The sequence below is a fragment of the Luteolibacter flavescens genome (assembly GCF_025950085.1).
Taxonomy (GTDB): domain Bacteria; phylum Verrucomicrobiota; class Verrucomicrobiia; order Verrucomicrobiales; family Akkermansiaceae; genus Haloferula; species Haloferula flavescens.
On record NZ_JAPDDS010000019.1, the window covers coordinates 57672 to 100341 of the forward strand.

At 64.3% G+C, this 42670-nt stretch carries 31 protein-coding genes (1 of these 31 running past the window's edge); 9 read left to right on the plus strand and 22 right to left on the minus strand.

Features of this window, described 5'->3' with window-relative positions:
- Nucleotides 1-2734, minus strand: the 5' portion of a protein-coding gene (locus OKA04_RS22740; RefSeq protein WP_264503524.1) for an Ig-like domain-containing protein. It extends 1586 nt beyond the left edge of the window; the window shows 2734 of its 4320 coding nt (coding positions 1-2734); the start codon lies at nucleotides 2732-2734; the stop codon falls past the left edge of the window.
- A gap of 235 nt (nucleotides 2735-2969) precedes the next feature.
- Here OKA04_RS22740 and OKA04_RS22745 point away from each other — a divergent pair, with 235 nt between their 5' ends.
- Nucleotides 2970-7322 carry an Ig-like domain-containing protein gene (locus tag OKA04_RS22745; RefSeq protein WP_264503525.1) on the plus strand — a complete coding sequence of 1451 codons (4353 nt, stop codon included), beginning with the start codon at nucleotides 2970-2972 and terminating at the stop codon, nucleotides 7320-7322.
- Nucleotides 7323-7457: 135 nt separating this feature from the next.
- A complete protein-coding gene (locus tag OKA04_RS22750; RefSeq protein ID WP_264503526.1) occupies nucleotides 7458-11114 on the plus strand; it encodes a hypothetical protein in 3657 nt (1218 codons plus the stop codon).
- Between the two features lie 88 nt (nucleotides 11115-11202).
- Here the strand turns inward: OKA04_RS22750 and OKA04_RS22755 are convergent, their stop codons facing one another.
- Genes OKA04_RS22755 through OKA04_RS22765 form a run of 3 tightly spaced genes read right to left on the minus strand, consistent with a single transcriptional unit; the run spans nucleotide 11203 to nucleotide 15172 of the window.
- Complete coding sequence (locus OKA04_RS22755; protein ID WP_264503527.1) at nucleotides 11203-12150, minus strand: AAA family ATPase; 948 nt, start codon at nucleotides 12148-12150, stop codon at nucleotides 11203-11205.
- Nucleotides 12147-14099 carry a hypothetical protein gene (locus OKA04_RS22760; protein ID WP_264503528.1) on the minus strand — a complete coding sequence of 651 codons (1953 nt, stop codon included), beginning with the start codon at nucleotides 14097-14099 and terminating at the stop codon, nucleotides 12147-12149. The genes OKA04_RS22755 and OKA04_RS22760 overlap by 4 nt, the downstream gene beginning before the upstream one ends.
- Nucleotides 14096-15172 carry a M42 family metallopeptidase gene (locus OKA04_RS22765; protein WP_264503529.1) on the minus strand — a complete coding sequence of 359 codons (1077 nt, stop codon included), beginning with the start codon at nucleotides 15170-15172 and terminating at the stop codon, nucleotides 14096-14098. The genes OKA04_RS22760 and OKA04_RS22765 overlap by 4 nt, the downstream gene beginning before the upstream one ends.
- 122 nt (nucleotides 15173-15294) lie before the next feature.
- Between OKA04_RS22765 and OKA04_RS22770 the strand changes: the two genes are divergently transcribed.
- Entirely contained in the window at nucleotides 15295-16101 is an 807-nt protein-coding gene (locus OKA04_RS22770) for a glycerophosphodiester phosphodiesterase (protein WP_264503530.1), read from the plus strand.
- A gap of 233 nt (nucleotides 16102-16334) precedes the next feature.
- Nucleotides 16335-17924, plus strand: coding sequence for an alkaline phosphatase D family protein (locus tag OKA04_RS22775; RefSeq protein WP_264503531.1), 1590 nt, complete (start codon nucleotides 16335-16337; stop codon nucleotides 17922-17924).
- Between the two features lie 84 nt (nucleotides 17925-18008).
- On the opposite strand, the gene OKA04_RS22780 is transcribed toward OKA04_RS22775, so the two are convergent.
- From OKA04_RS22780 to rnr, 17 genes are all read right to left on the minus strand, one after another.
- Nucleotides 18009-19478, minus strand: a complete 1470-nt coding sequence (locus OKA04_RS22780; RefSeq protein WP_264503532.1) for an NAD(P)H-hydrate dehydratase — start codon at nucleotides 19476-19478, stop codon at nucleotides 18009-18011.
- Nucleotides 19479-19496: 18 nt separating this feature from the next.
- The gene (locus OKA04_RS22785) at nucleotides 19497-20102 is read right to left on the minus strand and encodes an N-acetylmuramoyl-L-alanine amidase (RefSeq protein WP_264503533.1); all 606 of its coding nucleotides are present in this window, start codon (nucleotides 20100-20102) and stop codon (nucleotides 19497-19499) included.
- 98 nt (nucleotides 20103-20200) lie between these two features.
- A complete protein-coding gene (locus tag OKA04_RS22790) occupies nucleotides 20201-21073 on the minus strand; it encodes an arrestin family protein (RefSeq protein ID WP_264503534.1) in 873 nt (290 codons plus the stop codon).
- A gap of 101 nt (nucleotides 21074-21174) precedes the next feature.
- Nucleotides 21175-21777: a 3-isopropylmalate dehydratase small subunit gene (gene leuD / locus OKA04_RS22795; protein WP_264503535.1), complete on the minus strand. Its 603-nt coding sequence runs from the start codon at nucleotides 21775-21777 to the stop codon at nucleotides 21175-21177.
- Between the two features lie 35 nt (nucleotides 21778-21812).
- A complete protein-coding gene (locus OKA04_RS22800; protein ID WP_264503536.1) occupies nucleotides 21813-22424 on the minus strand; it encodes a Uma2 family endonuclease in 612 nt (203 codons plus the stop codon).
- Between the two features lie 13 nt (nucleotides 22425-22437).
- Nucleotides 22438-22932, minus strand: a complete 495-nt coding sequence (locus OKA04_RS22805; RefSeq protein WP_264503537.1) for a DUF2059 domain-containing protein — start codon at nucleotides 22930-22932, stop codon at nucleotides 22438-22440.
- Nucleotides 22933-22963: 31 nt separating this feature from the next.
- Nucleotides 22964-24388 (minus strand): 3-isopropylmalate dehydratase large subunit, encoded by a 1425-nt coding sequence (leuC, locus tag OKA04_RS22810; RefSeq protein WP_264503538.1) that lies wholly within the window; start codon nucleotides 24386-24388, stop codon nucleotides 22964-22966.
- Nucleotides 24389-24477: 89 nt separating this feature from the next.
- On the minus strand, nucleotides 24478-24678 hold the full coding sequence (locus OKA04_RS22815) for a hypothetical protein (protein ID WP_264503539.1): 201 nt from the start codon (nucleotides 24676-24678) through the stop codon (nucleotides 24478-24480).
- 166 nt (nucleotides 24679-24844) lie between these two features.
- Nucleotides 24845-24997, minus strand: a complete 153-nt coding sequence (locus tag OKA04_RS22820; protein WP_264503540.1) for a hypothetical protein — start codon at nucleotides 24995-24997, stop codon at nucleotides 24845-24847.
- A 132-nt stretch (nucleotides 24998-25129) separates the two neighbouring features.
- Nucleotides 25130-25255, minus strand: coding sequence for a hypothetical protein (locus OKA04_RS22825; protein WP_264503541.1), 126 nt, complete (start codon nucleotides 25253-25255; stop codon nucleotides 25130-25132).
- A 114-nt stretch (nucleotides 25256-25369) separates the two neighbouring features.
- Nucleotides 25370-26482 (minus strand): ABC transporter permease, encoded by a 1113-nt coding sequence (locus OKA04_RS22830; protein ID WP_264503542.1) that lies wholly within the window; start codon nucleotides 26480-26482, stop codon nucleotides 25370-25372.
- Nucleotides 26483-26492: 10 nt separating this feature from the next.
- A complete protein-coding gene (locus OKA04_RS22835) occupies nucleotides 26493-27620 on the minus strand; it encodes an ABC transporter permease (RefSeq protein WP_264503543.1) in 1128 nt (375 codons plus the stop codon).
- Complete coding sequence (locus tag OKA04_RS22840; RefSeq protein ID WP_264503544.1) at nucleotides 27617-29344, minus strand: ATP-binding cassette domain-containing protein; 1728 nt, start codon at nucleotides 29342-29344, stop codon at nucleotides 27617-27619. The genes OKA04_RS22835 and OKA04_RS22840 overlap by 4 nt, the downstream gene beginning before the upstream one ends.
- Nucleotides 29344-30417, minus strand: coding sequence for an HlyD family secretion protein (locus tag OKA04_RS22845; RefSeq protein WP_264503545.1), 1074 nt, complete (start codon nucleotides 30415-30417; stop codon nucleotides 29344-29346). The genes OKA04_RS22840 and OKA04_RS22845 overlap by 1 nt, the downstream gene beginning before the upstream one ends.
- On the minus strand, nucleotides 30414-31100 hold the full coding sequence (locus tag OKA04_RS22850) for a CerR family C-terminal domain-containing protein (protein WP_264503546.1): 687 nt from the start codon (nucleotides 31098-31100) through the stop codon (nucleotides 30414-30416). The genes OKA04_RS22845 and OKA04_RS22850 overlap by 4 nt, the downstream gene beginning before the upstream one ends.
- 132 nt (nucleotides 31101-31232) lie before the next feature.
- Nucleotides 31233-31628, minus strand: a complete 396-nt coding sequence (locus tag OKA04_RS22855) for a hypothetical protein (RefSeq protein ID WP_264503547.1) — start codon at nucleotides 31626-31628, stop codon at nucleotides 31233-31235.
- 3 nt (nucleotides 31629-31631) lie between these two features.
- Complete coding sequence (gene rnr / locus OKA04_RS22860) at nucleotides 31632-33992, minus strand: ribonuclease R (protein WP_264503548.1); 2361 nt, start codon at nucleotides 33990-33992, stop codon at nucleotides 31632-31634.
- Nucleotides 33993-34175: 183 nt separating this feature from the next.
- Between rnr and OKA04_RS22865 the strand changes: the two genes are divergently transcribed.
- The 3 genes from OKA04_RS22865 (at nucleotide 34176) to OKA04_RS22875 (ending at nucleotide 39320) form a co-directional block, all read left to right on the plus strand.
- Nucleotides 34176-34751, plus strand: coding sequence for a type II secretion system protein (locus OKA04_RS22865; protein WP_264503549.1), 576 nt, complete (start codon nucleotides 34176-34178; stop codon nucleotides 34749-34751).
- A 279-nt stretch (nucleotides 34752-35030) separates the two neighbouring features.
- Nucleotides 35031-38369: a hypothetical protein gene (locus OKA04_RS22870; RefSeq protein WP_264503550.1), complete on the plus strand. Its 3339-nt coding sequence runs from the start codon at nucleotides 35031-35033 to the stop codon at nucleotides 38367-38369.
- 15 nt (nucleotides 38370-38384) lie between these two features.
- On the plus strand, nucleotides 38385-39320 hold the full coding sequence (locus tag OKA04_RS22875; RefSeq protein WP_264503551.1) for a hypothetical protein: 936 nt from the start codon (nucleotides 38385-38387) through the stop codon (nucleotides 39318-39320).
- 87 nt (nucleotides 39321-39407) lie between these two features.
- On the opposite strand, the gene OKA04_RS22880 is transcribed toward OKA04_RS22875, so the two are convergent.
- On the minus strand, nucleotides 39408-40010 hold the full coding sequence (locus OKA04_RS22880) for an EF-hand domain-containing protein (RefSeq protein ID WP_264503552.1): 603 nt from the start codon (nucleotides 40008-40010) through the stop codon (nucleotides 39408-39410).
- Nucleotides 40011-40241: 231 nt separating this feature from the next.
- Here OKA04_RS22880 and OKA04_RS22885 point away from each other — a divergent pair, with 231 nt between their 5' ends.
- Both OKA04_RS22885 and OKA04_RS22890 read left to right on the plus strand, forming a co-directional pair.
- Nucleotides 40242-40955: a response regulator transcription factor gene (locus tag OKA04_RS22885; protein WP_264503553.1), complete on the plus strand. Its 714-nt coding sequence runs from the start codon at nucleotides 40242-40244 to the stop codon at nucleotides 40953-40955.
- Nucleotides 40952-42520 (plus strand): HAMP domain-containing sensor histidine kinase, encoded by a 1569-nt coding sequence (locus OKA04_RS22890; RefSeq protein ID WP_264503554.1) that lies wholly within the window; start codon nucleotides 40952-40954, stop codon nucleotides 42518-42520. The genes OKA04_RS22885 and OKA04_RS22890 overlap by 4 nt, the downstream gene beginning before the upstream one ends.
- Nucleotides 42521-42670: the final 150 nt, after the last annotated feature.

The following is a 42670-nucleotide window of genomic DNA, read 5'->3' on the forward strand; positions in this document are numbered from 1 at the left end:
CGCGGAGGACCAGGTCGCCGACATTGCTACCCGGCGAGGTGAAGGCGAGCGGAGCGGGTGATCCGGCGATCAGCGTCCATCCGGCATTGAAGCGACCGGTGGACACGGTGGAGACGTCAGGCACCACGGGCTGCGCGATGACCTGCACGGCGACGGGTGCGGAGAAGGAGGTGTTTCCTTCGTCATCGGTGGCCTTCGCGAGGATGGTGTGGCTACCCGCGGGCACGTCTTGCCAAGTGAAGGAGTACGGGGCTGTGGTTGCCTCGCCGAGCTTGGTGGTGCCGGAGAAGTACTCGACCTTCGTGATCGAGCCATCGATGTCGCTGGCCGAGGCTTCGAAGGTGAAGCTGCCCGGCTCCTCCATCGTGCTGCCATTTGCAGGCGAGGTGACCTCGACCGTCGGCGGAAATGGTACGCCGGAGGTGATGAACGAGCGGACGGGAGTCGATGCGGTGGTGGTGCCGTCGCTGACGGTGGCGTACCATTCGTAGCGCGTGCCGGGCTCCAGGTCGGGCAGTGCCAGCGATGCGGTGCCGGGCTGGACGGTCACGCTGCCGATGGGTGTGAAGGGCCCCATGCCGCCCTTGAGATTCACGTCGAGGGAAAACTGGCTGTCTTCATCCGTCTCGAAGACATCAAGCACGGGCGAGTAGGTGCTCACCTCCACACGATTGAGGGCGGGGATGAACTTCATGATCCGAAGCCAGGCATCGCCGCCATTCGAGCGGCTCTGGTAGTCGGCCAGCAGGGAGTGGACGGCGCGGCCCTCGAAGGTGTCCGTGCGGCGTCCCTCCCCGGCAATGTGGCCGCCGTGCATGAGGATCAGGTTCGGATTGTCCTTCAGCGCCTCGTAGATGGCGGCACCCAGCACGCTGAATCTCGCGGGGTTGCCCGTGTTCACCATGTGGTGGGTGATGACGATGCCGCGGCGGGCGGGGTGCGCCTTCAGCAGCGCGTCCGCCCATTCCAGATCGGCCTCATCCGGAGTGAGGTCGAATTCCAGGCTGATGACGATGAAGTCGATGCCGCCCGCGGTGAAGAGCGTGTAGTTGTTGTCCGCGCTGTGGGGCACCGAGGTGCCGCCATACCAGCTCTTGTCCGCGAAGTGATTGATGCCCGTCTCCGGGTGGACGCCGAAGTAGGTATTGAAGTTCGTGGTGGTGCCGTCCGCGTCGCCGATCGGGGTCTGGTCGTGATTGCCCACGGCCAGGATGTAAGGCACGCCATCGGGTGATCCGGTGGTCGCGGGATTCTCGAGGCGATACATCGCGTTCGATGCATTGGTCCATTGCTCAAGCGCGGTGTCGGGACGGTCGCCATGCTGGGTGATGTCGCCGAGATGGAGGACGAAGCCGATGTTCCGCGCGTCCTTCTCCGCCACGATCCAATCGGTCTGTGCGGAGAAGAGCGCAGCGCGTTGGCCACCGGTATTTTCCGAATAGAACTGCGTGTCCGGCAGCGCGACCACAGAGAAGGAACCCGTCGGGTCCACCGCGCTGACGCGGCGCGCGTGGTAGGTCACGGTGAGCGGCTCGCCATCCGCATCCGCGACGGTCGTGGTCAGCGAGGAATCCGGAGCCACTTTGATGGCCTCATCCGCAGGTGTGGAAGCGGCGATGGTCGGCGCGGAATTCGCGACCGTGGCCGAGAAGAAGGCGAAGCTGAAGACATCGTCCGTGGGAGTCTGCATGTCCTGGAGATCCGGCACCTGCGGGGCTGCTCCCAGGTCGCGGCTTTCGATGATCCAGCGCTGGTTCCCGGCGTCCCAGCCTGCGGAGACGATGTTGTCCACATTGTAGTTCACGCCACCTTCAGGGCTGACGATCAGTGTGCCGGAGTCGGCAGTGTGGCCGGGGATGCTGAGATACCAGCGTCCGGTGCTGCCCTTCGTCACGGTGAAATTCCCGCTCGCCACGTCGGTGGTGGCGTCGCCATTCACGCGGCCGAGCGCGACCAGACGACCGGCACCGACGGACGCGGCGGGCAGGTAGGCGAAGCCCACGCCGTCGTTCTCATAGGACGAGCCGTTGGCGGCATTGTCGTGGCAAAAGATGTGGAAGCTGCCGTCCGCGTTCGCGCGGGAGAGGGCGAAGTTGTCCTCGTTCTTCGCGCCGGTCACCAGCAGCACGCCGCTTTGCGAGGCGTTCGCCACCATCGGGGCGAGATCGAGGTGATATTGCCCGTTGGTTTCGGCAGGGTCTGTTAGATTGACGCCGAGTTGCAAACCCTGGGTTCCGATGAAGCGCGTGAGCGGCCCGTTGTTGACATCATTGGTGGCAAATCCGCCGGGGTAGATGTCATAGGGAAGGTAGGCGTAGGATACATCGTGGTTTGCCTCGATGTTGTCGCCATGCAGCGCAGCGTGGATGGCGATCCAGTATTTGCCCGTGTCCTCTTCGAATCCGAAGCTGCTCGTGGCGAAGAACTCTCCCGGGGCCGGTCCGCCGGTGGCGCTGTCATTGCGGGTGAGCTGGGCGATCGAGCTGAGCAGGATGCCATTCTCCATGTCCCGGCCACGGCCGAAGTCCATGGTGTAGTCGCCGCGGTTGGAGGTGCCCAGGAAGTTGCCGCCAGCGGTGCTGCCGGGGGCTTTCACGATCGATACACCGGGATTGGCGGAGTCGATGATGTTGTTGTTATTGGCAAGTTGGGTCACCCGGAGTGACCCGACTTCCACGGCAAAGGACGCGCACGAAAGCGACGCGGAGAGAGATATGATAAGGCCCGGCTTCATGAAATCCGGGGAGGGGGAACCTGTTCAAGGTGCTTTGGGAAACCCTGTTTTGTGAGGAAAACGTAATGTGAACATTCAGTCACAAGAAAATCTGGTCGCGGCACTTTATTGCAACATCTGCGTCACTTGATGCTTAAAAGTGGGGATTTATACGAAGCCTCACGAAAGAATGATGTCTGGTTTGTCACTTTTAATCGCTCGTTGAGAAGAGACACGACGGCACTCTCCGCGCCGCATGAACAAACCAAACTCAAAAGCGCTTGCCACGCTGCTAGCATGTTCGCTGGGCGGCACCGCATTCGGCGTCGAGCACGGGACATTGGACATCGTCCAGCTCAACAATACGAACAACAACCAGGCCCACGGTAGTCCGGCGGTGTCCGTGGGTATCGTCGCCTTTGGGCAATCTGAATTCTTCAATGTGGTCGGCCACAACAAGGGCGACTTCGACATGATGTTCTCGAGCGACCGGACGACCGATCGCGGCAATGGCATCATGATTTCCTCGGTGGCGGAGATCGCCCGGAACAACGGAGCCGCCCCCAATGCCGGAGGCAGGAACGGCATCACCTACGCGGTCAGCAGTTCCGAACCGAATGCCGGCGGCTACTACATTCCGACACACTCGACTTTGGGTGGCACGGAAGACGTCAATCAGGAGTTCAATGTGGACGTTTCCGCTGCCTGGTTCCCGCATGCCGAGGGTTGGCTTGCAGGTCATTTCAAGCCGGCTGCGACCATCTATTCTTCGTCTGCGATCAAGATTGGCAGGGAGTTCGTGAGTGCAGGAAATGGCACCGCTGTGGTCGATTTGCGCCACCTGCGTTCGCACGGCGTGGAGGCTACCTCCCAGAACGGCGTGCTGCTCGTTTGCGGTGGGGACAATGCCGCGAACTTCGCGATGGCACGCGCCAATGCCGACGGCACTTTCACCGTGTCGTCTAGGAGCAATTCCAACACCGGATCCGCCTACAATTCGTCGGGTGTGGCCTTTGTCTATGTCCCGATGGTCTCGGCCGGGATGGGTCAGGTCAGCGCCGCGGGCTCGGTCCGCAGCGATGGTAGCAAGGGCTTGTCAGGCGGAGACTTCGCAGTCACCAAGCTTGGCACGGGCCGCTGGCTGCTGAAGATCGGTGAGGAAGGGGCAGAGCGCACCTTCGAAGAAGGAACGCTGATCATCTCCGCGGTAGGCGGATTGGCCCCGCAGGGTGCCAATCCGGTGCCGAAGAACGTGAACAACTACGTCGCTTACCAGTGGAGCGATGCGGATGGCGGCTGGATCGTGGAGAGCCGCGACTCCCTCGCTGCTGCCCTGGAAGATGGGGCAACTCCTGACGAGGAGATGTTCAGCTTCGTCTTCCTCACTCCGGGGATGGAGCCGCTGATGCCCTACGAGAACGTCTCCTTGCCCGATGTCGAGCTGACCAGTCCGGTGCAGGATGGCTACCACACCGTCGGCGAGCCGATGACCCTGGCGGCAGCCGTCGATGCTCCGGAGAACGTGGAGATCGCCAAGGTGGAGTTCTACATCGACGGAGAGTTGGTGGGCACCTCCACCACGGCACCTTACGAAGTGCAGTGGGAAGTCGAGGGAACGGGCACGCATCTGATCGAGACCTTCGCCTACACCACCGACAATGCGGTGGCTGGCGCGCGTCGCCTGACTTTCTACGGCATGGCCCCGGTAGGATCGGTGACGGTCCCCGGTTACTCAGCGGCCATCATGGATGGCGGTGACCTGGAATTCGATGTCACGGCGCTGGACCCCGACTATGTCGCAACCCCGACCACACCATGGCAGATTCTCGCCAATACCCCGGGATCGCAGGCTTTCAGCTCTCCAGGTGACGTGCGCGGAGCTCCGCTCGTGAACATCAATGGCGCTCCGGTCCCATTCAACTCGGGCATCCTCTTCGGAACCAATTTCCTCGGAAGCACCTACTCCGACATCACGACACGTGGTTCTATCGACAACAACGTGATCGGCTTCTCATCGGGTGGGAATTACGCCCTCAAGGTCGAAGACAACAAGCAAGGCGGAGGCAATCCTCCAGTCCGTGCCGAGTCCGGCCGCTTCTCCCTGGGCTTCTTCCCTTACGCCAGCGGATGGGTGGGCGCTACCTTGGCGGTCGACGGCTCCGTGGTGGGCGGGAACTCGAACCTGCCTCCGGGCGTGACCATCACCAAGGTGACCACGAGCACGACCACCAGCGACTTCGCGATCGAAGGCCTGCCGATGAGTGGAAACCTGCTGGCCGTGAGCCAGGGAGAGACCTCCGACAACGTCGTTTCGATCGGCCGAAGCAACAACCGCTGGCTCCTGCGCAGCATCGATAACAACGGTAGCAGCGAGGATGACAGCGTCAGCTTCCTGTATGTTCCGGAGGATGTGCCGCAAATCCTCAGCGGTCTGATCGCTGACAGTGGTGCTCTAACGCCGCTCAATGAGACCATGGCGGCCCACGGCGCGAAAGTTCGCCGTACCGTGCTCGGCTACGAGATCACCTTCGGCGACGGTAGCAAGATCAACCCGTCGAACACGATGTTGATGCTCAGCTCCGACTTCAACAATGGAGCCGGCGGTGACAACATCTATGCCTACCACACCCGGGGTAATACTTTCGTGGTCTTCTCCCACGATCTTCCCAACATCGCTGGTGGCTTCCAGAACGGCGGCTTCCGTTTCCTCGCAGTGCCGACCACGCCGTCGGCGGATCCCGGCCAGCAGGTATTCGTGACGCCGTCCGTCCCCACGGTGGACGAGGGCGACGATCTCAAGTTCCGCTTCGCCCGCATGGGTGGAGACGTTTCCCAGCCGATGACGGTGAACTACACGGTCACTGGCACCGCCACCTCGGGCGCTGACTTCGAGGCCCCCTCCGGCTCGGTCACTTTCCCCGCCGGAGTTTCCGCGGTGGAAGTGCCGCTCACGACTCTGGCTGATTCGGACTTCGAGGTCCGCGAGACAGTCGTCATCACGTTGGAGGCTCCGGCGGGCTCCAGCGTCGGCAGCGGCACGGCCGTCGGTGAGATCCGTAACGTGGCCTATCGTCCGTCGATCCAGACCGCAAGCTTCCAGCAAGGAGTGGATGGCTACACCGGCTACTACGGCAAGCGCTATGGAGTGGGCATCAGCCAGGAGGAAAGCGCCGTCCAGTTGTATGGGGTGGATGGCTTTGCTCCTGCTGCCGGCACTACCCCTGCCAGCCCTGATGTGAACAGCGTCGTGCGCTTCAGCGACATCTTCGGCACCGGTGCTTCCCAGATTCCCTGGGGTGCGACGATCGTGGATGCCCAACTGGTGATGACGACCGCCGTGGCCACCGATGCGCAGTCTCCGGGACCTTGGGTAGTCGACCGCCTCGTGCGTGGTGTCTTGGGAGGGACGGAGTATGCGGACCTGACCGTGGGTAGCAATATCGGTGTCCGTGGTCGCAGTGCCCTCACCCCGCTGTCGGGCTTCGGCGGCTTGGTGCAAGGGGAGTCGTCTTCCGTGGATGTCACGAAGTTCCTGCGTATCTGGGCAAACGAGAGCAATTCGGAGTCCGAGAACTTCAATCACGGATTCTCGATCTACGATGCGTCCACGGCGGATGCGTGGTCCTACTACACTTCTGGTAATACGGACCCGGCCCTTCGTCCGAAGCTGGTGGTCACCTACGTGGTTCCTGAGAAGCAAACCAAGAGCTACAACTTCACCGCGGCCAAGTCGGCGCGTGTGCTGGGTGTGAATGCGACCATGGACGGATCGACGCTCGCCGCAAACTACGTCGACCTCGACCCGGGTGCAACGCAGGAAGGCCTCTTCCAGTTCCCTGTGGAGTTCGGTTCGACGGTGGGTGCGATTCCGATGGACGAGGAAATCGTCCGTGCGGAACTCGTGCTGACCACGGTCAACGGCGGCAACTCGCCATCCAGTGGCCCGATCGCGGTGCACCGCATGATGCAAGACTGGACCGTCGAGAGCAGCTACGGCTTCTACGGACTGGAAGAAGGCGTGAATGTCGATGACGCCGAGACCAAGCGCGTCAATGGCCTCGGCCATAGCTCCGTCGCCACCTTTGACGTGACGAATATCGCCCAGTCCTGGCGCTCGGGCTACGGCAACCACGGCATCGCCGTGAAGCCGGAGACCACCGATGGCTGGCAGTTCTACTGGCCGGGCACCACCGGCCAGCATGCCAACAAGGTTCCGACACTGGTGATCTACACGGCGAAGACCGCAGGCACCGGCACCGGTGGCGGGTTCGACGAGTGGGCCAGCACCAATGGCATAGCGCTCGACCACAACCTCGACGGCGATCACGACGGCATCCCCGCCCTCGTCGAGTATGCGCTGGGCTTGAACCCGAAGGCCTTCGACCGCTTGCCCGGCCTGCAGACCGAAGGTGGCAGCACGGTGCTGCGCTTCCTGAAGTCCGCTGACGACGAGCGTCTGGTCTACAAGATCAAGAGCAGTGACGACCTCGTGACCTGGAATGATGTGACTCCCACCACGGATGATGCGAACGAGATCTCGCTGACCATCCCGGTCGGTGCGGAAGACCGTCTCTTCTACGTCCTCTCGGTGACCTACATCGAGGACTGATCAGTCAAATCCCTGGCGGCCGCTTCCCATGCTCCATGCGGGAAGCGGCCGCCTTTCTCTTCCCGATCGAAAACCCTGCCTCCCCCTTCCCGATTTCCCCCGGTCTGACAGGACCTAAGAACCAATCTCAAAACGATGCAGAACTACAGTGAGTGGCGGGTATTCAAACAGATCCGCCGGACAATTCTGCGGGACCGGATGAAGCAGTCGGCATCCGCTTCCGCCCTCATGGCGCAGCCGCGCCGGACCTTCGCGAGGAAGGCCGACCGGGGCTTCGCGATCATCGCCGCGGTGATGCTGGTGCCCGTGCTGATGCTGCTGGCCGTGGGCCTGCTCGGCATGTCGAGCATCTCGCTGCGCAGATCGACCACGCAGATGGCCATGGATGAAGCCCGCGCGAATGCACGCCTGGCTCTCCAGCTCGCCATCGGTGAACTTCAACAACACATGGGCCCGGACCAGCGCATCAGCGCGGATGGGCGCCTACTGAATGATGCCAATCCCCACTGGGTGAGCGTGTGGCGCAGCACGAGGGAGGATGGCTCATCCTACATCGTCCGTGACAATGAGAACGGCGGCCTGAAGGACCTCCGCGGAACCGGATGGAATGCACGCAGCGAGCGGATCGCGACGCTGGTGAGCGGCAACGAAGGTGAGCAAAGATTTCAAGGAGACAGCTCCGTCAATGGCAGCGAACGGGTGGAGCTGGTGTCGGAAGCAGGCAACGCGGGCGACATGGCGACCAGCACGCTCGTGGAGGTTCCCAAGGTGGAACTGGAAGAAGGCGGCAAAACGAAGGGCAGCTATGCCTGGTGGGTGGGCGACTTGGGAATCAAGGCGAACGTCGCGACGCGCGATGCCTCGGAGCGGACGAAGACCGCATACCCCTGGCGCTCCCTGCAGCTTGCACAGGATGCTTCATGGTCCGCTGCGGTCGGTGGCCGGGAGCTTGAGGAGGAGTCCCGCAAGAAAGCGATCTCGCTCGGCCAGCTCGATCTCGCGTCCAATGGCGCGAAGTCTTCGAAGACGGGATTCCACGACTTCACCACGGAGTCGAAGGGGCTCTTGACCGATGTCCGTGCGGGCGGTTGGAGGAAGGATCTCACCGCTTTCATCGAGAGCTCCGGTTCCATCGGCAGCCTCGATTACGACGGCGTCCCGTCCGTGGGCGTGTCGGATGCAGACAATCTCGTGGGCCCCCGCAATCGCGAGGCGTCCCGTCTCGCGACGGCTACCGCAACGGCTCCCCGGCATGACCTGGGATCGCCGAACTTCGGCCTGCTGCGCGATTGGGCGAAGCGCTCCGCGACGACTTCGCCGGGGAACTTCAAGACCGCGATGGAGATGCCGACGCTGACGAAGGCGAACTCGGGCAGCGTGGAATTCAACAACCGTACGAAGAACGACCTCATGCCAACGTTGGTGGAAGGGTCGATCTACTACAACCTTAGTTACTACGAGGACAAGGCCACGAATCCGACCGCACAGTACGGCCTGAGGCTCCACCTCTACCCGCGGGTCGCGCTTTGGAATCCCTACCAGTTCGAGATCGAGGTGCCGAACTCGATGATCATGATGCACATCAACGGCAGCAAGCGCGTCGAGGTGACCATGCAGGATGGCAACAAGCAGGGCTACCAGATGTACTGGGGCCAGGGTGGCGGTGAGAAGGGTGGTGCCGTGCAGGGCCGCATCTACTTCCGCATGATGGGCACGAAGCTCGCGCCGGGAGAGACTCTCGTGTGGTCGCCGCGCCAGAGCCGCCGCTACGACGAGGTCACCTTCTCGAACAACATCATGTATCCGGATGTCGCTCCGAATCCGGCGGTGAGCTTCTACCAGGACACCCGCACGGCGGATGCATGGCCTCTCTTCAAGGCGAATAACGAGGCGAAGGATTCCAAGGTGTTCAACAACCGCATCCATCTTCCCCCGGTCGAGTGGCGCGAGTATGTCCCGGACAAGCCGATCGGCGACCTTCAGGACCTGGGCTACCTCCAGTCAGACGACTACTTCATGCTGTGGAAGCCGATGACGGGCGGGAGCAGCGTGAATCTGGATGGCTTCAATGCGCTGCCGCAGGGATCGCTGGTTTCGTGCGCCTATCAGTTCGGTGACGATGACGAGCTTCCCGTCGAGTGGAGCTACCTCGATCCGGTCCCATTCCCCCGATCCACGAAGACGAATGCGGCGATCAACCAAGTGCCGGACCGTCGGACACGTGATGGCTTCCGCATGCGGTGGTTCAACGAGCATGACTCGAATGTCATGGGCTCGGGCAGCCTGGCCGGCACGCCGCACTTCCAGTGCGCGCCGATCGCGACGTGGAACATGCGTGCGACGTATGCGCTGCGGAATCCCTTCGACAACGTCACGGACGTGGCTCCGCACTTCTTCGGCATCTACACCCGCGATCTCTTCGACGGCGAGGTGGACTGGAACAACATGATGCCCCAGCTTTCGAGCGGGAAGTATCTCGGCGATCCTTTCGACCGCGCGAACAGCTTCCGCCATCCGCGCGTGCTCTTCGACCTGCCGCGCAAGGACACGGCCATCGCTTCGCTCGGTGCCTTCCAGCACGCGAAGCTGTCCGAGTTCATCTGGCACCCCACCTATCCGCTGGGGAACTCGCTGGCAGACCCGCGCATCGGACGCGAGTACACGGAGCCGATTCGCTCCGAGAAGATGAACCGTGACCGAGGCGGGTGGAACCAGGACACGCTGGGCTACAGCATGGACGGCCGCTCCGATCCGGACGGTGCCATCGGTGTCTCCATCGAGGATAGCTGGGCCCACCTCGCGCGGAAGATGCTTCGGGATGCCCCGCTGGACCAGACGCTGATCTACGACCTCAGCTATGAGGTGAATGACTCGCTGTGGGATGAGTTCTTCCTCTCCACCGGCTCCCCGGCCGACAAGGAGTCCTTCCTCCGCGACCCCGATCAGAATCCGCTGCCGAATGGCCGCCTGCTGCCGAATCCTGCGGTTGGCGAGATCGAGACCTCCGATCTAACGAACTACCACCTCGCGGCCTCGAAGCTGATGCTGGATGGCGCCTTCAACGTGAACTCCGCGAGCGCGAAAGCGTGGGAAGCGCTGCTGCTCTCCGGTGCCGGTGGCATCTACGGGGACAAGGTGGCATTCCCCCGCATCTACGGTCTCACCGGCGGTGAGTGGGATGGCGGCGGTGCCTCCGACAAGGAAGCGTGGAGCGGCCAGCGCCTCTTCACCCGCGATGAGATCCGCAAGCTCTCCGAGGCGATCGTGCTGGAGGTGAAGACGCGCGGTCCGTTCCTTTCCCTCTCGGATTTCGTCAATCGCCGCCTGCGCGATGATGAAACCGGCAACAAGGGTGCTCTTCAAGCCGCGATCGATCGCGCCGAGCTGAACCGGGCCTTCGAGCAAAGGTGGCCGCTGGATCGCACGGATCTGCCGGACTACGCTCACGTCGATCACATCAAGGACCCGACCCGCCTGGAGCAGCGCTTCAAGCCGGACACGGTGGCCTGGGGTGCTCCCGGCTTCCTCACGCAGGCGGACCTGCTCCAGTTCATCGGCCCGGTCCTCACGGCGCGCTCAGACTCCTTCGTCATCCGCGCCTATGGCAGCGCTCCATCCACCGATGGCGGCGCACCAGTCGAGGCTTGGTGCGAGGCGGTGGTTCAGCGCACCCCGGTGCCGCTCAATGGCGACTCGCTCGGCCTCAATCCGAAGCCGGATCAGGGTTCGCCTGACCTCGGACGCAAGTTCCAGGTGGCGAGCTTCCGCTGGCTGAAGCGCGAGGAAATCTGACGGCGATCTTCCGCGGGCGGCGGCATGACTGGCGGGGCGCACGGATTTCCGCCCCACGGTTCATGCCTGCCGTCCCCGGCTGCCGGTATCACACCGGCACCGGGATCTCCGTGAGGAGGTCGGCGATGATTTGGCGGCCTGTCACGCCGGAGAGCTTTGCCTCCGGGGCGATGACCATGCGGTGCGCGATGACATCCGCAGCGACCGCCTGGATGGTCTCGGGCACGACGAATTCACGGCCTTCGAAAAGGGATAGCGCCTGCGACATCTTCATCAGCGCAATCGAGGCTCGCGGGCTGGCGGCGAGCTGCACGTCATCGCGGCCGCGGGTGGCGGAGACGATGTCCACGATGTAGCCGCGTAGCTCATCGCTGATGCGCACCGTGCGGGTGGCCTCCAGCAGGCCCACGAGATCGTCGCGATTGATCACCGGCTGCAGGCGATCGACCGGATGCGTGTCGATCTGGTCGGAAAGAATGCTCCGCTCTTCCTCCGGGGTGACGTAGCCGAGACGGCTCTGCACCATGAAGCGGTCCATCTGCGCCTCCGGCAGCGGGTAGGTTCCGCGGAACTCGACCGGGTTCTGCGTGGCGATGACGAAGAAGAGGCCATTCAGATCGTGGCGCTCTCCATCGATGGTCGCCTGGCGCTCGGCCATGGCTTCCAGCAGGGCCGACTGCGTGCGCGGCGAGGCGCGGTTGATCTCGTCTGCCAACAGGATGTCCGCGAAGATCGGGCCCGGACGGAAGCGGAATTCCTGGCTGCGGGGATCGAAGATCGAGACGCCGAGGATGTCGCCCGGCAGGAGGTCGGGCGTGAATTGGACGCGCTTGAAGGCGGCGCCATCGACCGCGCGGGCAATCGCCTTGGCGAGCGTGGTCTTCCCAGTGCCGGGGACGTCCTCGACGAGCACGTGGCCACCGGCGGCGAGGCTGGCGAGGATGTTTCGCAGGGCGGCGTCCTGGCCGCGCACCACGGTGCGGACGGCGTCTTCCAGGCGGCGGGCGGTTTGGCGGGCGGAGATGAGGTCGCTCATTCGGTGGGATTCAGGCGGCGCTCGCGGTCGGCGGCGGAAATGGTACGATGTTTCTCGTAGATCGACTCCAGCTCGCCGCGCGCGCCATCGGGCAGGCGTGCGGCCACGCGCTCCCACAGGCGGCGGTTCAGGAATTCGCGGGAACGCGTGAGCGGGTCGAAGAAATCCAGCTCCGCCAGCACCCTCGGGCCGGCGGGCGTGGTGGCCACCACGTGCATCGCGTAGGCGTCCGCCGAGTCGTCACCGGCGGCGGGGGGAATGCGAACCGAGACGACGGCCCAGCGCCCGGCGCGATTCACGCCGAGGATCTCGCCCTGCTGGCGGGAGAGTAATTCGTAGCCGGAGTTGCGAAGCAGCTTGCTGCGGCCTTCCTTGTCGTCGAAGCACGCGGAGCGATCCAGCATGGTCGCGGCGTCACCGCTGGAGATGGCCTTGCGCCACTCCTCCACGATCCGGCGCGCGTCCTCTTCCGATGGCGCGGTGTCAGCGGCGATGCCGCCGATGCTCTGGACCAGTCCGTTCGCCCAATCCTCGTTGCGGGCCTTCGAGGCATCGGCGATCCACTTGCTGATCTCGGTGGCGTCTTTCACCTGGGCGAGAGCACCGGGTCCGGAGAGACCGGGGTTTGCCCGCCAGCCGCCTTCGCCGCGCCGCAGGAAGAGCGTCTCGATACGGGCGGTCTCGGGAGACTTGCCGGATACGAGCTGGACCAGCGCAACGGCGTCATCGCCCGACTCGTGGACATCGAGGATCACCGGCGAGGCCAGGTCGTCGGTCTGGTGAAAGCGTTGCCAAAGCCGTGCTGCCCGCCCCAATGCATCGAGCGCGGCCTCCGGATTCGAGGTGAGGTCGAGCCGGGGAATCAGCGGATCGAGCGTGACCTCGCGCAGGGAGGCGAGCACGGCCTTCGCCGCGGCGCGTGCGTCCGGTTCGTTCACAGCGGGATATCGCTCGGCCAGCTTCGCCGGGAACTTGGCAAGCAGGTCGGCATCGAATCCGTCGTCCTCCTCATCCTGGCCGGGTCTCTGCGTCGCGGCGGCGAGGAATTCCTGCGGCAGTCGCACGCGCCACAGGCCCGCCTTCGAGCGGAGAAAGGGGAGGTGGACCATCTTTGGCCGGGGCCGTGTGGAGTAGTCGCCGGGATCGAGGACCACCAGGCTTGCCAGCCGGTCATCGCCATCCGAGTCCACGTGCACGATGGCGCGGAGCACTTCCGGGGCAGCCAGCAGGCGCCACTTCTGGTGGGTGATCTTCGGGCTCCGCAGCGTGCGGGAGATCGCTTGGAAGGTGTCCTCCCAATCGGCGGGGCGGGGATCTTCCAGCCCGCCAGCGATGGCGAGCGCGGCCGGCAGGTTCCGTTCCGCGAGCGCCTTGAGGAAATCGTTCGCCAGCTTCTCCGGTGTCGATTCATGGAGATCGTCCAGGCTCTTCACCTTGCGCATCTCGTCGGCGAGCATGGTGAAGATATTGTCCTTCAGCTTCACGAATTGCTCGCCGCGGGCGCTCAGCATCCAGTCTTCCAATTGTCGTGCGCGGGCGAGGAAGCCGGGGCGGAAGCTCAGGCCGGTGCTGTCGAAGGACGACGGCAGCGGCGCAGGCTTCCACTTGTCGGCGCTCCTCACCAGGCCCACGGCGTGGATCTGCACGCTGCTGGCATCGTAATTCGTCACCTGGGAAATGAGGACGGCGGCCAGGTCGCCGTCCTGCTTTTCCTCGATCACCCGGAGGTCGTCCGGGCGGATCTGTCGGCCCAGCTTGTTCAGCTTTTCCGCGATGTCCGCCTTTTCTTCCTCCGGGACATCCGGGGAGACCGCCGTGTCGCCCACTGCAAAGACCGCGTTGCCCTTCTTCAGGCTGCGCAGGAAGGACAGCGCGGCATCGCCGGGCCCTTCCGCGGCGGCAGCCACGGAGGTCCATGCGAGCGTCAGCACGGCGGCCCAGGATTTCATAGGGTCTGGTGGAAGGTGTCCTTCGCACCCAAGGATAGCACGAAATCCGTGAGCAGATCGATGATCCTTTCGATGTCATCGAGGTGCGCGGTCTCCACCACCGAGTGCATGCAGCGCAGGGGCAGCGAGACGAGTCCGCTCGGGACGCCTTCGCGGATGTTGAAGATCTTGTCGGTGTCCGTGCCGGTGAAGCGGCTGCTGGCCTCGTGCTGGAGAGGGATCTTTGCCTTCGCGGCCACTTCCATGAGGCGCTTCATCACCAGCGGGTGATTCGCCGTGCCGTGGCTGACGCTCGGGCCGCCGCCCAGCTTCACCGAGCCGAATTTGTTCGCATCGATGCCCGGGGTGTCGGTCGCGTGCGTGACGTCGAGACAGATGCAGACGTCGGGCTGGTGGCGGTACGTCGCCATCATCGCGCCGTGGCCGCCGATTTCCTCCTGCACGGTATTCATGCAGAGCAGGGTCACGGCGGGCTTCTTCTTCGACTTGGCGATGCGCTTCAGCACCTGGGCGATGATGTAGCCGCCGATGCGGTTATCCAGCGCGCGGCTGATCAGGCGCTTGTTCGCCAGCTCCGCCGGGCCGTCTTCATAGACTCCCGGGTGGCCGACCCGCAGGCCGAGCGCGGCGACTTCCTTTTCGTTTGAAGCTCCCACGTCCACCCACAGGTCGTGCGGCTGGGGGGCCTTCTCATCGCCGAGATTGTCGCGGCGCAGGTGGATGGCGGTATTGCCGATGATGCCCATGACCGGGCCCTTGTCCCCGGCGAAAATCACCCGGCGTCCCCGTGCGGTGGCCGCGTCGCTGCCGCCGATGCGGTCGATGCGGATGAAGCCGTCCGACTGGATCGTCTTGATCATGTAGCCGATCTCGTCGGCGTGGGCGGCGAGCATCACGGTGTGCTTCGACTTGCCCTCGAGCCGTGCCCAGGTGGAGCCGTAGGCGTCGCAGGCGACCTCCGTGGCGAAGGGCCGGAGGTGGTCCGCCCACACCCGTTGGCCGGGCATCTCGAAACCGGTCGGGCTGGGGGTTTTGAGCAGGGTGAAAAGGAACTCCCGGTCGTCTTTCGTCATCCGCGCCATTCAAGCATGCCGCGCCCGGAGAGCAATCGGCGAGTGACACAAGTGTTGCGACTCCGCGCTCCGGATCGGAAAGATGCATGGGTGGACTCGACGTTCTTTCCCGAACCGATCCCATGAAGCATATTCTCACCCTCGCCGCCGGCCTCATGGCCGCGACCGCCATGCATGCCGCCGAGCCATTCCTCGTAGCCCACCGCGGTGCCTCCCACGATGCGCCGGAGAATACCCTGCCTGCCTTCGAGCTCGCGTGGAAGCAGGGCGCGGACGCGATCGAGGGCGACTTTTACCTGACCAAGGATGGCAAGATCGTCTGCATTCACGACGGCGACACCAAGCGCACGGGCGGCGGCACCAAGCTGGTGGTGAAGGACAGCACGCTCGCCGAACTCCAGGCGCTGGATGCCGGTGCGTGGTTCAAGCCGGAATTCAAGGGCACGAAGATGCCGACCCTCAGCGAGGTGGCGGCGACGGTGCCCGCCGGGAAGAAGATCTACGTGGAGGTGAAGTGCGGCCCGGAAATCGTGCCCGCCATGATGGAAGACCTCGCCGCCTCCGGCCTGAAGGACGAGCAGATCGTGATCATCTCCTTCCAAGCCCCGGTCATCGCCGAGGTGAAGAAGGTGAAGCCTGCCTACAAGGCCTGCTGGCTTGCCTCCTTCGGAAAGGATCTGCCGCTCAATCCCGGGACGGACAAGGTGCTGGCCACCCTGCGCGACATCAAGGCGGACGGCTTCAGCTCGAAGGCGGACGCCCGTCTCGACGCGGCCTTTGTGAAGACGATCCAAGATGCAGGTTTCGAGTATCACTGCTGGACCGTGGACGACGTGCCGACCGCGCGCCGCTTCCTTGGCTTCGGCACGCTGTCGGTCACGACGAATCGCCCCGAGTTCATCCGCCTGGGTCTTCGCGCGGGCGACTGAGCGTCACGCCGGGAGGCGGTCTTTCACCGCATCTCGCGACAAGATCGTAACCGAAGCGATTTTGATGCGAGGGAGGCGGCTCCTATCGTCGCGGCCCTTCGAAGCGGGGGCCGCGACTTCTTGTTTTTGCGAGGCGGCAGCGCCGCGTGATCACGCCGCCAAAGCGGGGCCACACGACGAGTCGCGGCCACTTTGCTGAAACAGATCTCCCACATCATCTTTATCTAACACCCATGAATCCTTTCCGTCCCGTCTTCCCCCTCGACTCGCCGAATCTCAGCCGACGCTCGTTCATCGGTGCATCCAGCTCGATGCTTGTCGCCCTTGGTGCGGGCCGTGCGTGGAGCAATCAGCCGGTGGCGAAGGAGAAGCCTTCTTTCCAAGCGTATCCGTTCCAGCTCGGGGTGGCATCGGGCGATCCCTCCGCGGATGGCTTCGTCATCTGGACGCGTCTCGCACCGGAGCCGCTCGCCGGTGGCGGCATGCCGCGCGAGTCGGTCTGGGTTCACTGGCAGGTGGCCGAGGATGAGGCGATGACGAAGGTGGTCGCGAGCGGCAAGCAGATCGCGAATCCCGATTGGGCGCATTCGGTGCACGTCGAGGTGACCGGCCTGAAGCCGGACCGCTGGTACTGGTATCAATTCAAGGCAGGTGCCGAGATCAGCCAGCGCGGTCGCACGCGCACGCTGGAGAGTCCGGATCGCGCGGCGGCCCAGACATCGCCGCTGAAGATGACCTTCGCCTCGTGCCAGCACTACGAGGGGGGCTTCTACACCGCCTACCAGCACATGCTCGCGGAGGCCCCGGACCTGGTGCTGCACCTCGGCGACTACATCTACGAGGGCTCGAGCCGCGAAGGCCAAGTCCGCAAGCACAACAGCCAGGAAATCATCACGCTGGAGGACTACCGCAACCGCCACGCGCAGTACAAGTCCGATCCCTCGCTGCAGGCGATGCACGCCGCCGCCCCGTGGGTGGTGACGTGGGACGACCATGAATTCGACAACAACTACGCGGGCGACATCCCGGAGGAGAAGGGGCCAGCCTCGAAGGAGGACTTCCTGCTGCGCCGTGCGGCGGCCTACCAGGCCTACTACGAGCACATGCCGCTGCGCGCGGCGTGCATCCCGAAGGGCCCGGGCATGAAGCTCTACCGCAGCGTGCGCCACGGCAGCCTGGTGGACTTCCACGTGCTGGATACCCGCCAGCACCGCACCGACCAGCCGAACCGCGACCGCCCCGGCCCGGCATCGATGAATCCGGACGGCACCATGCTCGGCGCGATCCAGCGCGACTGGCTGCTCGGAGAGCTGAAGAATTCCCGTGCCTCCTGGAACGTGCTCGCCCAGCAGGTGATGATGGCGCGAGTCGATCGCACGAAGGGGCCGAAGGAGATGTATAGCATGGACCAGTGGCCGGGCTACGAGGTGGAACGCCAGGCTCTGCTGCGCGCCTTCATGGACCTGAAGGTGTCGAATCCGGTGGTGCTCACCGGTGACATCCATACCCACTGGGCGAACGAACTGCCGGTGGAGCCGAGCCAGGCCGATGCCCCGAGCGCGGGCACGGAATTCGTCTGCACCTCCATCACCTCGAAGGGCGACGGCACCGATCATCCCGCCGGCCTGGAGTCGATGCTCTCCCAGAATCCATTCGTGAAGTACCACGGCGACCATCGCGGTTACGTGAGCTGCGTGATCGACTCGAAGTCGTGGCGCAGCGACTTCCGCACGGTGGACTATGTGACCCGACCGGGGGCTCCGCTCAAGACGCAGGCTTCCTTCGTCGTCGAGAGCGGCCGGGCGGTCCTGAACAAGGCCTGAGGAAATTTTTCCGCATCGTGGCAACGGCCGCTCCCTTCGGGGGGCGGCCGTTTTTTGCTACTGGATTCGTAGTAGATGAAATCGTCAGCGCCGTCTTTCCTGCCAGTCGCGCATGGCGCCGCCGAGCTCGTCGATGGTGTCACCCGCGGTGGTGATCGGGCCCTTCGCGAGGGCTCGCTCGGCGGCACGGCCACAGAGCCAGGCGGCGAGCGATGCGGCATCGGCTGGCTGCACTCCTTGGGCGAGGAAGGTCCCGGCGACGCCCGACAGCACGTCGCCCTGTCCGCCGGAGGCCATGCCGGCGTGGCCGGTGGGATTGAAGCGGGTGGCCTTCCCTGCGGTGGCGACCAGCGTGCGCGTTCCTTTCAAAAGGAGGGTGCAGGGATGACGCCCGACGAAAGCCGCGGCGGCTTCCACCCGGTCGAGTTCCGCAAGGTCCGGAGCGAGGCGGCGGAATTCCCCGGGGTGAGGCGTGATGAGGTGATGGCGTTCTAACAGGTCAGTGCGGCCGGTGGTGGCGAGCAGGTTCAGCGCGTCGGCATCGAGCACCGCGGGGATGGACGAGGTGGCGAGTTGTGTGAGGAGTTCCAGCTTCTGGTCCTCGGCCATGTTGCCCATGCCGGGGCCGATGATGAGCGCGTGATGTCCGGCGGAGAAGGCGTCCGCGACCGGCGTGGCCGAGCTGCGGACCATGATCTCCGGAGGCATCGGGGAGGAGAGCGATGACAGGAAGCCGGGCTCGCCGTGCAGCGTGATCAGGCCTCCTCCGGCCCGCAGGACGGCAGTGGCGGCGAGCACGGCGGCACCGGTCATGCCGGGCGATCCGGCGAGAAGGCCGATCCTGCCGGCATTTCCCTTGTGGAAATCATGCGGGCGCGGGGCGAGAAGGCCGGGGAAGGACTCCGGACAAAAAAATGCGAGCGTGTCGGCAGCCGGAGGCGGGAGATCCGGGACGGGAACCAGCAGGATGCGTCCGGCGCTCGCGATGCCCGCGGATGTGGTGAGCCCCAGCTTTGCGACCCCGACCGGGAGGGTCAGGTCTGCCGTGATGCCGCTGCCTTCGCCAGTATCCGCGTCCATCCCGGAAGGCAGATCCATGGCGGCGACGATCGCACCGCGGGATTCGCGAAGCCCGGCCATTTCCTCGGCGAGGGGTGCAAGTGGCTCGCGAAGGGTGCCGCGTGCGCCGATGCCAAGGAGGCCATCGAGCAGGAGCAGCGGTCTCGGGCCTTCAGGGATGACCTCGGTAGGGGAGGGTGAGTCCAGCTCCTGCCACTTGCGTAGCGGCAGCGGCCCCCATGCTGACTCCGGCCAGGCGGCCCTGAGCGAGATCTGCCAACCGGCATTTCTCAGATGAAGGAGCGCGACAAGAGCGTCTCCGGCATTGTTCCCCTTGCCGAGGTAGGCGACGGCGCGCCCGGGCCGGGGAAAGTGGTCAAGGAGGCGGCGGGCGATCCCTTCACCCGCCTGGTCCATCAGATACTCCGCGGAGATCCCGTTGCTGAATGCGGACTCCTCCAGCGACCGCATGGCCGCACCGGTGACAAACGACATGCTGCCACCTCTAGCGGATCAGCCGGACCGGCGGAAGCGCGCGATGCCCTCGGCCATGCCTTCGGCAAGTGCCTGGCGGAACCATGCCGTCTTCATGCGCGAGCGCTCGCCTGCATTGCTGACAAAGCCGCACTCGACGAGGATGGACGGGCACGTGGTGTTCCGGATCACGTAGAAGCGGGCGAATTTCACGCCGCGGTTCACGGCGCGTACCTTGCTCATCATGCCGGAGTGGACATAGGAGGCGAGCGCCTGGCTCTGGCCGGAGTGGTAGAAGGTCTCCAGACCGGACACCTGCTGCTTCCACGTGTAGTTGTAGTGGACGCTCACGAAAATGGCGTCGGAGTAGCGGCTGGCGATGCGGACACGCTCCGGCAGCGAGATGAAGTAGTCGCTGCGGCGGGTCATCACCGTGCGGAAGCCGCGCTTCTTCAGCTCGCTTTCCAGACGGACGGAGGTGTCGAGAGCGAGGTGCTTCTCATACACTTGGCCCCATTGGCCGCCCTTGTCATGGCCACCGTGACCGGGATCGATGATCACCGTGCGGAAAAAGCGTGCCTGGGCCGGCAGGCTCGCCGCGCAGAGCAGGAGCATGGGCAGCAGCAAACGGAAGAGCTTTCTCATGTTGGGAAATTTGTTAATCGGGCCGGAAGTTACGGAATTTTTAAATTTATAGGAAAACTATGTAAAGGGACATTTCCCCAGCCCACCCTGAAAATTTTTCAATTTATAAGATTCGTCGGTCGGTCGGAGGCCTTGCGCACCTTCCGACGGGCTTCGGCTTCGGCTCTCGGGTCGTAGGGGATGCTGTTCCCGACCTCCACGATACCGTCACGAGAGGTGTAGAGAACGGGATCCGACCCTGCGCCGCGCTTGTGCAGCTCGCGACCGAGGAGCTTGCCTGCGGAGTCGACGCGGACGTGGCCCCACATGTCAGGGGAGATGAGGTAGAGGACGTGCATCACCTGGCGGTTGTCCAAGGTGACGGAGGGCTTGCGGAAAACCAGTGCCTCACCCAGCGGGTGGGTTTTGATGGAGTTGCCGGTGCGCGTGTCGATCACCTGGGCATACAGCATCGTCTTCGAGCCGGAGTTGAACTGGAGCACCTTGTATTCACGTCCTTGGCCGGGTTTTCCTGGCAGGCCGATCTTCTGCGTCCAGTAGGTGCGGGCGGAGTTCGAGTTGAAGGTCAGTCGGTTGGACATGACGCCGTTCTCCTGGCCCGGCATCCGGACGACGGCGTAAACCGAGTAATTTCCCACCGTTTGCAGCGGATAGATCTGCGCGAGATCGACGGTGCGGCTCATCGTCTGGCCGAGCCCAATCTTCACGGCGCCGAAGGTCGGCTGGCCCATCGGGGTGAGGGGCTTCCCGCTCAGGCTGCTTACCATCAGGTCCAGCCATCCGGTGCGGTTGTTGCCTTGGAGGATGATATCCTGGCCGGAGCGGTTGGTCACGCTGATGGAGACCGGGACTGATTCGCCCGCGACGAAATTGTTCCGCCCCATAGTCATCCTCACCTCGACTTGGGCGTGGGCTGTCGCCAGACAGAGGCTGGAGAACAGCAGGGCAAAGAAGAGGCGGATACCAGTCATGGGGTCGAAGGCCTATCGCAGCCCTACCCACACGTCAACCCAACGGGAGGGCAGCTCATCTAACGACGCAAAATGTGTCCGGGACGGTGCCGCGGAGGGAGTCACACGTAGTGAAGCTCCTTCGCCTTGGTAGCGATGTCGCTTTCGCGGTCGAGCAGCTCTTGGATGGGATCCCAGCGGCCTGCGACGAGGGCGTCGCGGGCGGACTCCGGCATGTTGAAGCCGAAATCGAGGCCGGTGGACGAGCGTACGCGCTTTTTCACCAGGTCGAGGGTGATTTCCACGGCGGGATCGGCCTCGACGGCTTGACGGAGCTGGTCGATCTCGTCGGCGGTGAGCATCACGCAGGGCATGGCAAGGCCGGTGGAGTTCCCGAAGAAGATCTCGGCGAAGGACTCGGCGACCACGGCCTTGAAGCCGTATTTGCTCAGCGATTGCGGGGCGTGCTCGCGGGAGGAGCCGCAGCCGAAATTGACGCCCGCGAGCAGGATGGTCGCGCCGTCGAAGCGCTCGTCATTCAGCGGGTGGTCGGTCTTCTCGCCGGTGGTCGGGTCGAAGCGCACGTCGTAGAAGGCGAACTCGCCGAGGCCATCGAAGGTGACGCATTTCATGAACCGCGCCGGGATGATGCGGTCGGTATCGATGTCGGCGCCGGGGATGAAGACGGCGCGGCCGGTGACGGTGGTGACTTTTTCGAGGGCCATGGTGAGAGTGGTGAAAGGGATGGGCGAGGACGGTGTCAGCCGTCCTCGCGGTTGATGAGATACCAAGGTCGCTTCACGTCGTCCGGGAAGGGCGCGGAGCGGTAGAAATCGGCGACGGTGAGCGTGAGCCCGACGGACTCGAGGTGTACTGGGGAGTCAGGCTGGGTGTAGATGTGCTTCTTCCAGCGGTCCGAGCGGCGGAGCAGGAAGATCTCCGGCCAGTCCTGCTCGATGTAAACGATCTCCTCGACGCTGGGCAGGCGCTGGTAGGCGGCCAGCTTCTCCCCGCGATCATATCGTGAGGTGCCGTGGGACAGGATCTCGATGATGAGCTTGGGATGGCGGACGATGTGGGAATCGTCGTCCGCCGGCTCGCAGGTCACGAAGACATCGGGGTAGTAGTAGGCTTCCCCGATGTCGTCGGCGATCTGGACCTTCACCGCCTCGATGTAGGTCCGGCAAGGACCACCGCGGAGGTGGTCCTTGAGGATCAGGGCGGTTTCGAGGCAGATCTCGTTGTGCTTCCGGCTCGCGCCGGACATTGCGTAGATGCGACCGTCGACGAATTCATGCCGGACTTCCGACCGCAGCTCTCCTTCGAGATACTCGGCGGCGGTGACCGGCAGATTCGGCGCGGCGGTGCTCATGGCGCGGGCTGGATCACTCGGCGTCTTTCTTGCCGGGTGCTCCTGCGGTGTGCTTTTCGACGATCTCGCCGATCTTCTGCTGGAAGGTCGGCATTTCCTTCTGGATGGCGGGCATCGCGATCTTCATGACATCGGTCATGATCGCGGGCGTGGCCGAGAGGGTCTTCTGGCCGAGGGGCGTGCGGTAGAACTCGGTGAGCTCCAGGATTTCCTCCTCGGTGAAGTGCTTCGTGTAGAGCTCCTCGGTCTTCGTGCGCATCTCCTTGCCGGAGAAGATCTTCACGTAAAGCGCGCGGGCTTCGGTGCGGATCTCCTTGATGGCGGCTTCCGGAACGCCCTGCTGCTTGAGCTGGTCGATCATGCCGTCGAAGGCAGCGACCGCGGACTCGATGGCGGTTTCCTCGTAGCGCGTGACTTCGAGCAGCGTTTCGACCGGTGTCTTCGCCTGGGCGGAGACGGCTCCGCAGACGAGGAAGAACGAGAGCGAGAGAAGAAGTGTCGATTTCATATATGGCCTAGGGGTGGGATACCGGGCCAGACTACGCGACAGCCGCCTCCGGTTCCAGCGAGAAGACCTCGCGGGCATCGGCGATGCTGCCCTGCACGGCGGCGGCGGCCACCATGACGGGCGACATGAGGACGGTGCGGCCGGTTGGCGAACCCTGGCGGCCTTTGAAATTGCGGTTCGACGAGGACGCGCAGAGTTGGTCGCCGACGAGCTTGTCGGGATTCATCGCAAGGCACATCGAGCAACCCGCGCCGCGCCATTCGAAGCCGGCGGCAGTGAAGATCTTGTCGATGCCTTCCTGCTCGCACTGGTGGGCCACGATCTGGGAACCGGGCACGGCGATGGCCTTCACACCCGGGGCGACCTGATGGCCCTGGATGTACTTCGCCACCTCGCGGAAGTCGGAGAGACGGCCATTCGTGCAGGAACCGATGAAGGCGACGTCGATCTTCACGCCCTTGATCGGCGTGCCGGCCGGCAGCTTCATGTAGGCGAGCGCTTCGTCGATGCTGGCTTTTTCCAGGGCAGTCGCGGCCTTGGCGGGATCCGGGATGCTCTCGGTGACGCCGATGCCGTGGTCCGGGGAGATGCCCCAGGTGACGGTCGGCTCGATGTCCGCGGCGGCGATCTTGATGATATCGTCGTAAACCGCGTCCGCATCGGAGGCAAAGGACAGCCAGCGCGAGGCGGTGGCGTCGAAGTCGCTCATGTCCACATACGGGCGGTCCTTGAGGTAGGCGATGGTCTTGGCGTCCGGATTGACGTAGCCGCAGCGGGCACCGCCTTCGATGGCCATGTTGCAGACGGTCATGCGCTCTTCCATCGACATGTCGTCGAAGACATTGCCGGCATACTCGTAGGCGTAGCCGATGCCGCCCTTCGCGCCGAGCAGGCGGATGATGTGGAGCGTCACGTCCTTCGCATAGACGCCGGGGCGGAGCTTTCCGGTGACCTCGATGCGGCGGACCTTCAGCGGTTCCATGGCCAGCGTCTGGGTCGCGAGCACGTCGCGGACCTGGGTGGTGCCGATGCCGAAGGCGATCGCGCCGAAGGCTCCGTGCGTCGCGGTGTGCGAGTCGCCGCAGGCGATGGTGGTGCCGGGCTGGGTGATGCCTTGCTCGGGACCGACGACGTGAACGATGCCTTGCTTGCCGGAGCTGAGGTCGAAGTAGGTGACGCCGAAGTCATCGCAATTCGACCGCAGGGCGGACATCATCTCCGCGGCGAGCGGATCGACGGGCTGGTCCTGGTTTTCCGTGGGCACGATGTGGTCCACGGTGGCAAAGGTCCGCTGCGGGTACTTCACCGTGAGTCCGAGGTCGCGGAGCATCCCGAAGGCCTGTGGCGAGGTCACCTCGTGGATGAGGTGGGTGCCGATGAAAAGCTGCGTGCGACCGTCGGCCAGCGTGCCGACGCTGTGGCTTTCCCACACTTTTTGGTAGAGGCTCTTGCCCATGATCGGAAGGCCGCGACTTCGCGGCGGGCGGGCAAAGTGGGTCACCACCAGTGGATTGTCAAAGCGTGATCCCGTGCGCAGACGGGGCTTCAGGAGCCGCCGTAGAGGAACAGGAGCACCACGCCGATGACGGCGAGCGCGACAGGCACGGCGATCCGGAGCCATCGCCAGCGCGAGCCCGGCTTGCGCTCGAGATCGGTCCAGTCGTCCCAGCTCCGGCTGTCGGAGCGGTAGCGGTGGTAGTGGCGGACGGTGGTGTGGAAACGCGGAGGGGAGTCCGGTGTTTTCATGGGGAGTGATCCGCCTGTTACCGAAAATTTCCGCGGGAAGCAACCTGTGACTCGTTCTGTATCAAGAACTACGTAGATGTCCGAGCCGTGGCCGCAAGATGACGGCACGAAAAAGCCCCGCGCGGCGAACCGGGCGGGGCTTTAGGGAAAATCGGGTCGGGCGAACTTACTTCGAGTAGTTCACCTCTGGGGCTGCCGGGACTTCCTGGAAGTGGGGAAGCGGGCGGAGCTTGGCGGGCTTCGGTTCTCCGGTGCAGCAGCAGGAAGCGGAGGCGAACGCGAAGGCGGACAGACAAACGGCAGCGATAATGCGAAGCATGGCGGGAGTGAAATGAGGTTTTTTGGAATTCGCGAGAAAAATGATTTCCAAGCGAAAATTCAGGGTGGACCCACGGAGAGGTCCACCCTGGTTTGAGTCATGACGCGGACGTTAGAGGTCCGCTAAATCAGATTACTTGGCCGGAGCAACGTAGGTCGGCGTCGACGGCTTCGGAGCCGGGGAGCTGGAGCAGCAGGAAGAGGAAACGAGGGAACCTGCGGCAGCGGCGAGGAGGGCGGCGATTTTGACGAGTTTCATGGTGGTTGCTTAGTTGCGTTTGGAAAAACGGACGTAGTCCGGTTGACGCAGACTCTAACGGGTGATGCACCCCGCGCAAGTTGAAAGTCTGGAGGTCAGGGATGCCCGCCTTCCTCAAGTGGTCTTCCGGCGGAACATGATCGAGGCCGCGCCTAGCGTGCAGAAGCCGATCAGGATGAGCGGCAGGATCAGCGAGAAGACGCGCTCCACGGAGGCGTCCTTCAGGAAGACACCCTTCACGATTTCCACGAAGTGGCGGATGGGATTCGGCAGCGTCGCGAGCTGCAGCCAGCGCGGCATGTTCTCCACCGGCGAGGCAAAGCCGGAGAGCATCATGGCGGGCATCATGAAGGAAAAGGCACCGAGGAAGGCCTGCTGCTGGGTATTGCAGATCGAGGAGATCAGCAGGCCGATGCCGACCAGCGAGAGCGCGTAGAAGAACATCCCGAGGTAGAGCAGCAGCAGGTGGCCCTGGAAGGGGACGTGGTAGAGGAAGACGGCGGCGCAGAGGATGAGCGTGGCCTGGAAGAAGGCCACGAGCATGGCGGGCACCGCCTTGCCGATCATGATCATCTCCGGGGTCAGCGGGGAGACGAGGAGCTGGTCGAAGGTGCCTTGCTCACGCTCGCGCGCGACGGAGAGCGCGGTGAGGATCAGCGAGCCGATGGTGGTGATGACGGCCACCAGGTTCGGCAGCATGAAGTTCTTGTAGTCCAGGTTCGCATTGAACCAGTAGCGGGTGACGGTCTCCGAGGGCATCGTCGCGCCCTTCTCCGCCAGCCGGTCTTTCAGGAAGGTCTCGGTGATGCCCTGCAGGTAGCCGAAGGCGATCTGCGCGCCATTCGACCGGCGGCCGTCCATGAGCACCTGCACGGGGGCGGTCTCCCCGGCGGCGATGCGGCGGGAGAAGTCCTCCGGGATGCTCACGGCGAGCATGGCCGCGCGGGACTCGATGGCGGCCTCCATGTCTTTTTGCTCGTGGATGGGCAGGATCTCGGTGAAGGCGTCGGACTGGGCGAAGCGCTGCACGAGCTCGCTGGAGGCCTCGCCGGTGTCGCGGTTGTAGATCGCCAGCGAGGCGTTCTTCACCTCCAGCGTCGCGGCGAAGGGGAAGAGCGCGGTCTGCAGGATGACCGGCATGATCAGCAGGGCGCGGCTCGACGGATTCCCGAAGGTGGACTGCAGCTCCTTGATGACGAGCGCCCGGATGCGGAGGAAGAAGTTCATGGGGTGGCGTTCATTCCATGCGGCGGCGGGTCAGCTTCGCCGTGAGACCCAGGAAAAAGGCGGCGGACACCATCAGCATGCCGATGTCCGGCAGCAGCACCCGCCACGGCGTGCCGACCTGGAAGATGGTCTGGATGGCGGAGACGAAGTAGCGGGCCGGGATGAGATGCGTGACCCCGCGCAGGAAGGTCGGCATGCTGGAGATCTCGTAGATGAAGCCGGAAAGCATCATCGCCGGGAGGAAGGCGGCATTCAGAGCGGCCTGCGCGGCATTGAATTGGTTCCGCGTGCCGGTCGAGATCGCGAGGCCGATGCCGAGCACGCTGAGCAGGAAGAAGCTGCCGACGATGAGCAGCGCGAGGATGGACCCGCGGAAGGGCACGCCCATCACCCAGCGCGCGGTGGCCACGCACATGACCAGCGAGATCATGCCAAGCGCGTAGTAGGGGAGGATCTTGCTCAGCAGCAGCTCCGCCCGCGTGACGGGGGAGGCGAGCAGAGCCTCCATGGTGCCGCGCTCCCACTCACGCGCCACGACCAGCGAGGTGAGCAGCGCGCCGATCACCGTCATGATCACGGTGATGGAGCCGGGGATGAGGAAGTTCCGGCTCTTCGCCGAGGGATTGTACCAGTAGCGCGGCTCCAGCACCACCTCCCGCTCCATTTCCTCCCCGCGGTCCTCGGTGCGCTGGAGCATCCAGTGCTGCCAGATCGCCTCGAAGTAGTTGCTGACGAACTGAGCGGTATTCGGCTCCGAGCCATCGGCCACCACCTGCACCGGTGCGGTGTCGCCGGGGTGATTCATCCGGCGGGAGAAATCCGACGGGATGACCATGAAGCCGCGGATCTCGGAATTCACCATCGCCAGCTCCATGTCATCCCGCGACTCGAAGCTGCGGACGACCATCGACGGTGTGCCCCGCAGCGCGGACGCGAGGCCATCGGCGTCCTTGCCGGTGCCTTCCTTCAGCAGGCCCACGTGGAGGGTCGGCGTGTCGAGATTGATGCCGAAGCCGAAGACGAAGATCAGCAGCAGCGGCAGGACGAAGGCGATGAGATTGCTGCTCGGGTCGCGGAAGATCTGGAGCGTCTCCTTCCAGCAGAGCGCGCGGAGGCGGCGGAATGAGAGGTGTTTCATGCGGCGGCATCCTCCTTTCCGGTGACCAGCTCGATGAAGGCATCCTCCATCGTCGGGTCGGGATTCTCCGCGGTGGCCACGCTTTCCTTCAGCTCGTCCGGCGTGCCATTCGCGATGAGCTGGCCGCGGAAGACCAGGCCGATGCGATCGCAGTACTCCGCCTCATCCATGAAGTGGGTGGTGACCATCACGGTCACGCCGCGTTCGACGAGGCCGTTGATGTGCGTCCAGAATTCGCGGCGCGTCACGGGATCGACGCCCGAAGTCGGCTCGTCGAGGAAGAGGATGTCCGGCTCGTGCATCACCGAGCAGGCGAGCGCCAGCCGCTGCTTGTAGCCGAGCGAGAGCGAATGCGTCTTCGCATTCAGGAAAGGGCCGAGGTGGAAGATCTCCGCCATCTCGCCGATGCGCTCGCGCTGCCGCTTTCCCGAGACGCCGTAGATGCCCGAGAAGAAGGCGAGGTTTTGCCGGACGGTGAGGTGGTCGTAGAGGGAGAATTTCTGCGCCATGTAGCCGAGGCGCTGGCGGGCAGCGCTGGCGCTGCGCCGGAGGTCCATGTCCACCACCTTCGCCGTGCCGGCGGTGGGAGTGAGCAGGCCGCACATCATCTTGAAGGTGGTGGATTTCCCCGCGCCATTCGGGCCGAGCAGCCCGTAGATCTCGCCGCGCGTGACGGAGAAGGTGACATCGTCGGTCGCCTTGAAGTCGCCGAATTGCTTCGTCAGGTGCTCGGCCTCGATGACGGTGCTGCCGTCTTTGGGGATCTCCTTCGTGCGCTTGGCCAAGTCGGACTCGCCGGATGGCCCGCCGCCCAGCAGGTCGATGAAGGCATCCTCGAAGCGCGGCTTCACCGGCACCCATGTTGCCGCCGCGTCCGCCTTGATCTCCACGGGGTCGAAGGGCCGCGTCCCCTCCTTCAGCGTGAGCCGCAGGCTGTGGCCCTGGATGGTGCCGTCCGTGACCTCCGGGCGGGAAAGGGCGCGCGTGAGCAGGCGGCGCTTGTGCGGGCCGGGCTCGCGGAGCTGGAAGCAGCGGCCTTCGAGCGGCGCGGCAATTTCCGCCGGGGTGCCTGCGAAGAGGAGCTTGCCTTCATTCAGCACGAGGGTGGTGCCGCACAGCTCCGCTTCATCGAGGTAGGCAGTGCTCCATACCACGGCGATGCCTTGGTCCACGAGATCCTCCACCATGCCCCAGAGTTCGCGGCGTGAAATAGGATCGACGCCCACGCCCGGCTCATCGAGCAGGAGGAGCTTCGGCTTGCCTAACAGCGCACAGGCCAGCCCGAGCTTCTGCTTCATGCCGCCGGAGAGCTTTCCCGCGAAGCGGCCGGTGAAGCGCTTGAGATCGGTGAAGGTCAGCAGCCGCTCGAAAGATTCCTCGCGCTCCTCGCCGGTCACGTGGCGGAGGTCAGCGTGCAGCTTCAGGTTCTCGATGACGGTGAGGTCTTCGTAGAGGCCGAATTTCTGCGGCATGTAGCCCACCTCGCCGCGGATGGCGGCGGCATCGTGGATCGGGTCGCGTCCGAGCGTGGCCACGGTGCCGGAATCGGCCTCCAGCAGTCCGGCGATGAGGCGCAGCAGCGTCGTCTTGCCCGCGCCATCGGGACCCGCGAGGCCGGTGATCACGCCGGTGCGGATGTCACCCGAGACGGCATCGAGCGCCGGGCTTTTCATGCCCTTGAAGGACTTGGTCAGCTCGTGGAAATGGACGACGACCTCGGACATCACTCCGCGGGGTGCGGGGCCAGCGAGACGGTGACGGGCATGCCCTGCCGCAGCGAGCCGTCCGAGTCATCCACCACCACGCGCAGTCGATAGACCAGCGAGGTGCGGAGTTCCTTGGTCTCGACGCTCTTCGGCGTGAACTCGGCGCGCGGGGAGACGAAGCCCACCGTGCCGTGGAAGGTGTGGTCGGGCTGGCCATCGGTGACCAGGCTGACCTTCGTCCCCGGCGGGAACTTGCCCAGCTCGGGCTCGTGAACGTAGGCGCGCACCCACACGGGATCCTCCAGCGAGAGCGAGAGCACGGTGGGTCCGGCCTGGACGATCGCCCCGGGCTCGAGGGCGCGGGTGATGACGATCCCGTCGGACGGGCTTTTCAGCTCGGTATCGCCGAGGCGGATGGCGGCGGTCTTCACCGCGGCTTCTGCCTGGGCGACGGCGGCCTCGGCCGAGCCGACTCCTGCCTCCGCGGCACCCACGGCGGCTTCGGCGGCGGCGACTTCCTCGGTGCGGAAGCCGCTTTCAAGCTGGCGCAGGTTTGCCTCGGCGAGCTTCAGTCGCTGCTCGGCTTCATGGAAGGCGGCCTCGGCGTTTTCGAAATTCTGGCGCGAGACGCCGCGTGTCTTCACCAGCTCGGCCTGCCGGTCGTAGGCGCGGCGGGCATTGTCCATGGTCACCGCGGCCTGGGAGCGGCTGGCGCGTGCCTGCTCGATCTCCTCGGTGCGGTAGCCGGCGCGCTTGAGGTCGGCATCGGCCTTCGCTTGGGCGAGCGTGGCCTTCGCCTGGGAAAGGGCGGCGCGGGACTGGGTCTCGGAGGCCTTCGCCTGGGCGAGTTCGTTTTCGTAGGGCTCCGGGTCGATGCGTGCGAGCAGGTCGCCGGCCTTCACGGCGTCTCCCTCGTCCTTCAGCACCTCGGCGATGCGGCCGGGGACGCGGAAGCCGAGATCCACGCCGCGGATATCGACATTCCCCTGGAGGACGAGCGGTTCGTGGCTGCTACGATACTTCCCGTAGAAGTACCAGCCACCCCCGGCGAGGGCGGCGAGGATGAGTATGAGTGGGACTGCTTTTTTCATGGGATGGCTCCTTTCAAGCCGGGGCAAATGATGTCGAGGTGTTCGTCGATGATGTCGCCGATGGTCGCGAGGTGATCGCGGGTGAGCTTCTTCACGCCGAGGCGGCGCAGGATGGTCGTGCGCGCGACGGTGAAGGCCAGCACCTGGCCGAAGAGGGCGTGCCCGCGCAGGATGGTGATCGTGGAGGCGGGATCTTCCCCGGTGGCAACGCCGAGGACATTGGTGAAAAGCTCGTGCAGCGGCTTCAGCGTCTTCTTGTAGAGCAGGTCGAAGCTCTCGCTGGGCGACGATTGCTCTCGGATCATGACGAGGCGGATCTTGTCGAACTCGCCGCCTTCCAATTGTTGGCCGAGCAAGGTTCGCAGGAGCTGCTTCATCACGTTCGTCGCGCTCTGCGGATCGAGCGTGCCGCTTTCGAGCTTCGCCCGCGTCTCTTCCGCGAGCCCGCTGAAAATGCCCGCCAGATAGACGCCGATGCCTTCCAGCACGGCGGCGTAGAGCTTTTCCTTGTTGCCGAAGTAATAGGCGATCGATGCCACGTTCTGGCCCGCGTCATCCGCGATCTCGCGGACCGAGGCATTCTCGTAGCCTTTCTCGCCGACCTTCTTCAGCGCCGCCAGCAACAGCTTCCGCCGCGCCTGCTCGCCCTTGTTCGGACTCGTCGGAAACAGTTCCCGCTGCACGCTGGAGAAAATTCAACAGTCGTCCAATAAAGTCAAACGAATGTGTAAGAATGAAGGTGCGGAGAGTGATGGATGCCGAATTTTGACTGGAAATGAGTGAGTTAAGCTAGTCGAATGACGTCCGTCAGCGCATTAGCATACGTTGTTCCCGTCGTTCTGCTCCTTCTGGAACTGTTCCAATGCTTCTCCCAGTGCTTTCACCACCCTGAGGCGTTTTGACTCCTTCCTTAGATGTCCGGGCAATCGCTCGAACCATCGCTGGGCGACATCGTGTTCCGCCCTCAGCCAGTGGCTGTCTGGCAGCCGGGAGCTCGGATGGATCTTCATTGAGTAGTATTCAATGAACGGCGGAATCTGATCGACGCTCCCGAATCGGAAACAAAAGCCACAGACCTCCACGCAGTACGTATAGACCGGAAGCAACTTGACGTCCCGCGAGACGTCGTGACCCGGGAGTCCTTGATATCCGTGGAGATCAAAATGCGAGTTCGCATGCCCGGTCCGGGGCTCTTTCCAGATTCGAGCCATGGATCACCTCTTCTTTTTGCCCAGCTTCTTCGGCTTCTTACCTTTCGGCGGCCAGGTCTTCTCGAATTTCGGTTTCCGTTCCGCCTTCGGTTTCGGCTTGTCTCCGAATTTCACCGGCGACGAGCTGTCCCACTTGATCGGCGCGCCGTGGACCTTCGAGGCGGGTTCGCCGGCGATGCGGAAGTCGATGAACTTGCCTTGGAAGTCGATGCGCTGGACCTGCAGCTTCACCTTCTGGCCGAGCTGGAATTGCAGGCCGCCGCGGGAGACGTAGCGCATCTGGGCGTGCTCGAAGTGCCAGTCACCGCGGGGCAGGTCCTCGCGCTTCACCATGCCGCGCGCGCCGATCCCGGTGGCCTCGACCAGCAGGCCCGCATTGCGGACGTCGGTGATCATGCCGTCGAATTCCGGCGGCGGATCCTGCTTCGTGCAGCCGTCGAGGAATTCCAGCATCTTGATCTGCTTCGTCTCGTTCTCGGCGTCGGCGGAGGTGCGCTCGGTGTCGGAGATGTGGCGGGAGAACTCCGCCAGCTCGGCCTGGCCTGCGACCTTGTCCGGGTGCTTCGGCGGATTGGTGAGATACGGCTGCAGCGAGCGGTGGACGATGAGGTCGGCGTAGCGGCGGATCGGACTGGTGAAATGGCAGTAGTCCGCCTTCGCCAGGCCGTAGTGCCCGAGCGGATCGGGCGCGTAAGCGGCGCGCTTCAGGCTTTTCAGCAGGCCCAGCTTGATGAGGTGCTCGTCGGGCCGGCCCTTCGAGGCATCCAGCAGCTTCTGGATGTGCGCGCGGTTCGACAGGTCGCCGGGCTGGTAGCCGTGGGCGCGTGCGGTTTCCGTGAATTCGGCCAGCTTGCCGAAGTCGGGATCCTCGTGGACGCGGTAGATCGTCGGCTTGTTGCGGATCTTCAGGACGTGCGCGACGGCCTCGTTCGCCAGCAACATGCATTCCTCGATGAGTTGGTGGCTGGCGGTGTGCTCCACCTGATGGACCTCCACGGCCTTGCCCTTGTCATCGAGCTTCACGCGGATCTCCGGCATTTCCAGATCCAGCGCGCCGTCCTTGAAGCGCTTCTTGCGGAGCACCGCGGCCATCCGCCACGACTCCTTCACCATCTCCTCCAGATTTGCGGGCGATCCCCCGGGCGCGGGCTTCCCGTCGAGGATGGCCTGCGCCTGCTCGTAGGAGAGCTTCGACTGGCTATTGATGACCGCGTCGCAGAAGCGGGTCTTCAGCACCTTGCCCTGCGGCGAGATCTCGATGACCGCGCACTTGGTCAGGCGGTTCACCCCCGGCTTCAGCGAGCAGATGCCATTGGAAAGCTCGGGCGGCAGCATCGGCAGCACGCGATCGACCAGGTAGGTCGAGTTCCCGCGCTCGGATGCCTCGCGGTCCAGCGGGGTGCGCGGCTTCACGTAGTGGGAGACGTCGGCGATGTGGACGGCGAGCGTCCATCCCTTGTCGTGGTTCTCCACCCAGATCGCGTCGTCGTGGTCCTTCGCATCGGCGGGGTCGATGGTGATGACGAGCCGGTCTCGCCAGTCCTCGCGACGTGCCACTTCATTCGGATCCACTTCTTCCGGCACGGCGCGGGTTTCCGCGAGCACGTCTTCGGGGAAGGTGGTGCGCAGTCCGTGGCGATGGATCACCGCGGCGATGTCCACTCCTGCCTGACCCGGCCAACCGAGGACCTCGAGAATGCGGCCGCGCGGGGTGCGGTTCTTTTCCCACTGGTCCAGATCCACCACCACGAGCTGCCCGGCCTCGGCGGTCGTGTCGCCGAAGATGTCGATCTGGCCGGAGAGCGCGGGGTCGTCCGTCTCCACCCAGAGGAATTTCGCCTTCCGGCGGAAAATGCCGACGATGCGACCGCTGCGGCGCTCGAGCACCTTGTCCACCTTGCCGCGGGCATCGGGCTCTTCCTCGGGTACCACCGGCTTGCGGCCGCGCTGCTTCCATGGTGCGGGCTTCGGCAGGTGGAAGGTCACCACCACCCGGTCGCCCTCCAGGGCGGTGCCGGTGTCGCGGCGCGGGATGTGGATGCGCGAGTGCGCCTTCAGGTCGATGCCGGTGGCGAGATTGTCCGGATCGGCGGCGTCCGGGTAGAACCACGCGTGGCCGCGGGGCAGGAACTTGATGGTGCCGCGCAGCTTGTCGTGCCCTGCGGCCTTCGGGAGTTCGTAGCGGCACTTGCGGCCTTCGGCGATCAGGCCCGCGCGGAGCATTTCCGCGAGTTCGGTGCGGAGGAGGGGGCGGTCGTTCGAGGAAAGGGAGAGGTCGCGGGAAAATTCCGACTTGTTCATCGGGCGGTAACCTTTGCCGCCCATCAGGCGGAGCAACGCGCTCCGCAGTTCTTTTCGATCCATGATGCCGGAGGATGGCCGCTGTCGGGCACTCTGGCAATCCGCGAACCCGAAAAGGGAAAAGCGCTTGGCAGCGCTAGGGCGTGGGGTAATTTGACGGCAGCATGCCCGGGGAAAACGCAGGATTGCCACCGCGCCCCGAAACCGCTCTTTATCTCCGAACCTGCAATTAACGTATCAGTCCCTATGAAAACCCGTCCACATCGCCGCCTTTCGCGCGGCTTCACCCTCGTCGAACTGCTCGTCGTCATCTCGATCATCATCGTGCTGGCCGCGATGAGCTTCGGTGTCATCGGCACCGTCACCAAGAGGCAAAAGACCGTCGAGACACAGGCCACGATCACGGCCCTGTCGCAAGCGATGGATGCCTTCTATTCCGACTACAACCGCATGCCGAGTGTGGGATCTTCCGGTGACGAGATGACCACGGAAGGCCAAGCCGGTGCCGACCTCATCACTATCCTGCTGGGCAAGGAGGAGAGCAGCTCCGAGATGCAGAATCCGAAGCAGATTTCCTACCTGAACACGAAGGTTGGCAAGACCAAGGCCAAGGGCGGTCTGATCTACAGCAACGGCAACAAAGTCCAAGGCCTCTATGATGCTTGGGGTGAGCCCCTCCGCATCAAATTCGACGACGACTTCGATGACGAAATCTCCGACCCTGTGACTCAAGGGAAGATCGTGCGCCAGAAGCGCTTCGTCGTCTGGAGCTGGGGCCCGGACAAGAAGTTCGGCGACAACGATGAAGTGAAGTCGTGGTAATTCGGCATTTTTAAGCAGTTTTAGTCATGAAACCCGCCCGGCCTTTTGGTCGAGGCGGGTTTTTTGTGCCTCCTGAGTAGTTACAACGTGATGGATGTCAGCGGTTCTACCTAAAATGGAGGTATTAATTCGCAAATTATCAGTTTAAAAGTGATGTGGCGTAGAAGCTGCGGTGATAGCTTACGCCTACATCACACTGAAATGCGCAAAAACCGTCCCAGTCGCCGCCGCATTCCGAGCGCACTTTTTTCCAGCCGATCCCGTGGATTCGCGTTGGTCGTGTGCCTGATGCTGATGATGGTCGTCACCCTGCTCGCCGTGGGGTTGCTCAGTCTCTCGACCGTCGAACTCCGCCGCAGCAATCACGATACCGCCCAGACCCGGGCCCGGGCAAATGCCCGCCTCGCGCTCTCCATGGCGATCGCCCGCCTGCAGGAAACCGCCGGCCCAGATCAACGGGTCACCGCCCGCGCCGATCTCAAGAATACCGGCGACAACAACCGCTGGGTCGGCGTCTGGCGCAGCACGCGCAAGCAGGCCGGTGCCGACGTACCGGCGATCCGCTGGGACGAGCGCGAGTCGGTGCTCATCGACACCCGCAGCAGCTCGGGAGGGGACGATGGCTTCGAAGGCTGGCTGGTCAGCGGCGACAATGCGACGCCGGGCAATCCGGGCGGCGAACTCGCCACGCTGGTGGGCCAGGGGAGCGTGGCGAATGTCGCGGACCAAGTGAAAGCACCACTGGTGCGGGTCCAGGGCAAGGATGACGCGGGTGCCTACGCGTTCTGGATTTCCGACGAGTCGATGAAGGCGAGCGTCAATCCGGTCTCGGTGAAGGCGACCGATGAGCGGCGCTTCCTGCCCGTCCGCTACGGCATCGGCGCGCTGGACCAGCTCTCCGCCGTGGACGGCGCGAAGGATGAGGAACTCTCGAAGGTGATCGACCATCGTCAGGCCAGCCTGCTCGGCTCGACGGGGCCGAAGGCTTGGGAGCAGCACTTCCACGCCACGGGTGCCCGCGCTTCGGCGGTGCTGGCGGATACCTTGCGGGGAGGGCTGAAGGCGGACCTCAGCGCGTATTTCGAGCAGGGCAGCGTCACGGCGAGGGGAGACCTGCTTCCCGCGGTGACGGATGCGACTTCCATGCTCGGAGGGGCACGGCGGAAGATCCACGGGCCGAAGTTTGGCTCGCTGCGCGCCTTCGCGAATCTCGCCACGAAGAACAGCGGGAGCGGCATCGCCCCTGCCGCCGCGGCGGTGTCCACGCGCCAGGACAAGTTCGCCTCGCTGCCACGGATGAGCCAGTTCACCGACCAGCCGATCCATCCGGTGATGGCCGTGGCGGAGATCTACACGCGCCTCGCCTACGTCCGCGGCTACCTCACGGTACATCTTTACCCGCGCGTGGTGCTTTGGAATCCCTACAATGTCCCGCTGGCATCCGCGACCTACACCGTCGATTTCAACCTAGCGATCAATGACTCCTTCGTCGTGGAGAAGCGACAGCAGACCACCATCGATGTGGTCGATACCGCCTACGACACCCGGAGTAACAAGGACAACCGGATGAGCTTCACGCTGGAAGCCACCGCCTTCGAGCCCGGCGAGGCCCTCGTATTCTCGCCCAAGGTGGCGGGCAATGCCATCGGAGGCCGTGCCGTCCCGATGGCGCTGCGGACGTCCGGGTCGAACGTGCTCAGTGCCTCGGTCGATCCCCAGCAGCTCACGAATTTCTACCTCACCATCACCCAGCTCTCCGACAAGGGGGTGAGCGCTTCCGACCTGCCGCTCTACGCGAATCACAACCGCGGAGCCTACTACTGGGTGGACATGATGGACTGGTGGGAAGGAAATCCCGACAATGGACTGAAGGTCAGCCTGCATCTCGGTGCAGGATCGAACCACACCGCGCGGATGCGCCTGCCGCTGCTCCAACTGGTGGACACGGACAACTGGAAGCGCAGCCACGAAGGCCGCTACAACAACGGCCGGTGGCGCGTCGGAGGCGTGGAGCCGATCCATGATTACGAAGGGACCTCCGAGATGGAGCCATGGGCACGCGGCTGCTATGGCTTCCGCTACAAGTGGTGGGTGGAGAAGAATCCCTACAATTACGCGGGCCGCTCCGCCGACCGCTTCTGGCAGGCCTCGGTGACCGCGGACTACAACCTGCGCGCCGCCTTCTGCCACCGGAGTCCCTTCGACGCGGGCACCGACAATGGCGAGGACCACCACTGGTACATCTGGGGTCCGTATGCGGTGGACAGCCAGCAGGGCCTGCCCTCGCTCTCGCCGGAACGCGCCTCGCACAGCGGGAAGAATGGCTTCCGTGGGAATCCCTTCTTCGGCGGGGCGAATTCCCGGCCCGACCACGTCTATCCTCTCTACGACATCCCAACCGCGGACGAGCGCATCGTTTCCCTCGGTCGCTTCCAGCACGCCCAGCTCACGCCCTTCGTCTGGCACCCCACGTATGCGATCGGTGGTTCGTGGGTACCGCCGAACCAGAAGACCCGCGAGAAGTCCGGCGACACCGCCACGCAGATGACCGCGGCATGGTCCAGCCAGATACAGTGGCTGCCGGCGTGGATGAAGCAGGACCGCAGCCGCGACGAGGTGGTCTATGACCTTTCCTACGAGACGAACCACGAGTTGTGGGACCGCTACTTCCTCAGCGGCGCGACGAAGGTGGAGAAGGACCAATTCAGCCGCGATGCCGTGGATAGCCCGCTGCCGAACCTGAGGCTGTATCCGGCGTCCGGCACCGTGGATACCGCGCGGCTCGATGATTTCTACCAGGCGAGCTCGCAGCTCCTCCTCGGCGGTGCCTTCAATGTGAACTCCACCGAGCCGGGAGCATGGCGCGCGCTCTTCGCCTCAATGCGCGATTCTTCATTCAACTCGCCGGGCTCCGCCTTCCCGCGCTTCCTGAATCCGGCATCCAGCGAGCACAAGCCGTCCGACCCCTATGATCCGGAGGCTTGGAAGGGCTTCCGCAGCCTGGATGACGAGCAGATCACCGCGCTTGCCGATGCCGTGGTGGAGGAGGTGAAGCTTCGCGGCCCTTTCCTCTCGGTCTCCGATTTCATCAATCGCCGTCTGGTCACCGCCAGCTCCGCCGATGCCGAGACGGGCATGGAGGGCGCACTGCAGCAGGCGATCGAGCGCGCGGGCCTGAATGACGGCCTTCACGGCGGCGACCTCACGCCTTCATCGACGGGCTTCGGCAAGGGGCAGTATGAGGTCGGTTCGAATTCCGCCGACTGGGCCTCCATCGATCACATGCGCGAGTCAAAGGGGGCGGGGATGCCGACCTACCTCCAGCAGGGCGACCTGCTCCAGTCGCTCGGTTCCTTCCTCGTCGCCCGTGGCGATACCTTCGTCGTCCGCGCCTATGGCGAGGCACGCACGCCCGACGGCCAGAAGGTGGAGGCGCGCGTCTGGTGCGAGGCCGAGGTCCAGCGCCTGCCGGACTACGTGGACCCTGCCGATGCCCCCGAGCAGCCTGCTTTCACCGCCGCCGGTGCGGCCAATACCGCCATTTCCGAAGCCAGCCAGAGATTCGGACGCCGTTTCACCGTCGTCTCCTTCCGCTGGCTCGCCCCGACCGAAGTCTGACCGAGACCTGCCGTCATGAAACTCCGACTGCTGATTCCATTCATCCTGACTGCCGTGCTCCATGCGCAGCAGCCGCCTCCACCGCCGCCGCCTGATCCAGGTGGCGGTGACAAGGGCATTCCCGGGGGAAATCTCGACCTGAGCAGCATCCCGGTTCCGGAGGCGGACAAGAAGACGCTGCCGCAGCTCAGTGAGGCCGAGATCAAGGCAAAGCCCGTCCAGATCTCCGTGGTGCCCATCGGCTGGGTCTCGCCGCCGATCATCTACATCGACAAGGATGGCATGCCGCGCGAGCGCTACCGCGATCCGATGGAGTATCCGCCGGTGGTTTATCACATCGCCACGGAGAAAGGCTCGATCCGCCTCACCGGCGCCCACAATCAGGTGGCACCTCCCACCGCCGTCCCGCGCCGGGTGGAAATGACGCTTTCTTATGAGGAGCCACCGAATCCCACGGGTGATGCCGTGCACGATCCGAAGAAGGGACCGAGCCTCAAGACGATCGGCAACTTCCCCGTTCCTGCCGGTGCCACGCATCTCGTGGCTGTCGTTTGGAAAGATCCCGACGCCAAGCTGTGGACCAATCCGCAGGTGAAGGTGATCGACGTCTCGCCCGCGACGGTGAAGGGCAACGAAGCCGTGGTGATCAATCTCTCCGGCCGCGAACTTGCCATTCACCGCGGCGATGTGCCGTACAAGATCGCTTCCGGCTTCATGGGAAAGGTCGCCCTCCCGGTGAATGCAAAGGGCCAGGTGCCCATGGTTGTCGCTGCGGCGTCGGGTGTCGGTTGGCAGCAGCTCTCCCGCACCGTGCTCGGCCCGCGGAAGGACGACCGCATCTTCGTGCTCGCGTGGCAGGCTCCGGAGACTCCTGCGCAACCGGCGGGCGTAGCGCTTCAGGCCATCGCCAAGCGGCTTCCGGAAGCAAAGGCCTTCGAGCCTTCCAAGTAAGTCTTGATGATCAAAATGGTCGCGGGGCGGTGACCGGTGATCCGGTCTCCGCCCCGCTCTCTTTTTCTCCGGGGAAAAGGTCTTCGTTCAGCGTCCGCGCGGCGGGCGACCTCCGCCCGGTCCGGAGCGGCGGCCTTCGCCCTGCGGCGGCGGGCCTTGCTCGCCATCCTCATCGCCTGCCTCGCGTGGAGGATGCGGCGGGCGCGGGTGGAGCTCCTGCGGCGTCAGTTCGCCGTCCTCGTTCTTGTCGAGGGTCGCGAGTGATTCGGAGGCCGCAGCGATCTCCTCGGCGGAAATTTCTCCGTCCCGGTCGGTGTCGAGCGCTGCCACGAGCGGGGAGCCGGGGCCGCGAGGATGGCGGGGTGGCTTGCCGTGACCTTGGCCATCACCCTTCTCTTCCAGCGGAGGGGGAGCGCCAGCTCCTTCCGGGGCTCCTTCGGGTGGCTTGGGCCGCAGCTCGTCTTTCGAGAGGGCACCGTCGCCATCGGCATCGAGCGTGAGCAGCGATTCGGAGGCCGCCTTGATTTCCTCGGCGGAGAGCTTGTCGTCGCCATCCGTATTCAGCGCCTCGAAGATGGGCTGGGGCGGGTGGGGCGGGCGACCTCCCTGTGGCGGTCCCTGGCGCTCGTCCTGGGCATTGCAAGCAAGGGTGGCCAGCAGGGCCGCGGCGATCGTGATCGTAGTCTTCATGTTCGGTGGATTCGTTCGTGCTTTTGTTTCGCGGCGGAGAACCGTCTCACGCCACCGAGGAAACCGCCGGTTTGTTAAGCTCATGTGTGGATCGCGGAGAAATCGTGTAAAAGTTGCCCGATCCCGCGAATCCGCCGTCCGCCGGGCGATTTTCCGGGGACACGCCGTGCTTTGTTAAGCGCTCGTAAAATCGATGGCCTGCCCGGCCCGGATTGGCGCATGCTCCGCACGATGACTCCCGCTCCGCCTGCCCGGCCCTTGCTGGTGGTTGATGACGATCGCAAGCTCTGCGGACTGATCCGCGACTACCTGCTGCCCCATGGCTGGCAGGTGGACATGCGCCACAGCGGCCCCGAGGGGCTGGAGGCCGCGCGTGCCGGAAAGTACGAGGCCGTGCTGCTCGACGTGATGATGCCCGGCATGGATGGCTTCGAGGTGCTGCGCGAGCTGAGGAAATCCTCCACCGTCCCCGTCCTCATGCTCACCGCCATGGGCGAGGAAGCCGATCGCATCGTGGGGCTGGAACTCGGCGCGGACGATTATTTGCCGAAGACCTTTTCCAGCCGCGAGCTGCTCGCCCGGCTCCGCGCCGTCACGCGGCGCAGCGTCATCGGTGTGAACGGCACACCTAGTACGAAGGATCTAGTATGTGGCGATCTCCTCGTGAATGAGGAGCGCCATCAGGCCACGCTGGCTGGCGAGGCGCTGGACCTCACCGCGCTGGAATTCGCCATACTCGCCTCGCTGCTGAAGGCGAAGGGCCGCGTGAAAACGCGCGAGTCGCTTTTGGAAGAAGTGTCCGACCGGCGCTTCGACGTCTTCGATCGCTCGATCGATGTCCACGTCTCGCAACTCCGGCGCAAGCTCGGGGACGATGCGAAGCAACCGCGCTTCATCCGCACGATCCGCGGCGTGGGCTACAAGCTGGAGGAGGCCGCCCCATGAAGCGACGCGTCCGCTTCCCCCTTATGGCGAAGATGCTGCTCTGGCTCTGCGTCCATCTCGGCGTGCTCGCCGCCGCCTTCTTCATCTTCATCGCGTGGCAGCTCCGGCTCGGCCTCGATTCCCTGCTGAGCGGCACCGCCGGTGAGCGGCTGAAGAATCTCGGCGAGGAAATCGCGGGAGACCTCCGTGCGGCCCCGCGTTCGAGCTGGCCGGAGATCCTGCAAAGCCACGAATCCACGCTCGGCGTCGGCTTGTCGCTGCAGATCGCCCCCGGCGCGTGGCTGGGACGGCCTCCGGAAAGCCTGCCTGCGAATGTGGATCGCCGCATCGGTGAATTCCGCCGGCCTCCCGCCCAGCGTCCCCCTCGCGGTGGTCCGGAAGGCCGACCGCCCGGCGGCGGTCGTCCGGGGGATCAATTCGGTCCGCCTGAGGATGCATTGTTTGAAGACGGTCCACCGGGAGGCAGGGGCGGACCGCCGCTCGACCGGCAGGATCGCGCCGAATTGGCGGGCGGCAGGGAAAGGCCGCGGGCCCGTCCCGACTTCCTGATGCGCGGCGATGGCGGCGCGGGCTATTGGGCGGGCATCGATTTGCCGCTTTCTGAACTGCGACCAGGCCAGCCGCTGCACGCGCTGCTGGTGATCCGTGCCAAGGACATCACCGGCGGCGGGCTATTCTTCGACCTGAAGCCATGGGTCATCGGCGGTCTCACCGTGCTCGCGCTGAGCCTCGTCCTCTGGGCGCCGGTCTTCATCGGCATCACGCGCTACCTCTCGCGGCTTTCCGGGACCACAGAGGCGATCGCGGATGGGAAGTTTGACGCGCGGGTGGGGATCTCGCGGTCCGATGAACTCGGCAGCCTCGGCGACTCCATCGAGTCGATGGCCGCGCGTCTTGATCGTCTGGTACGCGGGCAAAAGCGCTTCCTCGGAGACGTGGCGCATGAGCTGTGCTCGCCGCTGGCCCGCATCCGCACCGGCTTGGGAGTGCTGGAATACGGGATGACGCCCGAGCAGCAGGCACGGCTGGAGTCCATCGAGGAAGACGTGAGCGAGCTTTCCCAGCTCGTCTCGGAAGTGCTCGCTTTCACCAAAGCAACCACCGCTCCCGGATCGGTGCGTCTGGAACCGGTGGAGCTCGCTCCCGTAATCCAGCTCGCGCTTTCACGGGAGTGCCCCGGTCAAAAGGCGCACCTATATATACCGGAGGGCCTTGCCGTCATGGCCGACCGCAGCCTCTTCGCCCGCGCCGTGGCCAATATCCTCCGCAATGCCGCGCGCCACGGCGGGGATGAGTGTGAAATCACGATCTCGGCCACCCGCCATGGGGAGCAGGTGGAACTCCGGCTCTCTGATAATGGTCCGGGCGTCGATCCGGCCGATCTGCCGCGTCTCTTCGAGCCCTTTTACCGTCCTGATGCGGCCCGGACGCGTGAATCCGGGGGTGTAGGGCTCGGTTTGGCCATCGTCCGGTCGGGAATCGAGGCCTGTGGAGGCACCGTGAGGGCTGAAAAGGCCCCTCAAAGCGGCCTTTCGGTGGCGCTGGTGCTGCCGGTTTGCCCGTGATTTCGTCCCAATTCATCCTCCGTGGCGGAATGGTCGCGAAAAACTTCGCGGTCGATTTTGTTGAAAAACAACGGCTTAGCTCGGGATCGGGAAGAATCTTCAAAAAACCGTCACGAAAGATGTTGACCCACGGGGGTCGGGCGGTCTAGG

Bases quoted from the DNA above. Each gene is read 5' to 3' on its own strand.
- OKA04_RS22840 (WP_264503544.1), bottom strand. From the start codon at position 29,344: ATGTCCGAGGTCGTCGTCCATTTCCACGAGCTGACCAAGTCCTTCAAG.
- OKA04_RS22890 (WP_264503554.1), top strand. From the start codon at position 40,952: ATGAAGCGACGCGTCCGCTTCCCCCTTATGGCGAAGATGCTGCTCTGG.
- rnr (WP_264503548.1), bottom strand. From the start codon at position 33,992: ATGGATCGAAAAGAACTGCGGAGCGCGTTGCTCCGCCTGATGGGCGGC.
- OKA04_RS22785 (WP_264503533.1), bottom strand. From the start codon at position 20,102: ATGAGAAAGCTCTTCCGTTTGCTGCTGCCCATGCTCCTGCTCTGCGCG.
- OKA04_RS22750 (WP_264503526.1), top strand. From the start codon at position 7,458: ATGCAGAACTACAGTGAGTGGCGGGTATTCAAACAGATCCGCCGGACA.
- OKA04_RS22865 (WP_264503549.1), top strand. From the start codon at position 34,176: ATGAAAACCCGTCCACATCGCCGCCTTTCGCGCGGCTTCACCCTCGTC.
- OKA04_RS22820 (WP_264503540.1), bottom strand. From the start codon at position 24,997: ATGCTTCGCATTATCGCTGCCGTTTGTCTGTCCGCCTTCGCGTTCGCC.
- OKA04_RS22845 (WP_264503545.1), bottom strand. From the start codon at position 30,417: ATGAAAAAAGCAGTCCCACTCATACTCATCCTCGCCGCCCTCGCCGGG.
- OKA04_RS22805 (WP_264503537.1), bottom strand. From the start codon at position 22,932: ATGAAATCGACACTTCTTCTCTCGCTCTCGTTCTTCCTCGTCTGCGGA.
- OKA04_RS22800 (WP_264503536.1), bottom strand. From the start codon at position 22,424: ATGAGCACCGCCGCGCCGAATCTGCCGGTCACCGCCGCCGAGTATCTC.
- OKA04_RS22880 (WP_264503552.1), bottom strand. From the start codon at position 40,010: ATGAAGACTACGATCACGATCGCCGCGGCCCTGCTGGCCACCCTTGCT.
- OKA04_RS22875 (WP_264503551.1), top strand. From the start codon at position 38,385: ATGAAACTCCGACTGCTGATTCCATTCATCCTGACTGCCGTGCTCCAT.
- OKA04_RS22825 (WP_264503541.1), bottom strand. From the start codon at position 25,255: ATGAAACTCGTCAAAATCGCCGCCCTCCTCGCCGCTGCCGCAGGTTCC.
- OKA04_RS22830 (WP_264503542.1), bottom strand. From the start codon at position 26,482: ATGAACTTCTTCCTCCGCATCCGGGCGCTCGTCATCAAGGAGCTGCAG.
- leuC (WP_264503538.1), bottom strand. From the start codon at position 24,388: ATGGGCAAGAGCCTCTACCAAAAAGTGTGGGAAAGCCACAGCGTCGGC.
- OKA04_RS22765 (WP_264503529.1), bottom strand. From the start codon at position 15,172: ATGACGAAAGACGACCGGGAGTTCCTTTTCACCCTGCTCAAAACCCCC.
- OKA04_RS22755 (WP_264503527.1), bottom strand. From the start codon at position 12,150: ATGAGCGACCTCATCTCCGCCCGCCAAACCGCCCGCCGCCTGGAAGAC.
- OKA04_RS22815 (WP_264503539.1), bottom strand. From the start codon at position 24,678: ATGAAAACACCGGACTCCCCTCCGCGTTTCCACACCACCGTCCGCCAC.
- OKA04_RS22790 (WP_264503534.1), bottom strand. From the start codon at position 21,073: ATGACTGGTATCCGCCTCTTCTTTGCCCTGCTGTTCTCCAGCCTCTGT.
- OKA04_RS22780 (WP_264503532.1), bottom strand. From the start codon at position 19,478: ATGTCGTTTGTCACCGGTGCGGCCATGCGGTCGCTGGAGGAGTCCGCA.
- OKA04_RS22770 (WP_264503530.1), top strand. From the start codon at position 15,295: ATGAAGCATATTCTCACCCTCGCCGCCGGCCTCATGGCCGCGACCGCC.
- OKA04_RS22745 (WP_264503525.1), top strand. From the start codon at position 2,970: ATGAACAAACCAAACTCAAAAGCGCTTGCCACGCTGCTAGCATGTTCG.
- OKA04_RS22885 (WP_264503553.1), top strand. From the start codon at position 40,242: ATGACTCCCGCTCCGCCTGCCCGGCCCTTGCTGGTGGTTGATGACGAT.
- leuD (WP_264503535.1), bottom strand. From the start codon at position 21,777: ATGGCCCTCGAAAAAGTCACCACCGTCACCGGCCGCGCCGTCTTCATC.
- OKA04_RS22775 (WP_264503531.1), top strand. From the start codon at position 16,335: ATGAATCCTTTCCGTCCCGTCTTCCCCCTCGACTCGCCGAATCTCAGC.
- OKA04_RS22835 (WP_264503543.1), bottom strand. From the start codon at position 27,620: ATGAAACACCTCTCATTCCGCCGCCTCCGCGCGCTCTGCTGGAAGGAG.
- OKA04_RS22855 (WP_264503547.1), bottom strand. From the start codon at position 31,628: ATGGCTCGAATCTGGAAAGAGCCCCGGACCGGGCATGCGAACTCGCAT.
- OKA04_RS22760 (WP_264503528.1), bottom strand. From the start codon at position 14,099: ATGAAATCCTGGGCCGCCGTGCTGACGCTCGCATGGACCTCCGTGGCT.